We start from the raw sequence: 56,097 nt of genomic DNA on the forward strand, positions 1-56,097 counted from the left end.
TACGTGACCCTGTTCAGCCCCGAGAACGACTACAAGTTCGAAGCGTCCCTGGGCGCCTACTCCGGTGCGGAGAGCCCTGGCAGCAACGCCGTAATCAGCCTCGCCTTCTACATCCACTTCTGCGACTACATGGACGAGGTGGGACGCATGATCGGCCGCGAGCGTCGGGCGGCCCACTACGCGCGGCTGGCACGAACCCTGCGCAAGGCGTTCATCGCCAACTACTGGGATGCGTCCAAGGGCCACTTCACCCAGGGCAGCATCTCCAGCGAGAACGCGATGGCCATCGCCTTCGACCTGGTCCCCGGCTCGGACCTGAAGCCGGATGACCCCCGCTACCTGGCCGGCACCAAGACGCTCGCCGAGAACAACAAGGCCCTCGCGAAGCTCCTCGCCGACCGCATCGTGGCAGCGGACCATCACATCCAGAACGACATGTACGGGTCGCGCTACGAGTTCAACATCCTCAGTGAATACGGCTACACGGACGTCGCGCTGAAGGCCGTCACCCAGACCGGCCTGCCCGGCTACGTGTACCAGATCGCCAAGGGCGCGACCTCGCTGTGGGAGCAGTGGACCGACCGGCTCTCGGTCAATCACCACTACCGTTCCAACGTGGCGACCTGGTTCTACCAGAGCCTGGCCGGCATCAAGCCGACCTCGACCGCCTACGAATCGCTGCGCATCCGCCCGTACATTCCGTCGGTCGAGGTGAACAGCAGGGTCCCGAAGAACACCGAGGACACGGACCTGTCGCCCGCGCCCCTCGACCATGTCAGCGCCTCGATCGACACCGTGCGCGGCAAGGTGTCCTCGGAGTGGCGGCGCCGCCCGGACGGCAGGATCGACCTCGCGGTCACCGTGCCGTACAACACCGAGGCCGAGATCTGGGTCCCCACGCAGGGCAAGCCCGTCACCGCGCCCCGGGGCGCCGCCTTCGTCCGAGACGACACCTCGGGCGGCGCGCCCTACAAGGTGTTCCGGGCCTGGGAGGGGTCTTACCGCTTCAACGCCGAGTGACCTGGCCCGCAGGCCGCCGCGCCGTGCCGAGTTGTCGCCATCGGCACGGCGCGGCTTCGGTTGGCCGGACGGTGTCCGGTGCCTGTCCGGCGAGTGCTCAGGCGCCGCCGGCGGGTGCCGAACACCCGGCGGTGTTCTCGCAGGCGAGTGGTGAGGAAGCGCAGGGCCGAGCGGGCCAGATCCGGCCCGGACGGCGGATTTTTCTGTGCGAGTCGCGCTGAGGTGTGGGTCGGACGTGAGGGTTTTCAGCGCGCCGCGCCGATCGGTTGCGGCTGGGCGTCCCGGTCGTCGTGCCGACGGCGGCGGCCGACCAGGTACGCGGTGAGGGCGAGTAGTGCGGCAAGGGCGATGAGGGTGCAGACGGCGCCCCAGCCGAGCTGGACGTAGGCGCGGGTGCCGAGCCATGACCCGGCGCTGCCGCCGAGGAACGCGCAGGTCATGTAGCCGGTGTTGAGACGGCTGCGGGCTTCGGGCCGCAGGGCGAAGATGCGGGCCTGGTTGGCGACCTGGCCGCACTGCACCGCCACGTCCAGAAGGAGCAGTCCGGCGGCCAGGGCCACGAGCCCGGCGACCCCGCCCATGGAGCCCGCGGTGAGCACCGCCGCCGCGGCGAGGGCGGCCAGGATGCACCACAGGTTCACCCGGTCGGCGCCGAACCGGTCCACCCAGCGCCCGGCCGCGGGCGCGCAGAACATGCTGCCCGCGCCGATCAGTGCCAGCAGTCCCACGGCCTGCGTATCCATGCCGTACGGGGGGCCGGTCACCAGCAGGGCCAGCGCGGTCCAGGCCGCGCTGAACCCACCGAAGAGCGTGACCTGGAAATACACGGAGCGCCGCAACTGCCGCTCGCCGCGCAGCATGCGCAGGGTGTCGGCGAGCAGGGTCGGATAGCGGTCGTGCACGGCCGGGGCGTTGCCGGGCAGGGCGAGGCCGAGGACGACGGCGAGCAGCCCGGTCAGCACGGCGGCGACGAGGTACGGAGCACGCCAGCCGAGGTGTTCGCCCAGCACGCCGCCGAAGGTGCGGGCCAGGAGGATGCCGCCGATGAGGCCGGCCTGCAGGGTGCCGATCACGCTACCGCGTCGATCGGACTCGACCAGACCGGCGGCCATGGGCAGCAGGAGTTGCGGGACCACGGTCGCCACGCCCACCACGGCACCGGCCGCGAGCAGCGGGCCGGTGGCCGGGGCGAGACCGGCGACGAGGAGGGCGAGGCCGGTCGTCGCGAGCAGCCCGGTGATCAGCGGACGGCGGGGGAGGCGGTCGCCGAGCGGCACCAGCAGGAAGATGCCGACGGCGTAACCGAGCTGGGTCACCGTCGCGACGATCGCGGCAGTGGCCGGGGCGACACCCAGGCCGTCGGCGATGAGCGGGGTGAGGGCCTGTGGGAAGTAGACGTTCGCGACGCCGACACCACAGGCCAGCGCCATCAGTAGAGGCAGCTTGCGGGACATCTGTCGTCTCCAACCGAACGAACTGGATGGTTCGGTTTCGAGGCTGGCATGTGAGCCTTGGATTCGTCAAACGAACCAGTTCGTTACCATCGGACGCATGGCATACGACTCCACGGCGACCAAGGAACGCATCCTCGCGGCGGCGACCGCGGAGTTCGCCGCGCACGGCGTCGCGGGTGCCCGGGTGGACCGTATCGCCGCCGAGGCCAAGGCCAACAAGCGTGCGATCTACGACTACTTCGGCGACAAGAGCAAGCTCTTCGCCGTCGTTCTGGAGCGCGCCCTGGCCGGTCTGGCCGAGGCTGTCCCGCCCAGCGACGATCTGCCCGGTTATGCCGAGCGCCTCTTCGACTATCACCGCGCCCGCCCGGAGGCCCTGCGCCTGGTGATGTGGGAGGCCCTGGAGATCGGCGACCGGCCCGTCCCCGCGGAAGAGGCCCGCACCCGTCATTACCAGGACAAGATCGATGCCGCCGAGTCCGCCGGTCCGGGCGGTGACGCTCGCACGCGTGTGTTCTTCACCCTGGCCCTGGCGAGCTGGAGCATCGGCATGCCCCAGTTGCGGCGTATGGTCCTCGGCCCCGACCACAGCCTCGACGACCTCCGTGCGGACATCGCTCGGGCCGTCCAGGCCCTGCCGGCAGATGCCGGGCCTCCCGGCCCGGCGTAGCAGTCAGGCGGTACGACCGGTTCGTCTCGTCGGATGCCGGGCTGCGCCCGTCCGTGTCGGCGTCCGCCCGCGCCCGGGGCCGTCCGGCTGACAGGCGGCCCCAGGCGGACGACGGGGTGATCAGCTGAGGCGCTCCAGCACCATGGCCATGCCCTGCCCGCCTCCGACGCACATGGTCTCCACGCCCCACTGCGCGTCGCGCGTGCGCAACCCGTTGACCAAGGTGGTCATGATGCGCGCGCCGGTCGCACCGAACGGGTGGCCCAGCGCGATGGCCCCACCGTGCACGTTGAGCTTGTCCATCGGGATGCCCAGTTCGCGCTGGGAGGCGATGACCTGCACGGCGAACGCCTCGTTCATCTCGAACAGGTCGATGTCCCCGACCGACAGGCCGGCGTGCGCGAGGGCGCGTCGGGTGGCCTCGACCGGCCCCAGGCCCATGATCTCGGGGGACAGGGCGGAGACGCCGGTGGCCACGATCCTGGCCAGGGGAGTGATGCCGAGCTCTCGCGCCCTGACATCGCTCATGATGACCACGGCGGCGGCTCCGTCGTTCAGCGGGCAGGAGTTTCCGGCGGTGACCGTGCCGCCCGCCCGGAAGGCCGGCGCGAGACCGGCGAGGGCCTCGGGCGTCGTGCCGGGGCGCGGACTGTCGTCGGTCGCGATCACCGTGCCGTCGGGCAGCCGGACGGGGGTGATCTCGCGGGCGTGGAACCCGGACCCTGCGGCCTGGGCGTACAGCTGCTGGCTGCGCAGGGCGTAGTGATCCTGCTCCTGACGGCTGATCCCGCAGAGGCCCGCCACGTTCTCAGCGGTCTGCCCCATGCCTATGTAGACGTCGGGGAGCAGGCCGTCGGAGCGGGGATCGGTCCATTGGCGGTTGGTTCGCGCGTCCTCCGCGGTGCGTTCCCCGGCCTGCGCGAATGCCGGGTTCGCAACGTCGTCGGCGTCCCCTCCGGTGGGTCCGAAGTGCTGGTAGCGGGAGACACATTCCACACCCGCGCTGACGAAGGCGTGACCTTCTCCCGCCTTGATGGCGTGGAAGGCCATCCGGGCGGTCTGCAACGAGGAGGAGCAGAAACGGTTGACCGTGGTGCCGGGCACCTCGTCCAGCCCCAGCTGCACGGCCACCCGTCGCGCGATGTTGGCGCCGTGCTCGCCGCTCGGCTCCGCGCAGCCGAGATGAAGGTCGTCGATCCGTGTCGGGTCCAGTCCCGGCAGCTGGTCGAGGGCCGCGCGGACCGCCGTCACCGCGAGATCGTCCGGGCGGACATCCCTCAGGGAACCCTTGACGGCGCGCCCGACGGGCGTGCGGGCGGCAGCGACTACGACGGCTTCAGGCATGTCTTGCACCTCTCGGGACGGCGGGTGGGTGCGTGGAGGGCCGATTCGAAGGCGGCCCTCCACTGAAGAGAATGCTAAACGGACCGTTTCGCATGTGGTGCAGGGTTGCCCAGGCTGTGCGGGGGGTTCCGACGTGCGCACCGAGGGGTGGAGCGCACGCGTCGAAAACATCATGTGACCAGGTCAGAGATGGTTTTGTCGGCAGCCGTGTGATCGTGTCGCGGCGTACTGCGGCCATCAAAAAATAACTGGCATCGATCCTAGACGTTCCGTTTCGATTGACCTACTGTGAGGGCACCTCGTGCAGAGAGGAGCACTCCAATGACGGCGTGCTTTCGACAGGCGGTGTTCGTTCCGCCCCCCGTTTGTGTCGTTGCCGACGAGTTGGGTTTCTTCGCTCACACCGGCCTTGAGGTCGAGACCGTGCTGATCGAGTCGTCGACGGACCAGCGTGACCGGCTGCTGACCGACGACGTCGACGTGGGCGTCACGGCCATCGACAACCTGGTCGTCTGGAACTCCGGCGGAGGCGACCTCAGGGCCGTCGCCGAGATCGAGTCGACGACACCGCTCCGGCTGATCGCACAGCCCTCGGTGAGCGGGCTGGAAGACCTGCGGGGCGCCGTGCTCGGCGTGGACGCGCCCGACAACGGCTTCGCCGTCGTGCTCCGTCATCTCCTCGGCCGGCACGGCCTCCCGCCCGGCGCGTACGAGTTCGAGCCGGTGGGCGGAGTGCGCGAGCGCTTCGAGGCCCTGCGCTCACGGTCGATCGCCGCGGCGTGGCTGGGTCCGCCGCTCGACGAGCTGGCCCGACAGGAGGGGTTCGTCTCGCTGCTCGCGGTCGAGGACGAGGTACCGGACTTCCCCGGACAGGCCGTCGTGGCCGGGCCCACGGCGCGGCAGGCGGGACGGGAGAACCTCTCGCTCTACCTCACGGCCCTCGACAGGGCGCGGCAGTGGCTGCACGCCACCGACGACGAACAGATCCTGGACGTGCTCACGAGCGGCGGGTACCCACCGGCCTCGGCGCGGGCCGCGCTGCGCACGCGCCCCGCCTCGCTGGCTCCTGCTCGCGCCGGTCTGGAGTGCGTCCTGACGATGCGCGACAAGCTCGGCATGATGCCCGACCGGGCGCCTGGTGTCGACGACCTGTACGACGGCCGCCCGCTCGGCTTGGAGCTGCGTTCATGACGCCCGGCCTGGTCACGTCCGACGGCCATCGCGACGACGCGGGGCGCGTCACGGACGGTCAGGTGGCGAAAAGCGTGCGCCGGATGCTCAGCGAGGACCGTACCCGCGAACTCCTTGGAATACGGGTCGATTCGGCGGCCGACGGGCGGGCGCGCGCACGGATGCGGGTCCGGCCGGACATGGTCAACGGTCACTCCGTCGTACACGGAGGGCTCGTGTTCGCGCTGGCCGACACCACCTTCGCCTGTGCCGTCAACAGCTTCGGCCCGCCGGTCGTCACGGCGAGCGCGGACATCGCCTTCCGGCGCCCCGGCCACCTCGATGACGAACTGACCGCCGAAGCGGTGACCCGCTCCTGGCAGGGCCGTTCAGTGACCTGTGAGGTCACGGTGCGGCGAGGTGACGACGTCATCGCCGAGTTCAGCGGGCGGGGGGTGCGACTCGTGGCGACGGACGGGAATCCGTCGGCCGGGAGCGATCCGGACCCGGGCAGTCCGTCCGGACGAGCCGGCCACGAGGAGCACCGCGCCCGTCCGGCGGGCGCGGACACCGACGCGGTGGACTGACCGGCCCTGCCAGGGCACGCGTCGGGCCGCCAGGCCCTGTCGTCGGACGCCGAACGCCCAGGCCGTCCGGCGGACACGCGGGGATGCAGAGATCAAACGGTACGTCCAAGTACCAGAGCCGCTAATGGAGTTCAGGTGTCACAGGACTGTGAAGTCATCGTTGTGGGTGGTGGACCCGTCGGGGTGATGGCCCTCGCGTTGCTGGGCCATGCCGGTGTACGGGCCGTGGGGATCGAGCGCGAGCCCGAGATGTGGCGACAGGCGCGGGCCGTGCACTTCGACGGTGAGACCGTGCGCTCCTTCCAGGCCATGGGCCTCGGAGAGGAACTCTCCGCCCGGGTCAAACCGATGTGCGACTACCGCATGGAGAACGAGGACGGCGAGACCCTGGTGTCCCACGCCACGGGGCAGATGGGGCCGCAGGCATGGCACTCGGAGGTCCTGTTCCATCAGCCCGAGGTCGACGGGCTGCTGCGCGCCGAAGTGGCGCGGCTCGCCGACGTGGAACTCCGGCTCGGCACCACGCTGCTGGACATCCAGCAGGGCGACGACTCGGTCCGCTGCACCGTCCGCACCCCGGAGGGCACGACACGGACACTCACCGCGCGATGGGTCATCGCCTGTGACGGCGGCACCTCGACCGTCAGGCGCACGCTCGGGGTACCCGGCGAGAACCTCGGCACCGACGATCCGTGGCTCGTCGTCGACGGACACCTGCGGGGGACGGCGGGAATCGAGGGCGACATGGTCTTCCTCGGCCGGCACACCCGTCCCGCGCTCTGGATCAGGCTCCCCGGTGACCGGGTCCGCATGGAGTTCAAGGTCCTCCCCGGAGACGACCCGGAGGAGATCGTCACACCGGCGGGCATCGCCCGGCTGAGCCGAGGTGTTCTCACACCGCAGAACTTCGAACCCGACCGCAGCGTCATCTACACCTTCCGCGCACGGCTGGCCACGTCCTGGCGGGTCGGCAACGTGTTCCTCGCGGGCGACGCCGCTCACCTGGCACCTCCGCTGTTCGGCCAGGGACTGTGCGCCGGACTGCGGGACGTGGCCAACCTGGTGTGGAAACTCCGGCTCGTCTCACGAGGCAGAGCCCCCGAGTCCCTGCTCGACACCTACGAGTCCGAACGCAGGGACCACGCCCGGTACTGGGTCCAGCAGGCGGCGACGATGGCCGGACTCGTCCAGACCACCGACCCCGTGATGGCCGCCCGGCGGGACGCGCACATCCGCGCCAACCCGGCCGACAGCTACCCGCCGGCACCGGCACTGGGCCCGGGTGTGCACACCGGCCCCGCCGACCCGCACGGCGGACGGCTCTCGATGCAGCCGATGCTGCCCGACGGGACCCGCCTCGACGACCTCGTCGGACGCCGGTTCCTGCTCGCGGCCACGCCCGAACTGCGGGCCGGGCTGCCCGATCCCGTACGCGAGGCGCTGGAGGAGGAGCCCGAGGTCGTCGTACTGACCTCCCCTCAGCACGTGGGCCAACTGCTCGCCTCGGTCGAGGCCCCTGCCGTCCTGGTCCGTCCCGACCGCTATGTGCTCGGAACGGCACACACCCCCGAACAGCTCGAAGCGCTGCTCCGGCTCCTGCCCCTCACGGGCGCCCTGGAACCCCCTCGCGAGATGAGCCCACCGCAGCAAGAGACCACCGCGCAGCACTGACCGGACCGCGCGCAGACACTGTTTCCCCCACAGGAGTTCACATGCCCGACCAGCCCATCACCCACCTTCGGCACGTCGACATCGCGGTTCAGGACTACGACAAGCAGGTCGCCTTCTACGAGCAGCAGTGGGGGCTGACCAAGGCCGGTTCCGACGGCGACGTCACCTACTTCGCCGCCGAGGGTTCACCCGAGCAGTACGTCGTCCGGGTCCGTCGCTCTGAGGACAAGCGCCTCGACCTGGTCTCCTTCGGCGCCGCCGACCGCGCCGCGGTGGACGGCCTCGCCACCCGCCTCGCCACCGACGGCGTGCAGCTGGTCAGCGAGCCGGACACGCTCCAGACGCCCGGCGGCGGCTACGGCTTCCGGTTCTTCGACGTGGAGGGGCGGACCATCGAGATCTCCACCGAGGTCGCCACCCGCACCCACCGCAGGATCGAGGAGCGCGAGGACATCCCGGTGCGGCTGTCCCATGTCGTGCTCAACTCCCCGGAGCCCGAGCGGATGATGGCCTTCTACGAGAAGTACCTGGACTTCCGGCTCTCGGACACCAACGTGCACCCGCAGCTCGGCGGGATCATGTGGTTCCTGCGCTGCAACCCGCAGCACCACAGCATGGCGATCGCGCGCTGTCCCCATGTCTCGCTGCACCACGCGTCCTTCGAGATGCGCGGTCTGGAGGAGTACATGCGCGGCAGCGGCCGTTTGATGCGCGACGGGATCCACAAGGTCTGGGGGCCCGGCCGGCACCGCGCCGGGGACAACACCTTCACGTACTTCCACGACCCCAACGGCAACACCATGGAGTACACCACGGAGCTGGAGACCCTGGACGAGGACACCTGGCACCCCCACCTGTACAGCACCGACGACCCGGAGACCTCGGACGTGTGGGGGACCTCCAACCCGATGAACGACTTCGTGTCCCGGGAGATGTTCAACGACCCGGACCGGGGGTTGTTCGTCGCACCGCCGGTGTGACGGCCGGGCGGACGGGGGTCAGGACTCCTCGTCCGGCGACGGACGCGCTGCCAGGCCGCGGATCCCCAGGTCCACGAGCTGTTCCGCGAGCGCGTCGTCGAGCGGGACGCCGCCGAAGAGGAGGTGGAAGTAGACCGGGGCGTAGAACATCTGGGCTGCCGACGCCGGATCGAGGTCGGACCGGAAGACGCCCTCGTCGATTCCCCTGCGCATCAGCTTCTCGACGGCCGCGGCGCGCTCCTGCCAGAACCGCGCGCGGAAGTTGGCCATCGTCTCGGGGTCGTACTGCCCCTCGGCGATGATCTGGGCGACCAGCTTGCCCTGCGGGCCGGCGTAGCGGGAGATCAGCGACTTGAGGTGCGTCAGGAGGGCCTCGCGCACCGGCACCCCTTCGGGGATGCGGGTGTGCGCCAGGTGGTTCTCCATGAAGGCGTCGATGACGACCGCGGCCTTGTTCGGCCACCACCGGTAGATCGTCGCCTTGCTGACCTTGGCCCGCTTGGCGATCGCCTCCATGGTCAGTTTCTGCACCGTGATGGCGCGCCTGCCGTCGCGGACAAGGAGGTCCATGGTCGCGTCGAGGATCGCTCGACGACTCGATTCGCTTCGTACAGCCACGAAGTGAAAATACCCCACTCACGGCCTCATCTCCCAATGCCAGTAGGGGATCGACAAGGCAATTCATTCCCCATACGATACGAAACGTTTCGAATAGAAAGAGGAGCCGCAGACATGAAGCTGGGTCGGATCTCCACACCTTCCCCCGACGGCGAGCAGATCAGGCTCGTCGCCGTACGGCCCGACGAGGGCAGGGTCATCGACCTGGCCAGGGCCTATGCCCTGGGCAGGCAGGCGCAGCGCGCGACGCCGGACGCGGCCCGCCGGCTGGCCGCCGCCCACTTCCCGTCGAGCATGGCCGCCGCCATCGCCGCCGGGCCGGCGTTCCTCGACGCCGCCCACTGGGCCGTGGACCGGGCCGCCGACGACGCCTCGCTGCCGATCGAGGGGCTGTCCTGGGTGGCGGCCGTCGACCCGCCGGTCATCCGTGACGGACTGACCTTCCCGGCGCACATGAAGGGGTTCTCCGAGAAGGTGGGCGGCGGACTGCCCAACCCCCAACTGTTCAAGACGCCCGGCTACTTCAAGGGGTCCACCGGAGTGGTCTACGGCCACGACGAGGAGATCCCCTACCCGGCCTACTCCGAATTCGTCGACTACGAACTGGAGATGGGCCTCATCGTCGGTGCCGCGGGCCGCAACCTGACCCCCGACGGCGCCCGTGCCTACCTCTTCGGCGTCACGATCTTCAACGACTTCAGCGCCCGTGACATCCAGGGGCCCGAGATGGGCATGGGCATGGGTCCGCAGAAGTGCAAGGACTACGCGTACGGCATCGGTCCGTGGATCACGACCGTCGACGAGCTGCCCTCCGTCGACGGCCTCAAGGGTGTGGTCCGCGTCAACGGCGAGGTCTGGAGCGAGACCAGTGCCGAGGGAATGATCTACACGCCGGAGGAACTGCTCGCCTACGTCTCCATCAACGACCGCCTTCAGCCCGGCGACCTCATCGGCTCCGGCACCCTGCCCAACGGCTCCGGCCTGGAGCTGGACCGGCGGCTGTCGCCCGGAGACGTCGTCGAACTCGAACTGGAGGGCGTCGGTGTCCTGCGTAACCGCATGAGCGCCGAGCCGGACAAGGCCCCCTGGTGGCCCGAGCCCCGTCCGTACCCCTTCGGTACGCCGGCGAACTGACGACGGGACCAAGAGAGATGAGCAACCCGCACGCCATCAAGCCGGTACGGCGCATCGTCACGGGTCACACCGCCGACGGCCGTTCCACCGTCGTCAGCGACGGCCCGGCCCCGAACGTCTTCGCGTCCGACACCGTCGAAGGGTTCGGCGCGATCGTCCCCTGGCAGACCGAACCGGGCGATGTCAGCAACGACGGCAGCCAGGACGCGGCCTCCGCCGACGTCCAGGTGCCGATGTACCCCAAGCTCGGAGGAACGGTCTTCCGGATCGCGAGCTTCCCGCCCGACACCGCCTACACCGACGTCGCCGCCGACTCCCTCTTCGACGACATCGACGGCGAACACGCCCGCGCCGCCGCGCCCCCCGCCGCCGGCGACCGCCACTTCTGGTTCCACCGCACCGACAGCCTGGACTACGCCCTCGTCCTCGAGGGCGAGATATGGCTGCTGACGGACGAGGGAGAGACCCTCGCCAGGGCCGGTGACGTGATCATCCAGCGAGGCACGAGCCATTCCTGGTCCAACCGCGGTGACACGACCTGTCGCGTGGCCTTCGTCCTCATCGGCGCCCTGCCCGTCGACACCGCTGTCTCATGACCACCCCGCACGACACCCTGTGGACGCCGAGCCCCGCCCGGCGGGAGGGCAGCGAACTGGTTCGCTACCGCCGTGGGCTGAAGGACTACGACGGCGGCGACGACTACCTGGATCTCTGGCGCTGGTCGACACAGGACCCGGGCCGGTTCTGGGAGTCCGTCGCCGAGTTCGAGGACGTACGACTCGGTGGTACCCCGACCGGCCCGGTGGCTCCCCGGGAGATGCCCGGCGGCACGTGGTTTCCCGGCCGTACCGTGAACTACGCCGAGCATGTGCTGCGCCGCTGCCCGGGCGAGGCGCTCGTCGTCGTGGACGACGACGGCACGTCCCACAAGCTTTCGCGAGCCGAACTGCGCGGCCAGGTCGCCGCCCTCTCCGCCGCGCTGCGCCGGATGGGCGTGGCCCACGGCGACCGGGTGGCCGCCGTCCTGCCCAACCGCGCGGAGGCCGTCGTAGGGCTCCTCGCCTGTGCCGCGGTGGGGGCCGTGTGGTCGGTGTGCTCCCCGGAGTTCGGCGCGGACGGGGTGCTCTCGCGGTTCGCCCAGCTGGAGCCCAAGGTCCTGATGCTCACGGACGGCTACCACTACGGCGGACGGACGCACGAGCGCACGGACGAGATGCGTACCGTGATCGACCGGCTGCCGTCGGTGGAGCACGTGCTCTGGGTCGACCACCTCCACCCCGGATCCCCGCCCACGGCGGACCGCCCCGTGTCGCTCTGGGGCGCGGTCACGGCCGGGGGAGACGAGCCGGAGTTCGACGAGCTGCCCTTCGACCACCCGCTGTGGGTGCTGTTCTCCTCCGGCACCACCGGGGCCCCCAAGGGCATCGTGCACGGCCATGGAGGTGTCCTCCTGGAACACCTCAAGGTCCTGCGGCTGCACTCGGACCTGAGGGCCGGCGACCGCTTCCTCAACGTCGCCAGCACCAGCTGGGTGGTGTGGAACATGCTCGTCTCCGGGCTCGCGGTCGGCGCCACGATCGTTCTCCTGGACGGGAACCCGGTCCGCCCCGACCTGGGGCGCGTCTTCCGTGTCGCCGACGAACACGACGTCGGCACGCTCGGTGTCAGTGCCGGATACCTGCACGCCTGCCTCAAGGCCGGTCTCGCCCCTGAGACCGGGGCACTGCGGACGGTGCAGGTGACCGGATCACCGCTGTCCACCGACGGTTTCCGCTGGGTCCACGACCGGCTCGGAGACGTGTGGCTGACCTCCATGAGCGGCGGCACCGACGTGTGCTCGATCTTCGTCGGCGGCGCCCCCACGCTGCCCGTCCGCGTGGGGCGCATCCAGGCACCGGCGCTGGGCGTCTGTGTCGAAGCCTGGGACGAGGACGGCAAGCCCGTGATCGGCGAGCGGGGCGAGCTGGTGATCACGCGGCCGATGCCCTCGATGCCGCTCCGCTTCTGGAACGACCCCGACGGCCGGCGCTATCGGGAGAGCTACTTCTCCGTGTATGCCGGAGCCTGGCGGCACGGGGACTTCATCGAGTTCGAACCCGACGGCAGCAGTGTGATCCACGGTCGCTCGGACTCCACCCTGAACCGGCAGGGCGTGCGCATGGGGCCGGCGGACATCTACCGGGTCGTCGAGGCGCTGCCCGAGGTGCGCGAAGCCCTCGTCGTGGGCGCCGAACTGGGCGAAGACGCCTACTACATGCCGCTGTTCGTCGCCCTCCAGGACGACGCTGAGCCCGAAGCGGTGGCGCGGCGCATCAACCAGGTGCTCCGGGAGGAGCTGTCACCGCGGCACGTGCCCGACGAGGTCGTGCCCATGCGCGGGATCCCGCACACCCGCACGGGAAAGAAGATAGAGGTGCCGGTCAAGCGCTTGCTGCAGGGAGCTTCCCTGAGCGACGTCGTGGACCTGGGCGCGGTGGACGACTGCGCGCTGCTCCAGGAATACGCGGAGTTCGCCCACACCCGCCGGAAAGCATGAGGAAACCATGAGCCAAACCCCTTTCTCACTGGGAACGTTCGCCGACGGACAGTCCGGTCCCTTCCCCGGCATCGTCGTGAACGACAGGGTGTACGACACCCGGACCGTCCTGCCCGAAGCCACGACCACGTCGGACCTGCTGGCCGACTGGGACACCTCCCTGGAGGTGCTCCAGTCCCTCGCCGACGCACCCGAGGGCGACGGGCGGCCGGTCGGCGAGCTCACCGTGCTCGCCCCGGTCCATCCGCCGGGCCAGATCTTCGGCGCCGGGGCCAACTACCGCGAGCACGTCATCCAGATCACCGTGGCGCACCGCCTGGGGACGGCGGACGCCACCGAGGAGGAACTGCGCGAGCAGGCCGCCCGGGAGATGGACGAACGCGCCGCGCACGGCGAGCCGTACGTGTGGGTGGGCGTCCCGTCCGCGATCAGCGGCCCGTACGACGACGTCGTCCTGCCCTCCCTCGGGGAGAACCACGACTGGGAACTCGAACTGGGCGTGATCATCGGGCGCGAGACACGCGAGGTGAGCCGTGACGAGGCACTGGACCACGTCGCCGGGTACACCGTCTGCAACGACCTGACGACGCGCAGCCTGGTGCCGCGACCGGACATCCCGATGATGGGGACCGACTGGATGAGGGCGAAGAACCAGCCCACGTTCTACCCCACGGGCCCCTACCTCGTGCCGGCGCGGTTCGTGCCCGACCCGCAGGACCTGGACATCACGCTCCGGCTCAACGGCAAGGTCATGCAGAAGGGCAACACCAACGACATGATCTTCGGGGTGGCCGCCCTCATCTCGTACATCTCGCACCGGGTGACGCTGCTGCCGGGCGACATGATCATCACCGGCTCCCCGCAGGGCAACGGCTCGCACTACGGCCGGTTCCTGCGCGCGGGCGATTTGATGGAGAGCGAGATCACCGGGCTCGGCACGCAGCGCAACCTCGTGAGGTAGCCGCCGTCACGTCCGTTGCCTGACCTCGAATCGCAGTGAGTGGGCGGTGAGCTTCTCCAGCAGTGCGATGAGCGTTGTCTGCTCGTCGGCGCTGAGCGAGCCCGCCCACTCCTGTTCGCGTTCGTTGTGCGCCCGGAACGCCGTGGTGATCGCGTCCAGACCGCTCTCGGTGAGGCTGAGGCTGACCGCGCGTCCGTCGTGCGGGGCGCGCACCTTGGTGACGAGACCGTCCCGCTCCAGCGTGTTCACCAGCGCCGACACGGCCGCGCGGCTCATGCCGGACAGCTCCGCGACCTTCTTCGCCTCGACGGGGCTCGACAGCCAGATCGCGAACAGCACGCGGAAGCCGGGCCACGACCATCCCCGGGGCCGGTGGACGGTCGATTCCAGGTCGTAGACCAGCATGTTCGCGGCCCGGTGGAGGGTGAGCACCAGCCGCATCGCCAGCGGGTCGACGCCCGGGAGCTCACGGCTCGCGCGGTTGACCGCGTGATCGATGAACGACCAGAAATGCAGGTGCTCGTTGTCCGAGGGCTCGTGGTTCACACCAGGAGTGTAGGCCGGACCTCGTGCCGCTCCGGGGGTTCCCAAGAGCGGCCGGGCCCGGTACCGTCCAAATAATCAAAGCTTTGATTACATGCTTTGGTCAGGATCTTTTGCGCTTCGTCCCCGGCCTTGCCGGACCAGCGCCGACTCTCCCCGGCTTCCGGGAGTGCACAGCCGGCGATCGACTCAAGGAGTCCTCCTCATGTCCCAGACTCTCGCCCCGCCCAGCCCCGGCGCCCTGCGCGCCTGCATGTCCCGGTTCGCCACCGGCGTCACCGTCGTGACGTACGCGGGCGAGGACGGTCCCCGGGGCGCGACCATGAACTCCTTCACGTCCGTCTCCGCCGATCCCGCGCTGGTGCTCGTCAGCGTCGCCCGACGCGCCCGCTGTCACGACCAGCTGATCGACAGCCCCTTCTGCGTCAACATCCTCGGCGCCGAACAGGAGCCGATGGCCCGGCTGTTCGCCGGGGCGCCGGGCGCCGCCGAGCCCCGCTGGGCGACCGGGGCTCGGGTGCCCCGCCTCGCGAACCCCCTGGCATGGGTGGAGTGCGAGCCCTGGCGGGCCTACGACGGCGGCGACCACACCCTCGTCGTCGGCCGCGTCACCGACCTCGGCCACCGCGACGGCGACGCCCTCACCTACGCCTGGAGCCGCTTCGGCACCGCGGCCGAGTCCACCGACGGCATCGAACACCTCATCTGAAACCCCACCCGCTGATCACCTCCCCAGGAGAACCACCATGGCCGCACGCACCGGCAAGGAATACCTGGAGCGCCTCGCCGCCTCCCGCCCCACCGTCCACATCCAGGGCGAGACGGTCACCGGCGGCGTCCAGGACCACCCCGCCTTCCGCAACGTCGTCCAGACCTACGCCGAACTGTTCGACCTCCAGCACTCGGACGAGCACAAGGACGTCCTCACCTACACCTCGCCCACGTCCGGCGAGCCGGTCGGCACGTCCTTCCTCAACCCGAAGACCCCGGAGGACCTTCTCAAGCGCCGCAAGGCGTTCAAGGTGTGGGCCGACCACAGCAACGGCATGCTCGGCCGCACCGGCGACTACATGAACAGCTCCCTGATGGCGCTCGCCTCGGCCGCCGACTGGTTCGCCCAGGCCAACCCCGCCTTCGGAGAGAACATCCGCCGCTACTACGAGAAGGTCCGCGAAGAGGACCTGCTGTGCACGCACACGCTGATCCCGCCGCAGGTCAACCGGTCCGTGGCCGGTACCCAGCAGGCCGGCGGCAAGCTCGCGGCCCGCATCGTGAAGGAGGACGACAACGGCGTCGTCATCCGCGGTGCGCGCATGCTCGCGACGATCGCCCCGTTCGCCGACGAGATGTTGGTGTTCCCGTCGACCGTGCTGCGCGGCACCCCCGAGGACAAGCCGTACTCGTACGCCTTCGCCATCCCCAACGACACCCCGGGCCTGCGCTACATCGCCCGCGAACCGCTGGACTACGACCGCCCGCGTCACGACCACCCGCTCGCTACCCGCTTCGAGGAGTCGGACTGCGTGGTCGTCTTCGACGACGTGCACGTGCCGTACGAGCGCTGCTTCGCCCTCGGCGACGCCGAGCTGTGCAACGGCTTCTACTCGCAGACGGCGTCCGTGGTGCACATGACCCACCAGGTCGTCACCCGCACCACTGCCAAGACCGAGTACGTCCTCGGACTGGTGACGCTGCTGACCGAGGCCATCGGTATCGAGCAGTTCCAGCACGTCCAGGAGGACGTCGCCGAGATCATCACCACGCTGGAGATGCTGCGGGCCTTCCTGCGCGCGGCCGAGGCGGACGCCGAGGTCAACGAGTACGGGGTCCTCACTCCCGCCTGGGCCCCGCTCAACGCCGCCCGCAACCTCTACCCCAAGCTCTACCAGCGCTTCCCGCAGATCCTGCGCAAGCTCGGCGCCTCCGGCCTGATGGCCACCCCGACCGAACTCGACATCACCGGCCCCGCCGCCGCCGACATCGAGGCGTACCTGCAGTCGGCCACCCTGACCGGCCCCGAGCGCGTCAAGCTCTTCCGCCTGGTGTGGGACACCTGCATCTCCGCCTTCTCCAGCCGCCAGGCGCTGTACGAGTACTACTTCTTCGGCGACCCGGTCCGGATGGCCGGTGCGTACGTGAAGAGCTACGACCGTGAGCCGTACAAGGCCAGGGTCCAGGCCTTCCTCGACCGCGCCTGATCCCGGACGGACGACATGACGCACCCGCTCGGGAACCCCCCGTCGAAGATCATCGCTCTGCATCTCAACTACCCCAGCCGCGCCAAGGAGCGCGGCCGAATCCCCGCTCACCCCTCCTACTTCCTCAAGCCACCCTCGTCGTTGGCGGGCACCAAGGAGGCGCTCGTCCGCCCCGAAGGATGCGAACTCCTCGGCTTCGAAGGCGAGATCGCCCTCGTCATCGGCTCGCGCGCGCAGCGAGTCAGGCCCGAGGACGGCTGGCAGTACGTGCGCTGGGTGACCGCCGCCAACGACGCGGGCGTGTACGACCTGCGCTACGCCGACCGCGGTTCCAACCTCCGTTCCAAGGGCGGAGACGGCTTCACTCCCATCGGGCCGCGCCTGCTGGACGCCCGCCAACTCGACCCGGCCGCCCTCCGGTTGCGGACCTGGGTCAACGGCGAGCTGGTCCAGGACGACACCACGGACACTCTGCTGTTCCCGTTCGGCGAGCTGATCGCGGACCTGTCGAGGCAGGTCACCCTGGAGCCGGGGGACGTCATCCTCACCGGCACGCCGGCCGGCGCCTCCGTGGTCGCCCCCGGTGATGTGGTCGAGGTCGAGGTGTCGGGCAACGGGCTGTCCACCGGACGCCTGCGCAATCCCGTCGCCGCCGGCCCCGCCCTGGAGCCGTACGGGGCGATGCCCAAGGCCGATCCGGCGGAGCATGAGGCCGCGTACGGGACGGCGTACACGCCTACGCCGCTGCTGGACAAGCAGATCGAGGAGGGACTGCGCTCGGTCGCCGTCGCCACCCTCAGCGCACAGCTCCGTGCCCGCGGCCTGCCGCACATGTCCATCGACGGCGTCCGCCCCACGCTGCCGGACCGGACCATGGTCGGCGTCGCGCACACCCTGCGCTACCTGCCGCTGCGCGAGGACCTCTTCAACAAGTACGGCAACGGCATGAACGCCCAGAAGCGGGCGATCGAGGAGCTGCGGCCGGGCCATGTGCTCGTGATGGACGCCCGCCGCGACACCTCCGCCGGGACCCTCGGTGACATCCTCGCACTGCGTGCCCAGATGCGTGGTGCGGCCGGGGTCGTCACCGACGGCGGCCTGCGCGACAGCGCCGCGGTCACCGAACTCGGCCTGCCCGTCTACCACGGCGGGGAGCACCCCTCCGTCCTGGGCCGCCGCCACGTCCCCTGGGACACAGGCGTGCCCATCGCCTGCGGCGGCGCCCTGGTGCAGCCCGGCGACCTGATCGTCGGTGACGCGGACGGCGTCGTGGTCGTACCGCCCGAGCTGGCCGAGGAGCTGATCGCCGACTGCGGGGAGCAGGAGCTGCGGGAGCGCTTCATCACCGAGCAGGTGCGTGCCGGGCACAGCGTCGACGGGCTGTATCCCCTCGGTCCCGACTGGCGCGAACCGTTCGACCAGTGGCGCCGCAGCCAGGACCCCTCGCAAGCCTCGCAAGGAGAATCCGCATGAAGTTCCGCAGTGACCCGTCCGCCATCCGCGGATCCATCGCCCCGGTCGTCACCCCGTTCACCGACGAGGGCGCCGTCGACCACGACAGCCTGCGCTCCCTGATCCGCTTCCAGCTGGACTCCGGTTCGCACGGCATCTCGCTCGGCGGCTCCACCGGCGAGCCCAGCGCGCAGACCGTCGCCGAGCGGATCGCCGCGATGCGTACGGCCGTCGAGGAGATCGGCGACCGGGTGCCCTTCCTGCCCGGAACCGGCTCCCACAAGCTGAACGAGACCCTGGAACTCACCGCCGCGGCCCAGGAGTTGGGCGCCGACGCGGCCCTGGTCATCACGCCGTACTACGCGCGGCCCACGCAGGAGGCCCTCTACGAGTGGTACGCGAGGGTGGCCCGGGAGTTCCCGGACCTGCCGATCGTCGCCTACAACGTGCCCTCGCGCACGGCCGTCGACATCGCGCCGGAGACGGTGAAGCGGCTGTTCACCGACTTCGACAACTTCGTCGGGGTCAAGGAGACCACCAAGGACTTCGAGCACTTCTCGCGCGTGCTGCACGCCTGCGGCCGCTCGCTGCTGGTGTGGTCCGGCATCGAGCTCCTGTGCCTGCCGCTGCTCGCCCTCGGCGGCGCCGGCTTCGTCAGCGCCGTCGCCAACCTGGCGCCGGGCGCCGTGGCCAGGATGTACGAGCTGTGGGAGGCCGGGGACTTCGACGGCGCACGTGACCTCCACTACCGCCTGCACCCGCTGGTGGACCTGCTGTTCGTGGAGACCAACCCGGCCCCGGCGAAGTGGGTCCTTGCCCAGCAGGGACGGATCGCCTCGCCTCATGTACGGCCACCGCTCATCACGCCTACCGCCCCGGGCCTGACCTGTATTCGCGCCCTCCTCGCCGAGGGCGGGGACCTGACGCAGCGGCTCGCACCGCAGCAGAACGGAGCCGACAAGTGAGCGCCGCCCCCGAGGGCCTGCCCTCGACCATCCGGCACTGGATCGGCGGCGAACTCGTCGACGCGGCCGACGGCCGCGCCTTCGATGTCACCGACCCGGTGTCCAACACCGTCTACACACAGGCCGCACGCGGTGCGCGGGACGACGTCCAGCGGGCCGTCGAGGCGGCGCAGGCCGCCTTCCCCGGCTGGTCGTCCATATCCAACCGTGAGCGTGCCCGCGTCCTGTACCGCGTCGCCGACGCAGTCGAGGCCCGCCACGACCGGCTCGCCCGCTTCGAGTCGTACGACTCGGGTCTGCCGATCACCCAGGCCAAGGGCCAGGCCCGGCGCGCGGCGGAGAACTTCCGCTACTTCGCCGACGTCATCGTGGCGCTCGGGGAGGAGGCCTTCCGGCAGGGCGAGGAGCAGTTCAGCTACGTGGTCCGCACCCCGGTCGGGGTCGCCGGCCTGATCACTCCGTGGAACACCCCGTTCATGCTGGAGAGCTGGAAGCTCGCGCCGGCCCTCGCCTCCGGCTGCACGCTCGTGCTCAAGCCCGCCGAGTGGACGCCCCTGTCGGCTTCGCTGTGGCCGGAGATCTTCGCCGATGCGGGTGTGCCGGCCGGAGTCGTGAACATAGTCCACGGCATCGGTGAGGAGGCCGGGCAGGCCCTCGTCGACCACCCGGACGTGCCCCTGATCTCCTTCACGGGCTCGACCGACACGGGCCGCCACATCATCCGTTCCTCGGCCGAGCACCTCAAGACCACGTCGATGGAGCTGGGCGGCAAGTCCCCGGTCGTCGTTTTCGCCGACGCCGACCTCGAAGCGGCCCTGGACTCCGTGGTCTTCGGCGTGTTCTCGCTCAACGGCGAGCGCTGCACGGCGGGTTCCCGGGTGCTCGTCGAGCGCCCGCTGTACGAGGAGTTCACCCGCCGCCTCGCCGAGCGCGCCGAGCGGGTCAGGGTCGGCCTGCCCTCCGACCCTGCCACCGAGGTGGGGGCGCTGGTCCACACGGAGCACTACGAGCGCGTCCTGAACTACGTCGAGATCGGCAGGAAGGAGGCCCGGCTGGTGGCGGGCGGGATCCGCCCGGACCACCTGTCCGAGGGCAACTACCTCCAGCCGACCGTGTTCGCCGACGTGTCCCGTGACGCCCGTATCTTCCAGGAGGAGATCTTCGGCCCCGTCGTCGCCGTCGCGCCCTTCGATGACGAGGCCGAGGCGGTCGAGCTGGCCAACGCCACCCAGTTCGGCCTGGCCGCGTACATCTGGACCTCGGACCTCAAGCGCGGCCACCGCATCGCGCACGCCGTCGAGTCCGGAATGATCTGGATCAACTCCCACAACGTCCGCGATCTGCGCACCCCCTTCGGGGGAGTCAAGGCATCCGGCGTCGGCCGCGAGGGCGGCGCCCACAGCATCGACTTCTACACCGAGTCGAAGATCGTCCACGTCGCTCTCGGCGACGTCCACACCCCCCGCTTCGGAGCCGCCTCATGAGCACAACGGCACCCGACGTGGTCCGCTCCGCCTACGCCCAACTGGCCGTCACGGACCTGGCCAAGGCCCGTTGGTTCTGGGTGGACATGCTCGGATTCCATGTCCAGTACGAGAACGCCGACTCGCTCTACCTGCGCGGGACCGACGAGCTCACTCATCACTCGCTCGTGCTGCGCAAGGGGGAGATCGCCGCTCTCGACCACATCTCCTACCGCGTCCGCACCCCTGAGGACGTCGACAAGGCGGAGAAGTTCTTCACCGAACTCGGGCGCCCCGTCAAGCGGTTGAAGAAGGGCGAGGGCACGGTCGGAGTGGGAGACGCCGTACGCGTCGTCGACCCGCTCGGCTTCCCGGTCGAGTTCTTCCACGAGATCGAGCGTGGTGAGCGCCTCATCCAGCGTTACGACCTCCATCGCGGCGCCCAGATCGCCCGCCTGGACCACTTCAACATCTGCACCCCCGACATCCCGGCCGCCTACGCCCACTACAAGTCCCTCGGCTTCGGCTGCTCGGAGACCATCGAGGGCGACGAGCACGAGCTGTACGCCGCCTGGATGTACCGCAAGCAGACCGTCCACGACGTGGCCTTCACCGGTGGCGCGGGCCCCCGCCTGCACCACCTCGGGGTGGCCACCCACGAGTCCCACCAGGTATTGCGGACCGCCGACATCTTCGGCGCGCTGCACGAGGAGAAGCACATCGAGCGCGGGCCCGGCCGGCACGGTGTCTCCAACGCCTTCTACGTCTACCTGCGCGATCCCGACGGCCACCGGGTGGAGATCTACACCTCCGACTACTACACCGGCGACCCGGACCACGAGACGTACCGGTGGAGCGTCCACGACGACCGCCGCCGCGACTTCTGGGGCAACGCCGTCATCGAGTCCTGGTACAAGGAGGCGACCCCGGTCCTCGACCTCGACGGGCGGCAGCAGCCGGTGAGCAGCTCCCTGCTGGACGAGTCCGCCGTCCGGGTCGGGGCCGACGGACTCGGCTGACCGCGTGGAACAAGGAGGGCCGCGGGCCAGGTGATCGTGACCTCGTCGAGCGCATGAGTGCGCTGCCGCTCGATCTGGACGCCGGTCCCTCCCGCGGGCCTGCTCGCTGGCCCACCGGGACGACCTGCCGCGTCGTGCGGGGTCGCTGAAGTACGGCTACGCCATCGGCGCGGCTGGCGGCCGCCCGTGGCGCTGACGGCAGGTCCGCCGGGCGCGATGCGGAGGCCCTGCCCCTGCGGCGTGGCCGGCGCCCGGCTCACCGGAACGCGTCGGGCAAGGTCGCCGCATGGTGGGAGTTGACCTGGCGACACTCCGCCTGGGGCCTCGGGTCTGCTCAGCAGTCACTCTCGGGGGCGAGCGCCTCGCGCTGAGCCGTCTGGGCCACCCGCATGAGGAGATGGCGGAGTTGGCGGGCGTCGTCCTCGTCGAGGTCGGCGAGCAGGCGTGCCTCGGCGAGGGAGAGGCTGTGCTGGGCGCGTGCGAGGTGGGTGCGTCCCTCTTCAGTGATCAGGACTTGACGTGCCCGCCGGTCGCGGGGGTCGGGCCTGCGCGTGATCAGCTGACGGGCTTCGAGATCGTCGAGCAGATAGGTCATGACGGTGCGGTCGAGGTTCACCTGCTGCGCGAGTGCGAGTTGGGAGGGGGGCTCACCAGAGGCCAGGGCGACCAGGACGAGGTAGCCCCGGTGCCCACCGGGCAGCTCCTCCATGCCACTGGTGGCCATGCGAACGAAGCTTGAGGAGATCATGCGGAGAGCCCACCCCAGCTCCGACTCGAGCCCGGCTCCGTTGGCAGAGGAAGGGGATGCGCTCATCCGGTCAATCTACCGCACTCACACAGCCCACCAGATCGTCTTGTCAGCAGAACATCTGTGGTGCATAGTTTCTGGCCATAGGCACAACCTGCGCGGACAGAAAGTGAGAACGCGATGAGTGCCAGCACCCCGCTGCAGGGCAGCACCACCAACGGCGCGGTCATCTTCGCCGACGGCGGCGAAACCAGCACGCTGCCGGTGTGAGGAAACCACCGTGGAGGTCTTCGCGATCGATGCCACAGGGCGGCCTCTGACAGGGGAAGAGCCCCGGCATCTCGCCGACTTGTCGACGAGCGCCACCCGCTGACCTCACTGTCTCCCCCGCGATGACCGGGCCCGGCTCTTGGCGGGAGCGTCACGACCCCCGCACGGAGTAGGGGTGTCACCGCCGGGCGAGAGTCGGCCCGTTCCGTGTGTCGGCACCTGCCGAACTACCCACCTGTGGAGCCCCATTGTCTACTCTCGCACGCTGGTGCTACCGACACCGGCTCGTCGTCGTGCTGCTCTGGCTCGGCCTGCTCGGCGGACTCGTCGCCGCATCGCAGGGCGCCGGAAGCGCCTACAACAACACCTTCTCACTGCCGGACACCGAGTCCACCAAGGCCCTGAACCTGCTGAGGTCGTCCTTCCCCGCTCAGGCCGGCGACACGGACACCGTGGTCTGGCACGTCGACTCCGGCTCCGTGCGCGAGAGCGCGACGAAGGAGCGGATGACTGACACCCTGGACAAGATCGCCAAACTGCCCGAGATCAGCAGTGTCACCAGCCCCTACAGTCGGCAGGGCGCGGCCCAGATCAGCAAGGACGGCCGTACCGCCTACGCCCAGGTGAACTTCGCCAAACTTCAGCAGGAACTCGACGATGCGGACATCCAACGGGTGATCGACACCGCTGAGGCGGCCAGAACCGACGGCCTGCAGGTCGAACTGGGCGGCCAGGCGATCGAGAGCACCGAGCAGACACCGCCGGCCAGCAGTGAGATCGTCGGCGTGCTGGCAGCCGCCGTAGTGCTCTTCTTCGCCTTCGGCTCGCTGTTCGCCATGCTGTTGCCGATCCTGACCGCGGTGGCCGGGGTAGGCACCGCCATCCTCGCCACCGGCCTGCTCAGCCATGCGATGACCATCGGTGAGATCGCCCCGACCCTGTCCGCACTCATCGGCCTCGGTGTGGGCATCGACTACGCCCTGTTCATCGTCACCCGGCACCGCAAGGGCCTGCAGGCCGGGCTCGACGTCCAGGATGCCCTGGTCAGAGCGGTGAACACCTCGGGGCGTGCCGTCCTGTTCGCCGGCGGCACCGTCTGCATCGCCCTGCTCGGCATGTTCGTCCTCCAGACCGAATTCCTCAACGGAGTCGCCGTCGCCTCGGCGCTGACGGTGGCGCTGACCGTGCTCGCCGCGGTCACCCTGCTTCCGGCCCTGCTGGGACTGCTCGGCACCCGCGTTCTCGGGCGGCGGGCACGGCGCCGGCTGGCCGCGGGCGAGCCACTGCCCGAGAACGCGACGTCCGGCCCCTGGGTCCGCTGGGCCGCTCTGGTCGAGCGGCGCCCGCGAGTGCTGTCCCTGGTCGCACTGGTGGTGATGGTCACCCTCACCCTTCCCGTGTTCTCCCTGCGCCTGGGGTCGTCCGACGCGGGCAACAACCCGGCGTCCACCACCACCCGCAAGGCCTACGACCTGCTGGCCGACGGATTCGGCCCCGGCTTCAACGGGCCGCTGCAGCTGGTCGCCGAGGCCCCCTCGGCCGCGGACAAGGCCGCCCTGACGGAACTGTCCGCCCGGCTGGAGAACGTCGAAGGGGTCGCGAGCGTCAACCCGATGCCCATCGGGCCCGGCTCCACGGTGGGCATCGTCCAGGTCGTCCCCACCACCTCCCCGCAAGACAAGGAGACCTCCGACCTGATCGACCGCCTGCGGGACGAGGTGATCCCCGCAGCCGAGAAGGGCACCGCCCTGAAGGTCCACGTCGGCGGACAGACCGCGATCTTCGATGACTTCGCGACCGTGCTCACCGGCAAGCTGCCGCTGTTCATCGCGGTGATCGTCATCCTCGGCGGGCTGCTGCTCATGCTCGCCTTCCGCAGCCTGCTGATCCCGGCCGTCGCGGCGGTGATGAACCTGCTGGCCGCCGGAGCATCCTTCGGCATCCTGATCGCGGTGTTCCAGTGGGGCTGGGGCTCGGAAGCCATGGGGCTCGGCCGGGCAGGTCCGGTGGAGGCCTTCCTCCCCGTGATGATGATCTCCATCCTGTTCGGCCTGTCCATGGACTACCAGGTGTTCCTGGTCAGCCGGATGCACGAGGAGTGGGTGCACACCAAGGACAGCGCCCGAGCGGTGCGCGTCGGCCAGGTGGAGACCGCGCGGGTCATCACCGCCGCCTCCGCCATCATGGTCTGCGTCTTCATCGCCTTCGTCTTCGGCGGCCAGCGCACGATCGCCGAGTTCGGTATCGGCCTGTCCGCTGCGGTCGCCCTGGACGCCTTCGTCCTGCGCACCATCCTGGTCCCGGCATCCATGCACCTGTTCGGCAAGGCCAACTGGTGGCTCCCGGCCTGGCTGGACCGCAGGATGCCCCACCTCTCCGTCGACCCGCCGGACGACCCCCTCCCGGCCCCGTCGCCGGACAGTCCGGCCCCGGAACCCGAGCCGTCCACCCGCCTCTGAAACCCGTCCCTGCGCGGCAAGGCGGACGAGGCACTTGTGTTCATCGACCTCCTCCGCCAGGCCGCAGCGCGACCGCTTCCGTCCCGCGACCGCCCAAGCCACGTCCATCGTCTGACCCCTACTCAGGTGAGTGTCATGACCAACCTGCTCATCCTCGGCGGCAGTGGCCGCACCGGAATACATGTGCTCACTCAGGCCGCCGCACGCGGCCACCGGGTCCGCGCGCTGGTGCGCAACCCCGACGCCCTCCAGGCTCCGGTCGGCGCCGAGTTGATCCAGGGCACGCCCTCGAACATCGACGACATCCGCAAGGCCGCCCAGGGCAGCGAGGCGGTGATCAGCGTGCTCAACAACTCCCGTGCATCCGACAACCCCTGGGCCAAGTCCGTCAGCCCGCCCACGTTCATGACCGAGGCCACCCGCAACACCCTGACCGTGATGGGCGAGCAGAACATCCGCCGGATCGTCCTCACCTCCACGCAGAACACCGGAGACGGCCGGGCCTCGGTCAACCCGGCCTTCAAGGCCCTCGTCAAGTTCTCCAACCTCAAGGCCACCTTCGACGACCACGACGGCGTGGACGAGGTCGTGCGCGCCTCCGACACCGACTGGACCCTCGTCCGGGCTGTCTTGCTCGCCGACAAGCCCGTCGTCACCCCGGTGCGGGCCGCCGAGGCCGGGACCGACAAGCCGGGTACGCGGATCAACCGCGGCGACCTCGCCGGCTTCCTGCTGGACACCGTCGAGCAGGCCACGTGGATCCACAAGGCGCCGCTCGTCTGGAACGCGGGGCGCTGAACGTCCCAGCTCGTCATGTCTGCGGTGATCGGGGGACGGCCGTGTCCTCCGATCACCGCCTTGGACGCCGGCGCCGGCTGTGGTTGGCAGACGGCACCTGGGAGCAGTTACGGGGTCACGGGCAGTCTGCAAGCTCCGGTCGGCCACCAGGATCACGATCGGGAACCGAGCACGGGAGGCATCATGCGGAACAGTGGGGGACTGAGGCGGCGAGCGGTCGGCGGTTTTAACGCCTGGGTCGTGAGACTCCGTTCGTCGCGTCGGTGGGGGAGGTGGGTCCGTCGCCATCTCACCGTCGTCACGTACACGGGGCGGCGGTCGGGACGAACGTTCAGCACTCCGGTGGCCTACCGGCGCAAAGGTGACATCGTCACGATCGCCGTGGCCTTCCCTGACGCCAAGAACTGGTGGCGCAACTTCACGGGGGACGGAGGTCCGATATCGCTCCAGCTGGAAGGAGCGGATCGAGATGGCCATGCCGTCGCCCAGCGAGGCGACAAGGGCCGCGTCCTCGTCACCGTACGGCTGAACGACCAACCGCGACCATGAACGGCCGCGTGTCCGGTGTGCGGGACGCTGTCGGCTCGGGTGCACAGCCGGTAGGCACGTCCGCTCGCCGACAGCGCGGTGGTGATCGAGTGACAGGTCCGGTGGTCCGAGGCGGCGAACGTTCCTGTCAGCAGGCGACGTTCGCGGAGCGGCAACGGCGAACAGCACGACGACATCGCCGGCGCTCAGTCCATGCGGATGATCCCCCGGCCGAGTGCGGCGGTGACAGCGGCGGTGCGGTCACCGACGTCGAGCTTGGTGTAGATGTGCAGCAGGTGGGTCTTGACCGTGGCCTCGGACAGGCGCAGGGCGCGGGCGATCTGCTTGTTGCTCTGTCCCCGGGCCACGGCGGACAGGACTTCGAGTTCCCTGCCGGACAGGCCGGCGCCCCGGTCGCCGCGCATATGGGCGAGGACCTTGGCGGCGACCGTCGGGGACAGTGCCGCGCCTCCCCGGGCGGCGGTACGGACGGCCTCGCAGAGCTCGTGTCGTGCGGTGTCCTTGAGCAGGTAGCCGACCGCGCCGGCGTCGATCGCGGCGGTGATGTCGGCGTCCGTGTCGTAGGTCGTCAGGACGAGTACCTGCACCTCGGGGTGGGCGGCGCGGATGGCGGCGGTCGCGGCGGTGCCGTCCATGCCGGGCATCTGCAGGTCCATCAGCACGACGTCGGGTGCGAGTGCGGCGGTCTGGCGCAGTGCCTCGGCACCGGTGGAGGCTTCGCCTACGACCGTGAGGTCGGGCTGGGTGGAGAGCATGGCGGCAAGCCCGTCGCGGACCACGGGGTGGTCGTCGGCGAGGAGGACCCGGATCGTGGGGCCGGTCGAAGTCCTCATGGCGCGGGGGCCATATGTTCGGTGCCCGACACGGCGGCTGAGGGTTCGGAGGACGGAGGCTCGACGGGGAGCGGCACCGTGACGGCGACGGTCGTACCCTCGCCCGGGGCGCTTTCCACCGCGAACGTGCCGTCCAGCGCGGCGATGCGCTCCCGCATGGTGTTCAGCCCGATGCCCGTATGCCGGGAAGCGGGTGCGAAACCGGTGCCGTCGTCCTGGATGTCGATCGCCAGGACATCGCCGAGGTAGGAGAGCGTGACCGACACACTCACGGGGCGGGCGTGGCGCCGGGCGTTGGTCAGTGCCTCCTGCACGACGCGCAGCAATTCGCCCTCGGTAGTGGGGGGCAGGGCGACCGGTCGGCCAGTCATGACGGTGTAGGCCTCGGTGCCGGTCTCCTCCGCGAGCCGGGTGGTGAGTTCGCGCACCGCGTCCGCCAGGTGCGTGCGGTCCAGCGGGGCGGGGCGCAGCGCGTGCACGAGGCGGCGGCTCTCGACGAGGTTGTCCCGGGCCGTGCGCATGGCCTGCTCGACGCGGCGGGCCGCAGGGGAGTCGGGTGACAGATCGTCGCGTGCGGCGTCCAGCAGCATGGCGATGGACGCGAACCCCTGAGTGAGCGTGTCGTGGACCTCCCGGGCCAGGCGCTGACGCTCGGCCAGGGTGCCCGCCTGCCGTTCCGCTGCCGCGCGTTCTGCCTGGGTGGCGGTGAGTTCGTCCAGGAGCCGCTGCCGCTTGTGGCTCTCGTGGTCGAGGGTGGCGACGTAGCAGGTGATGGTGACCGCCACCGCGGTGCCGAGGACGCAGCCGGTGAGCTCCCGCACGTCGACGGAGCCGTTGGTGGTGAGGCTCTGCCATGACCAGGCGGCGCCCAGCACCAGCACCCCGCCCGCCGACCACCAGGCCCGCCGCAGCCAGTACGGGCTCAGCACCGCCACGGCGACCGGGAGGAACGCGGGATCCACCACGGCCATGAACGCCCACCCGGCCAAGGCCCCGACGAGGTAGGGCAGCGGCGGGCGATCGGCGCCGCCGCGCAGCGCGATCCAGTACGCGTACCAAAGGGCGAGCCCCACCGCCGGGCCGATCCGCGACAGCGCCGCGCCGGTCGTCATGTCCGCCCCGGCCAGCGCACCCGGCATGGACAGGGCGAGCACGGTGGCGAAGAAGGCGTGCTGCCCCATGACCTTCCACCGCTCCCACTCCCACGCCTGTTGCAATGCCATGACCATCAGAGTAGGCGCACCCTCGTAGCGGGCGAATCAGCCGGCCAGCGGGGGCGGGTCCACCGATCGGTGGACGAAGAGCGCGTCGATCGGTCGATGTGTGTAAGGGGCGCGGGCGGCGACGATCGGCCCCGCGGCCGACGGCCTGCTGCTCCACCGCCCCTCGTGAGGAACCACCCGTGCCCCTGGCCTTCATTCCCAGCCCGTCCATCGGCGAGATCCACCTGGGTCCGCTGCCGCTGCGCGGCTACTCACTGATGCTGATCCTCGGCATCGCCGCCGCGGTGTGGCTGGGCGGCCGTCGTTGGGCCGCACGCGGCGGAGAGAAGACCGTCGTGACGGACATCGCAATGTGGGCGGTCCCGTTCGGTGTGGTCGGCGCCCGCGTCTACCACGTGATCACGTCCAGCGAGCCGTACTTCGGCAAAGGCGGCGATTCCGTCAAGGCCCTCTTCATCTGGGACGGAGGCATCGGCATCTGGGGCGCCATCGCCGGCGGCGCCGTCGGAGCCTGGATCGGCTGCCGCCGCAAGGGCGTTGCCCTGTCCGCGTTCGCCGACGCCGTCGCTCCCGGCATCGCGCTGGGCCAGGCCATCGGCCGCTGGGGCAACTGGTTCAACCAGGAGCTCTACGGGCGGGCCACCGATCTCCCCTTGGCCCTGGAGATCGACCCCGCGCACCGGCCGGAGGCCACCCCGGACCTGGCCACTTACCATCCCGCGTTCCTGTACGAGTCGTTGTGGTGTCTCGGCGTGGTCGCCCTGGTCCTGTGGGCCGACCACCGCTTTCACCTCGACCGGGGCCGGGCGTTCGCGCTGTACGCCGCCGCGTACACCGTCGGCCGCTTCTGGATCGAGTACCTGCGGGTGGACGAGGCCCACCACATTCTCGGCCTGCGCCTGAACGACTGGACCGCACTGCTGGTCTTCGCCGTCGCCGTCACCTACCTCGTGGCGGCGACGCGGCGCGCGGCCGACAGGCGTACCGGCGTCGACGCCGGCCGTCTCCTTCACCAGGTGGCTGCCACCAGCAGCCCCAAGAGCTGACCAATGTCCTTCTCACAACCTGGAGTTGCCATGTCCCGTGTTTCTGAGACGCTTCCCTCACGTCAGGGTCCGCTCGTGGTGGCGGGAGGTGTGGTCATCGCCATCCTGCTGTCCTCGTTGGTGAACGCGCTGATCGCGGTGCTGGCGCACGCCCTGGGTGCACCGGATGACTTCGACCCGTTGGAGCCCTCGTCGTACATCTTCCTGACCACGCTGGGAGTGCTGGGAGGAGCCGTCGGATGGGCCGTCATCCGCAGGTTTTCCCGCGATCCCGAACGGCTGCTCCGCCGGCTCGTCCCGTCGGTCGTCGTGGTCTCCTTCGTTCCGGACTTCTTCCAGTTCGGCGACGGCGAGGTGACCGGTGTGGTGGCACTGCTCCTGATGCACGTCGCGGTCGCGGCGATCGCGGTGCCGACGTACCGCAGGGTCATGCCACTGAGCTCGGTGCGGTGACCGCAGCGACCGCTGCACCCGATCGTGTCAGAACTCCCCTCCCTCGTCGTCCGGTTGTCCCTCTCCCACCCGGAGCCCACCATGCCCGCCCTGCTGGATCCCGTCCTCGACCTGCTGATGCTGCGCGGAACCGTCACGGCCACCGAGCCGATAGCCGCCCGCATGCGCCGTCTCCGCATCGAGGGCGACGCGCTCGCCGGACTGATGGTGCGCCCCGGACAGCAGGTGCGCGTACTGGTGGGCAACGGGCTGACCCGGCGTACGTACTCGGTGTGGCACTACGAACCCGCCGGTGCCGTCGAGCTGTGCGTGCTGGATCATCCGGGCGCCGGGCCCGGCGCCCGGTGGGGGCGGACCGCCGCGGTGGGAGACCAGGTGCGGCTGAGCAGGCCGGAGGGCTCCTTCGTGCTGCGCCCGGACGCCACGCACCATTTCTTCGCCGGGGACGAGACCGCGGCCGTCGCCTTCGGGGCGATGCTGGCCGCGCTCCCCGAGGGCGCACGGGTCTCGGGCTGCGTGGAGACGGCGACGCCGGCGGACCGGCTGCCGCTTGCCCACGGCGACCGCCTCGACTGGCTGGTCAGGGGCGATACATCGCTGCCGGCCTCGGTACGGCGACTCGCTCCTGCGCCCGGCGGCGTCGCGTACGTCGCCGGGGAGGCGCGGACCGTGCAAGCGGTGCGGCAGGTGCTCGTACGGGAGGCAGGCTGGGACCGGCGGTCGGTCCTCACCAAGCCGTTCTGGGCCCCGGGCAGACGCGGGCTGGAATGACGACAGGGCCCTACGCAAGCCTTGAGGTCTACCAAGACAAGGCGCCCTCCGGGCAGAAGGGCTGCACCCCGGTCGTGAGCGACTCGCGGACCAAGTCGGAGGACAGGTCCTCCGGGCCGCTGGAGCGGATCGCGAACAGCCTCCCGCCGCCCGCCCGGACGCGGTGGTCGATGGCCTGGCGGCGCTCTCTTCCCGTCGTAGCGGTACGGCTGCTCGGCCCAGAGGCCCCGCGTCCCTCCGGGACTCGAAGCCGGGCTGCGGAAGCAGCCGTGGCCGGGGTCGTTCTCGGCGCGGGAATGCTCCCACTGCCTGGCGGTGGCACCGCAGTACCAAGGCCGGGCCGTCATTGGCTCCCCGGGTACCACCGTTTCCGGTCGACCGGCTCCTAGCGTGACAGGAAAGCAAGCCAGGAGGGGATCGGTCCCCGGGCACAGGGGGAAACAATGACAGGGCCGCAGAGCACTGAGTGGGTCCAGACCGAGCATGCATTCGGCCCGGCCTCCAGCGCGGCATGGGCCGACCGCGCCGTGGCGCCCGTGTCCACCAGCGCGGGAGAAGGCGCACGGCCGGAATGGCACAGTGCGCAGGACAGCGCGATCGCGCAGCTCAACGAAGGGCCGCACACGAGGGGTTGCTCCATGGCGAGCGTGTCCACGAGCATCTCAAGGCCGTCGACCAGGTCTGGCATGGTGAGGTGCGCCCCCGCTCAGGAACGCGAACTGCTTTCACGGCCGCAGGTGTCGCAGTCGGTACGCCACCGTCCGACATGCCCGCAGAGCATGGCCGTCCGCGCCGGGCTCTTGTCCGGTCCCCGCGTGGTGGGGGAGTTCGCCCCGCCGCCGTTCCACGCGCGGGTTGGACTCACCGTGTCGCTTCCGGGCCGCGGCAGGCGGCGACCAGACAAGTGCCGGGGCCGGTACGGAGGTTCCGCTGCGGGTGGTACCGCGGTACCACCGCGTCCGCGTCATTGCTCCCCTGGGTACCAAGATGCGCGGCTCCCGGACTCCTAGCGTTTGTGGTGAACGAAGCCCGCCAGGGGCCGGTAGCCAGATGCGAGGTAGTGACCATGATCGAGGCGCAGCAACTGACGAAGCGGTACGGCGAGAAGATGGCGGTCGACCGCCTGGACTTCGTCGTCAGGCCCGGCACCGTCACCGGGTTCCTCGGCCCGAACGGGGCCGGCAAGTCCACCACCATGCGCATGATCGTCGGGCTGGACGCACCGTCGGGCGGCAGTGTGACGGTCAATGGCAAGCGCTATGACCGGCACTCGGCGCCGTTGCAGGAGATCGGCGCGCTTTTGGAGGCCAAGTCGATCCATCCGGGCCGGTCCGCGTTCGACCACCTGATGGTGCAGGCCCACACTCACGGTATTCCGCGGCGCCGGGTGGAGGAGGTCATCGAGATGACCGGGCTGCAGGCGGTGGCCAAGAAGCGGGCCGGCGCCTTCTCCCTCGGCATGGGCCAGCGGCTGGGCATCGCCGCGGCGCTGCTGGGCGATCCGGCCACGGTCATGCTCGACGAACCGGTCAACGGGCTGGACCCCGACGGCGTGCTGTGGATCCGCAACCTGCTGACCGGGCTTGCCGAAGAGGGCCGTACCGTCTTCGTCTCCTCCCACCTCATGAGCGAGATGGCGCTGGTCGCCGATCACCTGATCATCGTGGGACGCGGGCGTCTGCTGGCCGACACCACCGTGCAGGAGCTGGTGCGGCAGTACGGCGGGGACGCCGTGACCGTGGCCTGCGACCAGCCCGCCCGTCTGCGGGAGGTCCTCTCCGGGCCCGGTGTCGAGATCACCGGCGAGGTCGGCTCCGAGCACCTGCACGTCACCGGCCTGTCCGCGCGTGCCATCGGCCTCAAGGCCGCCGAGCACGGCATCCCCCTGTTCGAGCTCAGCTCCAGGGCCGTCTCCCTGGAGCAGGCGTTCATGGAACTGACCCACGACGCCGTCGAGTACCACGGCGCCGGCACCGTCGACACCCCTGGGAGGGCGGCATGACCACGATGACCGAGACCCACGACGCCACCACGACGTCCCCGTCCTCGCCCGAGGCCACACAGCAGGCACGTCCGCGGTACAAGGTCACCGGACTGCGGGTGCTGCGCTCGGAGTGGGCCAAACTGTGGACCCTTCGTTCCACCTGGATCACCCTGGCTCTCGGTCTGGTGTTCCTGATCTCGTTCGGTGTCATCGCCGCTGCGCAGTACGGGTCCGGCAGTGGCCTCGACGACGGCGGACCGGGCGGGGACCTGAGCAACGCCGACGCGCTGGGCCTGTCCCTGTTCGGTATCTCCCTCGCGCAGATGGCGTTCGGCATTCTGGGCGTGATGGTCACCGCCGGCGAGTACTCCACCGGCATGATCCGCTCCACGCTCGCCGCCGTCCCGCGCCGGCTGCCGGTGCTGTGGTCGAAGTCGGCGGTGTTCGGCCTGGTCACTTTCGCCGTCGGCACCATTGGTGCCTTGGTCGCCTTCCTGATCGGGAACGAACTGGTCTCCGGCACCGCGGCGGAACTCTCGCTGTCCGACTCCGGTGTCGTCCGCAGCCTGCTGGGCGCGGGTGTGTACCTCGGCCTGATCGCCGTGATCGGCACCGCGCTGGGCGCGTTGTTCCGCTCCGTCGCGGGCGGCATCTCCGTCCTGGTCGGCACGCTGATGCTGGTGCCCAATCTGACCTCGCTGCTGCCCAACTCGTGGGAGGACGACGTCAACAAGTACCTGCCCACCAACGCGGGTGAGTCGCTGTACTCACTGACCCACGACGCGGCGAGCCTCTCGCCCAGCGCCGGGCTCCTGGTCCTCCTCGGCTGGGCCGCGCTCGCACTGGCCGGCGCCGCGTACCGTCTGGTGCGGAAAGATGCGTGACCCGGCCCTTCCCCTCGGGGGGGGGGGGGGGGGGGCCGGGCGGGGGCCCCCCCCCCCCCCCCCCCGGGCCCCCCGGGCGCCGGGCCCCCCCCCCCCGCCGCCCCCCCCCCCCCCCCCCCCGGCCCCCGCCCCCCCCCCCCCCCCGCCCGCCCCGCCCCCCCCCCCCCGCCCCCCCCCCCGCCCCCCCCCCCCCCCCCCCCCCCCCCCCCCCCCCCCCCCCCGGCGGGCCGCCCCCCCCCCCCCCCCCCCCCCCCCCCCCCCCCCCCCCCCGGCCGTTCTGAGCCACGATGGACAGGGGACAGCCCATGAGCACCGACGACGCCACCCTGCCGGGGACGGCCTCCCACCCGTCACCGGGAGGAATCGAGGCCAGGTGGGACCACCCTCTGGTCAGGCGGGCGTCCTGTATCGGGCAGCGCTTCAGGGAGATCGACCAGAAGCGTCCGTGGCTGCTGGACGCCGGTCTGGTTGTCGTCCTGACTCTCGTGCTGTGCGTGCCAGACCTGATCTCCCCGCAGCAGCCGGAGGAGTTCGACGTCGACTTCACCCGCCTGCCCTGGCCGGGGACGGTCGCGCTGCAGGCGGGCCTGCTGCTGCCCCTGCTGTGGCGGCGCAGAAGGCCTGCCCTGACCTTCGTCATGATCGCCGCGGTGTTCCTCGTGGTGTGCGCTCTGGGGGTCTGGCTGCGCGCCGGGATGGCCGTGCTCATCGCCCTCTACCACCTGGCGCTGCACGGGCGGCCGCGCCATCTGCCCGTGGCCTGCGCCGCGCCGGTCCTCGCCATGGGGCTGGTCGCCGTGCGGCTGAGGGGTGAGGTGTCGATCGTGGACGGGATGTTCTTCCTGGGCACCACCGTCGTCGCCGCGGTCGCGCTGGGTCTCGTCGTACGCGTGCGGCGGGCCCAGCTGGCGGCCCTGCACGACCGCGCGGCCCGCCTGGAGATCGAACGTGACCAGCGCAGCCAACTGGCCGCCGCCGCCGAACGCACCCGAGTCGCCCGCGAGATGCACGACATCGTCGGCCACAACCTCTCCGTCATCATCACGCTCGCGGACGGCGGTGCGCGGGCGGCCGACCTCACCCCCGAACGCGGCAAACAGGCCCTGCTCATGATCGGAGACACCGGACGCCAGGCACTGGGTGAACTGCGTCGCACCTTGGGCGTCCTACGCGACCAGCACACCGCCGACACCGCCCAGCTCAGCCCGCAGCCGCGCCTCGCGGACATCGACGCCCTGTGCGCCCGTATCCGCGCCGCCGGCCCGCAGGTCGTCTACCGCACCAGCGGCGAGTTGGACAACCTCGACCGTGGTGTCCAGCTGACCGTCTACCGTATCGTCCAGGAAGCGCTCACCAACGCCCTCAAACACGCGGGCCGCGACACGCGCATCGACCTGACGGTGACCGCCCGGGACATGGAACTGCGCATCGACGTCCAGGACACCGGCCCGCGTCCGCAAGCCGCACGGCCGGAACAATCCCGAGACCACGGACAAGGCCTGACCGGTATGAGAGAACGCGCAGCCCTGTACAACGGGACCGTCACCGCGGGAGCTGCTCCCGGCGGAGGCTGGGCGGTGCGAGCCGTCCTCGACCTCACCCCGATCACCGGCCTGCCCCGTCCTGCCCACACGGGTGGTGCGGAGTGACCACGGTGCTCATCGTGGACGACCAGCCGCTGCAGCGCTTCGGCTTCCGCATGCTTCTGGAGAGTTCTCCCGGCACAGAGGTCGTCGGTGAGGCGGAACACGGCGGCGAGGCCGTCCGCATGGCCGCCGAACTCCGTCCCGACGTGATCCTCATGGACGTCCGGATGCCCGGCATGGACGGTATCGAGGCCACCCGCCGCATCATCGCGTCCGGCGGCCGCTCCCGGGTCCTCGTCCTGACCACCTTCGACCTGGACGAGTACGCCCACGCGGCCCTGCGCGCGGGAGCCAGCGGCTTCCTCCTCAAGGACGCCCAACCCGATGAACTCCTGGCCGGGATCCGCGCGGTCGCGGGCGGCGACGCCGTCATCGCCCCGGCACTCACCCGCCGGCTGCTGGACACCTACGCCCAGCACCTGCCCCAGGCCTCGCCCAGCCGCACACCGGACGACGACCCCAGGGTCCGCTCGCTGACCGAACGCGAACGCGAGATCTTCGTCGCCATCGGTCAGGGCTGGACCAACGGTGAGATCGCCGAGCGTCTGGTGCTGTCGGAGTCAACCGTGAAGACCTATGTAGGCCGTGTCCTGGCGAAGCTGGGAGCCCGCGACCGCATCCAGGCCGTCATCCTCGCCTACGACCTGGGCCTCGCCCGGCCGAGCGCACCCGAGTGAACGGACGCGCTCGGCTGACGCCAGAGGTCACGACAGGCTGCGCCTTCAGGCGGGGTGAATCGCCAAGGGCGGCAGCGGCGAGGCCTATGGGACGCTCCGCGATGCCATCGTGCGCTGCGAACTGGTGAGTGGCGCCGGGCAAGTGATCGGCAACGAGTGGGCGCCGGTCGAGCGCGACTTCACGAAACGGAAGTTCCGGCGCGTCTTGACGAACGTCGCGACGAGCCCCGTCACGCCACGCTCATGCCATGGGCCTTGCCGGTGCGCCACGTGCGGTCGCTCGACGTCACCCGCGGACGGCCCGTCGTGCGATGTGAGATCCGGAGCAGTGCGTCGGTTCCCGCGATGGGCCACCAGTACCTGGTGTCGGTACCTGTGAGGAGGCAGGCGGGGGTCGTCACCGAGTATGCGCTCCAGCCCGCCTCCAGCGCGACATGGGTCGACCGCACCGAGGCGCTCGTGTCCACGAAGGGCCGCACACCGAGTTGGCTCCATGGTGAGCGTGTCCACGAGCACCTCAAGGCCGTCGACCAGATCTGCAGGAGGACTCCAGGTGGTACCGCGGTTCCACCGCGTCCGCATCAGTGTTGTGCGAACAGTCCGGCAACTCGATACTCGTGAAGACCTGGCGGCAACTCGAGGGACCCATGCGCGTCGTCATCATGAGTGCCGCAGGTGAACGCCGTGATGTAACCATGTCCGCTGCCTCCCACGCGCCCATCGCCGACGCGATCGCGCGCGGAGACGCGACAGCGGCCCAGGAGATCCTGCACGCGCACATGACCTCGGCGATCGAGCACCTGGGCATCGAACGCGAAGGTACCCGGGAGACGGCCTGACCCTGGACCGACTCCGGACGACGTGACGGGACGTTGCACAGTGACGGTGCGTCCGGGGGAGCCGCTGGCCCGGCACGATCCGCCCGTCGGCCGACGGCGAGCGAGACGCGCGCCTCGGCGTCCGCATACGACGGAACGGTCCGCGCGCCGAAACGGCCTTGCGGCACAAAGTGGCGGGCTGCGAGCGACAGGGCTGGATCCCGCGGCCAGGACGGGCTCCGGCGCGTGACCTGACCTGTGGCCGGGCGTCCCGATGTCGTCGATGCCCCGGCCGTGCCCACGGCGGGTTCGGCGCACTCTTCCCTCGATGAGATGGCGCGGCTGCTCCTCGGACAGCACGGCGACCGGCGCCGGCCATCGCGCGGGGGAGACTCGACAGGCCGCGTCTGAAGCCCGCGTCGAGGGCACGCCGCATCCTGACCGGCCACGCGCTCGGGGGGCCTTGCGGGGTGTGTGAGACAACCGCAGGGCTGTGCCTGCCGCGCGAGCAAACGGTTGGAGCAAGGGCCGAATCCGCTCGACGGGCGGGGCGCCCCGGTGCGAACACTCCCGCGGTGCCCGGCGAGGAGAGCATCCTGCTGCGCGGGCTGGAGGCCTTCGCGGAGCCGGTCTACGACCAAGCCTCCGCGCGGGAGTTGGCCCGGCGCCCGGGTGTCAGCCACAACTTCATCAACGACCGGTACGGGTCCAAGGCGGCCTTCTGGCGTGCTGTGATGGACCACGCGCTGAGTGCGCAGCCGGCGCGCCTGCCGCAGGGGGATGGCTCGGTCGACGACGCCGAGTGTCTGCGGCAGATCGTCTCCGGTTTCTGCCGGACCGCGGCGGACGCGCCGCTGGTCGGACGGATGTTGGTCAACGAGTTCACCCTGGACAGCGAGCGGTTGGACTACGTGTACGAGCACTACATCGCTCCGACTCTGCCGTATCGGGAATGGTGGAGGTGCCTCTGGCGCGGCGTCTGGGCAGGCCCGAGCCTGCCTCGCCGGGACACCTCGCGGCCGCGGCGGAATCATTGGCGGCGATCGTGGGCAACGGACTGCTTGCGACAGGTGCGGCAAGTCGGCGCTGAGCTCACTTCGCGGCCCGGACGGTTCCTCGGGCCGGGGCGACCACCCCTGCCAGGGCCCTGCCGGGGCGACGGTCTGCCGCACCCACGACGACGCCACCTGCCCCGCGACTGGCCGCAGCCCTGTCGGCCACGGAGTCGCTGTCCACGCGCCCGGCCTTTCCCGGCCTGGGCCACTCTGTCGGAGTTGTATTCTAGTATCGTATTCTAGAAGTCGGAGGTGTTGTTCACGAGCCGCCTGAACGGTGGCGCACGCATGGGATGGAAGGGGTGGACGTGAAGGCGATCCAGTACGAGGAGCACGGCGGCCCGGAGGTTCTGCGGCTCGTGGAGGTCGAGGAGCCGCACGCCGGCCCCGGGCGGATACGGCTGAAGGTCATGGCCGGCGGCGTCAACCCCGTCGATTTCAAGCTCCGTCGCGGCTACATGCGGGATTTCCTGCCCGCGTCCTTCCCCGTCACCCCCGGCTCGGAGGCTGCCGGCATCGTCGACGAGGTCGGCGAGGGGGTCACCGGTGTCTCGGTGGGGGACGAGGTGCTGGGCTATACCGTCACCGGCTCCTACGCCCAGTACGCGCTGGCCGAGGACTTCGCGCCCAAGCCGGCCGGCCTCGACTGGGAGACGGCTGCCGCGCTGCCCGTGGCCACCAGGACCTCGGAACGAGCGCTGGACACCATCGGGGTGACCAAGGGTGAGACGGTGCTGGTGCACGGTGCCTCCAGCGTGGTCGGCTCCGTCGGCGTCCAGCAGGCCGTGGCCCGCGGGGCCACCGTCATCGGCACGGCCTCCGAGGCCAACCACGACTACCTGCGCTCCCTCGGCGCCCTCCCCGTCACCTATGGCGACGGTCTCGCCGACCGGGTCCGTACCGTGGCTCCGCAGGGCATCGACGCCGTCTACGACGTGACCGGGTACGGGGTCGTGGACGTCTCCATCGAACTGCGCGGCGGCACCACCGACCGCATTGTCACCGTCGCCGACCACGCCGCCCTTGGGCGGGGCGTCGCGTTCATTTCCGCTGACGGCGCGTTCGGCCCCCAGCTCGCCGACTACGCCCGCCTCGCCGCCGACGGCCGACTGGGCGTCCGCATCGCCCAGAGCTTCCCGCTTGCGGACGCGGCCAAGGCGCAGGAGCTGAGCGAAGCCGGCCACCCCGGCGGCAAGCTCGTCCTGCGCCCGTAAGAGATTCATCCCGCGCCCGTAGCAGGCACTCCGGGCATGACGACGGTGCTGCGGGCTTCGAGAGCAGGGGCGTCCTTTGTCAGAAGTGAGACCGGTACGTGCCGCCAGGTCGGCCTGGGTGGCGCTGTGGGTCGTCCTGGTCGGTGGCTACTGCTCGGTCCTCAACATCACGGTCATCAGTGTGGCGTTGCCGGACATCGCGGCAGACCTGGACGCCACGGGTGGGAGTGTCGACGTCGACTGGGTCGCGACGGTGTATCTCGTCGGCGTCGTTTTCGCACTGCCGGCCACGGGGTGGGTGGCCGACCGTTTCGGCCGGCGGAAGACGTACCTGGCCTGCGTCGCGGCCTTCGGCGCCGGCTCGGTTCTGTGCGTGCTGGCACCCGACATGCCGCTCCTGGTCGCGGGCCGTTTCGTTCAGGGTGTGGGCGGTGGAGCGTTGATCCCCGTCGGTATGACGATCGTCCTGGAGGCGTTTCCGCCGAACAAGCGGGGCACCGCGATGGGCATCTGGGGTGTCGGCATCGCGGGGGCGCCGGCCGCGGGGCCGGCGGTGGGCGGCTGGCTGGTCACCGCTCTCGGGTGGCGGTCGATCTTCGTGGTCTTCGTGGTGCTGGCGGTCCTGGCGTTCGTCCTCGCCCTGGTGCTGCTGCCGAAGTCCGGCTATCGCCAGCAGCGCCGATTCGACGCGCTCGGCTGGTGTCTGGCCTCCGCGGTCACGGTCCTTGCCGTGCTCGCGATCCGGCAGGCCCCCGCGCTGGGCGGCACGTCCCCGGTTCTCTGGGCCCTTGTCGCGACTGTGGTCGTGTTTTCCCTGTGGCTCGTGGTGCGGTCGTTCAAGATCAGTGATCCGCTCATCGACTTCCGGATGTTCGGGAACTGGACCTTCAACCTCACGGTGCTGGTGACCGCGTTCATCAACGTGGCCCAGTACGCGCGTCTGAACTTTCTGGCCGTGGAGCTGCAGACGGTACGCGGCTTCGACGCCCAGTACGTCGGACTGCTCCTCGCCCCGGCGGCCATAGGCGTCGCGGTGACCGGTCCGCTCGGAGGGTGGCTGACCGACCGGGTGGGCGCGCGAACCCCGGTGGTCGGCGGACTCGTTGCCGTCGTCAGCAGTATGTGGATGCTCGCGACCCTTCGCGTCGACACCCCGTCGCTTCAGATCGCCGTCATCCTGGTGCTCCAGGGCTGCGGCATCGGGCTGGCCAACATGCCGGTCATGGTGGCTTCGATGAACAGCCTTCCCCAGCGGTACGTCGCCCAGGGCAGCGCCATCTCCAACCTCACCGGCCAGTTCGCGGCCACGGCGGGCGTGGCCGTCTTCGGTGCGCTGCTGGTGGCCCAGGTGGGCAGCGTCACGGCGGAAGACGTCCCGGCCGGCGCCGCCCAGGAAGCTTTCAACAACCTCTTCCTGGTGGCCTTCTGGGTCGCTGTCGTCGGACTCGCCGCGGCGACCCTTCTTCCGGGAGCGCGCCGGTCCGCCGAGATCCATCGGGTCCGTGCCGACGAGTCGGCGGCCGAGCGTCCTGCACAGTAGTTCCCGAGGGCCGACCGGCGTTCCCCGGGCACGGACGCGAGGAAGGCGACTCCGGGCCCGACAGCCGAACGCGGTGCCGGTCGATGAAGACCGGCACCGCGTCAGCAGCGGCAGGCGTCAGGGTCGGCGGGGCGCCAGGACCAGCGACGCCGCGGTCGAGAACATGCCGCCGACGCCATGGGCGAAGCTCAGTTCGACGTCGGGGACGGGCACGGCCGCGGTGCCACGCACCTGCCGTACCGCTTCCTGGATGGCGAACATCCCGTACATGCCGGTGTGCGTGTACGAGAGGCCGCCGCCGTTGGTGTTCATGGGCAGGCGGCCGCCCGGTTCGGTGTTGCCCTCGGCGACGAACGCGGCTGCCTCGCCGGGCTTGACGAAGCCCAGGTCCTGCAGTCCGTACAGGGGGACGTGGGCGAACGCGTCGTAGATCATCAGGTGGTCGATGTCGGCCGGTCCGACGCCGGCCTCGCGGAAGGCGTCGGCGCTCGCGTCGCGGAAGGCCCGCGACGAGGTGAAGTCCTCCATCTGCGACACGGCCGAGTGCGCCGAGCTCTCGCCGGTGCCGAGGATGTACACCGGCCGCGACGGCAGATCGGCGGCTCGCTCGGCGGAGGTCACGATGAGGGCGCCACCGCCGTCCGTCACCACGCAGCACTCGGCCTGATGGAAGGGGTACGCGATCATCTTCGAGGCGAGGACGTCCTCGACGGTGATGAGGTCCCGGCGGAAAGCCCGCTCGTTGGGGTGGGCCCACTTGCGCTGCGCGACCGCGACAGAGGCCAACTGCTCGTCGGTGACACCGAACTCCTTCATGAACCGCAGCGCGGGCACGGTGAACATCGTGACGAAGCCGGCGGTCCCGTACGGCATTTCGAACTGCCCCAGCGAACTGCTGGCGGCGAACTGCAGACGCCCCTCTCCCACCCGGGAGCGGCCGGACTCGCCGTGTGTGATGAGCACGGCCGAGGCCATGCCCGCGGTGATGGCGGCGGCGGCATGGCGGACGTGAAGGAAGTAGGAGCATCCGCCGACGCTGGTGGTGTCGACCCAGCGGGTGCGGATCCCGAGTGCGTCGGCGACCTCGCCGGCGTGGAAGCCGGTGCTGGCCACCCCGTCGATGTCCGCCGGGGTCAGTCCGGCGTCGTGCAGGGCGTTGCGCGCCGACTCGAGGTTGAGGTGGAGGGCGGAGTGCTCCGGCAGGACGCCGAGGCGGTCGGTTTCCGCGGCTCCCACGATCGCGATCGAACCGGGCTTCATGCGGCCACCTCCGCCGGCGCGAACACGGGTACGGCGATTCCGTCGCGTTCCTGGAACCCGACCTTGAGCGGCATGTCCAGGACCAGGTTCTCGGGCGTGTTCTCGATGCCGACGATGTTCGTCATCATCCGGGGGCCCTCGGCGAGTTCGACGACGGCGATCGCGTACGGCGCGTCGTCCTGGAAACCCGGCGCCGGACGGTGGTTGATGTTGTACGAGTACAGCGTGGCGTCGCCGGACACGGTGACCCACTCCACCTCTCCGTCGAAGACGTAGGGCGAGCAGGGCCGAGGGTAGAAGAAGAACTTGCCGGTGGTGACGCAGCGCTGGATGCGCAGTTCGCCCCGTGCGGCGGCGTCCCAGAACGGCTGGGTCTCGGGCGTGGGTTCGGGCAGGGCCTTGGACATGGGTTTGGGCATGGTGTCCTCTGGGTCGGTCAGCGGTAGAGAGGGCTGAACTCGAGGTCGAGCGGTTCACCGGTGACGACGACGCCCTCGCCGGCCAGCGCACGGATCCTGTCGGGGGCGTAGCCGATCTCGGTGAGCAGCTCATGTGTGTGCTCGCCCAGCCCCGGGGCGTCGGGGTGCGGGCGCTGGGGGGTGCGGGAGAATCCCGCGAACCGGCCGGGCTGGGTGTAGACCGTCCCCGACACGCTGACGGCACGCCGCATCAGACCGTGCTCGTGCAGGTAGGGGTCGGCGCACACTTCACTGGCCGTGCGTACCTTCACCGCCGCGATGTGGTGCGACGCGCACCAGGCGAGCGCCTCGTCGGTCGTCCGGCCGGCCAGCGAGGAGGCGAGGGTCGCGGTGTCGATGTCGACGGTGCCGGGATCGGCCTGGACGCGGACGAAGCCGTCGCTGGTCGGATGGATGCGGTTCATCTCGTCCGGCCCGGTGAAGTCGTCGCCGCCCGTGGCGGGCGCGGGCCGGCCCGCGTAGTCGGTCAGCGCGGTCAGCTGCAGGAAGGCGGACGTCGCGGCCAGTGAGGTCGACAACTGGCGCACCACGCCGAACCGGGCCCGGTCGAGCAGGCCCAGCACCGCGGTGAACGCCCCCACCACGGCGGTCGTGTGGTCATTGACCGGCAGTGACAGGACCACCGGCTCGCCGGTGCCGCCTTGCGCGGTCATGATTCCGCCCGCCGCCTGCAGGACGGTGTCGTAACCCGGTCGTGGGGCCAGTGGCCCGCTCTCGCCGTAGGCGGTCACGCCGACGCTGATCGCCCTCGGGTTCAGCGAGGCCAACCGGTCGAAGCCGTATCCGAGGCGTTCCATGACGCCGAGCCGGAAGTTGTTCATGACGACGTCGCTGTGGCGCACGACGTCGTCGAGCGTGGCGCGGCCCGCGGCCGTGGACAGGTCCACAGCGAGGCTGCGGGTGGCGCGGTTGAAGACGAACCCGGTCATCCGCCATGGGTCGCCGACCGGCGGCTCCACTTTGACGACGTTGGCGCCCAACTCGGCCAGCAGCGCTGCGGCGTAGGGGCCGGCGACGAACGTGCCGAGCGAGGTGACCCGGACGCCGTCGAGCGGACCGCGTCCGTGCGTGGGCGTCGGCTTCGGTGGTTCGGTGCGGCGCTCCCGCAGTGAGGTGACCGGCACGCCCGGCATCCGCACGCGCCCCAGCTGTGGATGATCGATCTCCCGGACCATGCCGGTGGCCGCCACTTGCGGCCCGGAGAACCACTCCTCCCGGCTTTGCACGATCGTGCAGGGGATGTCGGCCGCTTCCAGGATGGCGATCCAGTCGTCGGCTGGCTTCGACGCGAAGTACTCGGCGAAGTGCGCGCGCACCCACGCGTGGTTGGAGATGTCCCACAGGGCGTCGAGCCGTCCGCGGATGCGGTCGTCGTCCAGGAGGTGGAGCGAACCGGTCGTCTCCAGTGTCGCCCGGGCGAACTTCGGTCCCAGGGCGCCGACGAACACCCACCGGCCGTCCGCGGTCCGGTAGCGCGTGTACAGCGGGTTGAGTCCGCCGGGTCCGATCGCGCGGGACTGATCCGCGGAGCCCTCGTCGCGCCCGTAGAGGTAGCCGAGGAAGATGTTCGCCGCGTGGACTCCGTTCACCTCCACGGTCTGGCCGCGTCCGGAGGTCTCGCGTTCCAGGAGCGCGGCCGCCGCGCACGTCGCCGACCACACGCCCTGGGCGATGGTGATGTACGGGTACACGTGGTCGACCGGCCGACCGGAGTACGAGGCCTGGACGGCGGCGAATCCGAAGTAGGCGTGGAGCAGTTCCGCGGACTCCCTACCGCCCGCCCACGGTGTCCCGTCGGTTGTGCAGGGCGGGGTGACGACCACGATCAGGCGGTCATGGGCTTCGGCCGGTACCTGGTCGGGACGGTCCACGAAACAGACGTCGGCACGGGCGAGCTCATCGGCGGGCGGGGTGCCGTCCGGCGTCAGGTGCCCGACGGTCTTGGCATGGTCGGTGAAGATGAACTGGGGCAGTGGCGGGGCGTCGTCGCCGGGTGCCTGGTACCGGACGACGTCGGCGCCGAAATCCGCCAGTAGTCCGCCGGCGAGGCGGCCGGCCAGCCCGTCGGTGAGGTCGAGTATGCGGAGTCCTTCGAGCGGCAACATTGGCGCCCTCCATGGTGACCTTGGGTCAACTGGCGGCCGGGCCGATCGGCGAAAACGGCAGCTGTCGCGCGGCTGCGCCAGTTTCTAGAATCGCGCTCTGATACTGGCATGCTCAAGTGGGGCAGTCAACAGGGGTGCATGAGGCCTCTGACCTGCTACGGTCGGATCAGTACTAGAACATCGCTCTAGTGCTGCCAACTGAGAACACTCGTGAAGGAAGGGGGTGTCCTGCATGCGGCAGAGGTATGCGGGAGTCCGATGAGCGGCTACCGCGTCGAGGGTGACGCCGATCGGTGCATCGCAGCTCAACAGTGCTCGGCGGTGGCGCCGGCGCTGTTCGGTCACGACGAGTACGGCGTCGTCGTGGTCACGGACCAGGAACCGGCCGAAGAGCATCGGGAGTCGGCTGAGTACGCCGCGCGGATCTGCCCGGCCCAGGCGGTCCGGGTGCTTCCGGGATAACGGGCGAACGGGCCTGTCGTGGGCCGGTCGACCCCTGTCGGCCGGCCCGCGACGCGCTGGCGGCAGTGCTTGGCGCAACCGGGAGTCCGCCACGGTTGACCAGAGCGAGATTCTAGGATTCAATTCTAAAACTGACAGGTCCCAGCGTGGGGACCAGCGACGAGCCACGCGGCCTGAACCTCGGAAGGGGCGGCATGATGGAGACGGTCGTCATCGTGGGTGCCGGTCTGGCCGGTGTCCAAGCCGCGGCCTCGACCCGGGAGCGTGGATACGACGGTCGGCTGGTCGTCGTCGGAGCCGAGCCCCACCCGCCCTACCAACGACCGCCGCTGTCCAAGGAGCACCTCCGCGACGGCCAACAGCTGGCGCTGCGCCCCCCGCGCTTCTACGAAGAGGCGGCCGTCGACATCCGTACGGGGGTGCCGGCGACCGCCATCGACCGGACGGCCGGCGAAGTGCTGCTGGCCGATGGCGAACGGCTGCGCTACGACCGTCTGCTCCTGGCGACGGGTGTCACGCCACGCGAACTTCCGGTCCCCGACCCGCCGCCGGGCGTCATGACACTGCGCCACCTCCAGGACGCGAACAGACTGCGGGCCACGGCGGTTGACGCGACCCATGTGGTGGTCGTGGGCGCCGGATTCCTCGGCCTCGAAGTCGCCTCGACGATGCGGGCGCTGGGCAAGCACGTCACCGTGATCGAGGCCGGAGGCCGCGTCCTCGGCCGCGGCGTGTCGAGTGTGGTCGCGGCCGTCCTCGAAGGAGCGCACGAGCGGGACGGCGTGGACATCAGGCTCAACGACTCCGTGCGCTCCTGGGCGACCCGGCGCGGTGGCCACATCGGCGGAGTGGTCACCAGAGGCGGCCGGTTGGTACGCGCGGACCTGGTGGTCGTGGCCGTCGGAGTGAGACCGAACGTCTCGCTGGCGGCGGACGCGGGCCTGCCGACGGCCGACGGGGTCGTCGTCGGGCCGGACTTGGTGACCGTCGATCCGCGTATCGCCGCGGCAGGCGACTGCGCGCGCGTCGTCGACCCCGCCATGAGTTCGTCGGTGCGGTTGGAATCCGTACAGAACGCGACCGATCAAGGCCGCACGATCGGCGCCTGGCTCGCGGACGGACAGGCCCGCGACTACGCCGCCGTGCCGTGGTTCTGGAGCGAGCAGGCCGGTCGGCGTCTGACCATCGCCGGGCTGGTCGGCGAGGGCGACGAGGTCGTGACCCGCGGCGATCCGGCCGCCGGCCCGTTCACCGCGTTCCACCTGCGTGAGGGGGTTCTTGTCGCTGCCGAATCGATCGACGCGGCCGCCGACCACCTGGCTGCGCGCCGCCTGCTGAGTCCGTCCGGCCTTCGCGGCGAACCGATCGACCGCGAACTGCTGGCCGACCCCACCGTCAATCTTCGTAGTTACGCGACGCACCGAGCCGAGGAGACCGTGCGATGACCGCTACCACCCAGTTCACCGATGTCGACGAGATCGACGTCACCGACATCCGCCTCTGGACCAGCGACCCGCATCCGGCACTGCACTACCTGCGCGAACACGACCCGGTCCACTGGCACAAGGCCGACCCGAAGAATCCCTTCGCCCCTCACCCGTTCTGGGTCCTGACACGGCACGAGGACATCGTCCACGTCTCGCGCCACCCGGAGTTGTTCTCTTCGGCCAACGGAATATCGGAGAATGCTATTGAGCTCCCCATGGGTGAGTTCGACACGTTCGCGATGCTCGGCGCCGACGATCCGTACCACGCGTGGATGCGAGGGCTGGTGAGCGCCGCGTTCACCGCGAAACTGGTCCGCGAATCCGAGCCCTACATCCGGGCGACCACCGTCGCTGTGCTGGACGAGGTGGCCGGACGTCGCGACCCGTTCAACTTCGTGCACGAGGTCTCGGCGAAAACGCCGATCCGCGTCATCGGCGACATACTCGGCGTCCCCCGGAGCGACCAGCACCTCCTGACGGAGTGGACCGACGCAGTCTCCGATCTCGACGACCTGACCATCGACTTCGAGAAGGGCACCGGACACTCGGCGAAGGCCACCGCGGCCGTGGCGGAGATGTTCGCCTACCTGGAACGCATGCAGCAGCAGCGGGCCGAGTCGCCCACCGAGGATCTGGTGTCCAAGCTGATGGGCGCCGAGATCGAAGGGGAACGGCTCAACTGGCAGCAGCAGCGGGAGTCGTTCTTCATTCTCGCGACCGCGGGCAACGAAACGACCCGCAACACCACCACCGCCGGCGTCCGGGCTCTGGCCGAACACCCCGACCAGCGACGCGAACTGATCGAGAACCCGAAGCTCATCAGGACAGCCGTCGAGGAGATGCTCCGCTGGGGAACCGTCGTGACTCACTTCCGCAGGACCGCGACCCAGGACACGGTGATCGGTGGCAAGCGCATCGCCAAGGGCGACTGGGTCCTCATGTTCTACAGCGCCGCCAACCGCGACCCCAGCGTCTTCCCCGACCCGGACCGGTTCGACATCCACCGCCAGCCGAACGAGCACCTGGCCTTCGGCGGCGGCGGCCCGCACTTCTGCCTCGGCGCCCCGCTGGCGCGCCTGCAGCTGCGGATCATGTTCGAGGAACTGCTGCAGCGGTTCCCCGACTACCGCGTCACCGGCGAGGCGGTGTTCAACGAGAGCAACTTCTTCCACGGCATCAAGTACCTGCCCGTCCAGCTCTACGGCGAGTGAGCCGCCGCGACTCCGACGACCCCTACGAGAGGAAATCCATGTCAAGCAGTTTGGCAGGCCGTGTCATTGTCGTGACCGGATCCGGGCGGGGGCTCGGCCGGGAACACGCGCTCCTGCTCGCCCGCGAGGGAGCGTCCGTGGTCGTGAACGACCTCGACGAGGACGGCAAGGGACCCGCACACGACGTCGTCGACGAGATCAAGGCACTCGGCGGCCAGGCAGTCGCCGACGGCAACTCGGTGACCACCTGGGACTCGGCGGCCCAGATCGTGCAGACCGCGATATCGACCTTCGGCCGGCTCGACGGCGTCGTGTGCAACGCGGGATTCCTGCGTGACCGCATGCTGGTCAACATGTCCGAGGCCGAGTGGGACGACATCATCAAGGTCCACCAGTACGGCACCTTCTACCTCCTGCGGCACGCGGCCGAGTACTGGCGCGGCAGGCACAAGGCAGGCGAGAAGGCCGACGCCTCCGTGGTCACCACGACCGCGATCTCCGGACTCCACGGCAACGTCGGACAGGTCAACTACGGAGCCGCCAAGGCGGCCATCGCGCTGATGACCATTTCCGCCTCCCGCGAGCTCGAACGGTACGGAGTCCGGGTCAACGCGATCTCGCCGCTGGCCAAAACACGTCTGACCACGGGCAGCCTCAACGGCGGCAACCCGATGGACTCGGCGCCGGACGACGCGCTCGCACCGTCCCATGTCTCGCCCCTGGTTGCGTGGCTGCTCAGCCCGGAGTGCACGTCCAACGCCCAGGTGTACGGCGTGTTCGGGCGCCAGATCCACCGCTACACGGGCTGGACGCCGGCCGAGTCCGCCTCCGCCGACGAGAACTGGACCGTCGAATCGGTGGCGGCCGCACTGCGCGGCTGGCCCGACCAGCACGATCCCGGGTTCATCCCCGGCATCCCGCAGCCGGCACCGGCGAGCTGACCATGCCGATCAACGACCGGATCGTCGGCCGCGAGCTGCGTGCGGTACAGGGAAGCTGGACCGGCCGGGACACCCGCCTCTACGCCCTGGCCGTGGGCGCGGGAGGGGACGATCCCGCGCGAGAACTGCAGTTCACGACGGAGAACACCGCCGGAGTCACCCAGCGGGTACTGCCGACCTTCGGCGTCATCGAAGGCTGCCGGGTCGGCGTCGGCGGCCCCATCGAGACGCTCGACGGCGTGGACCTCGCCCGGATGCTGCACGGCACCCAGCAGGTCGAGCAGCACCGGGAGCTGCCGGCGTCGGCGGAGGTGACCACATCGGGCCGAGTCACCGCGGTCTGGGACAAGGGCAAGGCCGCCGTGGTCGAAACGGAGGCGGTCACCGCCGACGCGGTGACCGGCGAGGCCTACGTCACCTGCCGCCAGTCCCTGTTCTTCCGTGGCTACGGCGGCTGGGGCGGCGAGCGGGGACCGAGCGGTGGCAGCGCCCCACCCGAGGCCAAGCCGGACCGCACTCTGGAGGCCACCACGCGCCTGGACCAGGCACTGCTGTACCGGCTGACCGGTGATACCAATCCGCTGCATTCCGATCCGGTCTACGCCAGTGCGGCGGGATTCTCCCGGCCGATCCTGCACGGCTTGTGTTCGTACGGGATCGTCGGGAGGCTGCTGCTGAACGAGCTGGCCGACGGTGACCCGGCTGCCTTCCGCAGTCTCCGTGGCCGGTTCTCCGCGCCGACCTACCCCGGCGACGAACTCGTCGTCTCCGTGTGGGGTGAGGGCACCGAGCATCCGTTTGTCGTCGACAACCAACGAGGGGAGCGGATTCTGTCGGACGGCCTGTTCGTCACCGGCTGACCCCCCGGGGCGGGAACCGTGCGGGAGTAGAATGCCGTGGATCGGTTCGGCCAGGTGGTGGCAGTCGATCACCACACTGTGAAGGAGGACAGGCGTCGCCGTGAGCCCAGCATCGACTTCTCGCGCGTCCGACGGGCTCGCCGACCAGATCGGGGAGCGGAAGGGCGAATGGCGCCGGTCGGCCGGGACGAGGAAGGCCGTGCTCGACGCCGCTCGTCGGCTCTTCAACGAGAAGGGCTACGACGACACGAACATCAACGACATCGTCACCGCGTCCGGGGTCAGCGTCGGCAGCATCTACCACCAGTTCGGCGGCAAGAAAGAGGTCTTTCGCGCGCTCGCCGACGCGTCGCTCGCCCGGCACCGGGAGGTGTCCGAGCGGGCGACCAAGAAGGCGGTCGGCGCGGGTGAGACGGATCCGCTGCGCATCTACGTCGAAGGCGCCAAGGCCTACCTCCTGGACACCTGGAAGCAGCGCGACATCGACCGCGTTTCCATTCTCCTCGAGGGACCTGCCCCTGAGGTCACCGTCTCGCGCGAGCAGCGGGCACGCTACCTGCGTGGCTCGCTCGGCATCACCATCGGCGAGCCACCCATGCCCGACGCGACTGGATACGCCCTGTACGGGCTGCTGACCGGGGCCGCGACGCAGCTGATGACCATCGAGGACCGTCGCACCGCCAACGCGGTCATCAACTACTTCGCCGACCTCATCCTCAAGATGGGCGACGCCGACTAGCCGCCGTTTTGTGGCCGTCGGGGGCCGACGGCGTCAGAGCACGAATCCACTTCTTCGCAGCATCGGCACTGGCCACGCGCCGTGCTGCCCCAGATCCAACCCTTCCCCAATAGAGCAACATTCTAGTATTGTGTTCTATGGCTCGTTAGACTCGTTGGGAGACAAAGGTGTCTGCTCACATTGACGTGCCTTCGCACGTCGAAGCCGCGGTAGTCCGCGACCCGGACGACAGGTTCACGCTGGAGAAGCTCGAACTGTCCTCACTCGGTCCACTCGACGTGCTGGTGAAGATCGCCGGCGCCGGTATGTGCCACACCGATCTGGCGGTCCGCGGGCCCGCCGGCCGGCCGCTGCGTCCGATCGTGCTGGGACACGAGGGTTCCGGTGTGGTGGCCGCGGTCGGCTCACAGGTCACCAAGGCAGCTGTCGGAGACCCGGTCGTCCTCAGCTACGACAGCTGCGGTGGCTGCGGCAACTGCCGAAGCGGCAGGCCCTACTTCTGCGCTACCTGGATGGACCGGAACACCGGCCCCGGCCTGTCCCGTGAGCACGCCACACTGGCTGACGCCGAGGGCCGGCCGGTCAACAACACCTTCTTCGGGCAGTCGTCCTTCGCGGAGTACTCCGTGGCGAGCCAGAACAACGTCGTCAAGGTCAGCCCGGAACTGCCGCTGGAGATTCTGGGACCGCTGGGCTGCGGGCTCCAGACCGGCGCCGGGGCAATCGTCAACGTCCTCCAGGTACGCCCGGGGCAGTCGGTCGTGGTCTTCGGCGCAGGCGCGGTCGGGCTCGCCGCGGTGATGGCCGCCCGGATCTGCGGGGCCTCCGCGGTGGTCGCGGTGGACGTGGTCGAGGGGCGCCGGCAGCTGGCTCTGGACGTCGGCGCGACGCACGCCCTCGACGGTGCCGCTCCCGAGCTGCTCGATCAGCTCCAGCGGATCACGTCCGGTGCGGACTGCGCCTTCGACACCACCGGCAGAGCAGCGGTGATCGCCACCGCTGTCGACGCGCTGGCGCAAGGCGGCACATGCGCCCTGGCCGCCCCGGGAGAGGAACTGCGACTCCCCGCCCAGCAGATCGTCTTCGGGCGCCGACTGGTCGGGGTGCTGGAGGGCGACGCCGTCCCTGACGTCTTCATCCCTCAGATGATCGACTGGTGGCAGTCCGGCGTGTTCCCCTTCGACAAGCTGATCGAACGCTTCCCCTTGCGGGAGATCAACGAAGCCGCCGAAGCCTCCACCAGCGGGCGAGTCGTCAAGCCCCTACTCATTCCCTAGCCCAGGTGCACCGTGACAGTGATCGAGCGTGACCTACTCATCGTCGGCGCGGGGCCGGTCGGCCTGTTCGCCGCGTACTACGCCGGTTTCCGCGGGCTCAGCGTCGCGATCGTCGACTCCCTGCCCGAGCCGGGCGGACAGGTCACCGCCCTCTACCCGGAGAAGCCGATCTACGACATCGCCGGCTTCCCGTCCGTCCGAGGACGGACACTCATCAAGAACCTCGTCGAACAAGCCGCCCGCTTCGACCCGACGTACGTGCTGGCCGAACGCGCGACGGAACTGGCCCACCGGGCCGACGGCACCCTCCGCGTGAGCACGGACGCCGGCACCACGTTCCACACCCGCGCGGCCATCATCACCGCCGGCATAGGGACGTTCACGCCTCGCCCGCTCCCGGCCGGACAGCACCTCGTCGGCCGCGGCGTCTCCTACTTCGTACCCGACCTCGAACAACACCGGGACCAGCGCGTCGTCGTGGTCGGGGGAGGGGACAGCGCCTGCGACTGGGCCCTCGCCCTCGAACCGATCGCGCGCACCGTGACCCTCGTCCATCGGCGCGCGACCTTTCGAGCCCACGCGCACACCGTCAGCCAACTGGCCCGCTCGACGGTCGACGTCATCCCCGAGGCCCAGGTCACGCAGGTGCACGGGGACAGCCGCGTCGAGAGGGTCACGATCACCGGCCCCGGCTCCACACCGACCGAGAGGGACACGGACGCCGTGGTCGCCGCCCTGGGCTTCACGGCCAACCTCGGGCCACTGCGCACCTGGGGACTCGAGCTGAGCGACAACCGCTACATACGCGTCCAGGACACCATGCGGACCAACCTGCCGGGCCTGTTCGCGGCCGGTGACATCACCGACTACGGCGGCAAGGTACGCCTGCTCGCCGTCGGCTTCGGCGAGGCGGCGACCGCGGTCAACCACGCGGCGGTCCACGTCAACCCGGAGGAAACCGTCTTCCCGGGACACTCCACCGACATACCGGACGGTTCGGCCAAGGAGACCACATGACCTATGTGATCGGTCCCGCATGCATCGACGTCATGGACAAGGCCTGCACCGAGGAGTGTCCCGTCGACTGCATCTACGAAGGCGAGCGAAAGCTCTACATCAACCCGGCGGAGTGCATCGACTGCGGCGCCTGCAAGCCGGTCTGCCCCGAGGAAGCCATCGACCTGGACCGGCTCCTCACCGGCGACCAACGCGCCTTCACCGCCGACAACGCCCGGTTCTTCAACGAGCCGCTACCGGGTCGCGAGACGGCCGTCGGAACGCCGGGAGGCGCCATCGCCATCGGCCCGATCGGCGTCGACACGGAGCTGGTGGCCGACTACGGACCTCGCTGACCGACCTACGAACAGGGGCAGACCGTGACCGACTCAGTTATGACCATCAACGGCGAGGCCGTCACCGGTGACGGCACCTTCGATGTCATCGATCCCGCCACCGGCGCTCCCATGGGAGCAGCGCCTCAGTGCTCGCCGGCTCAGCTCGACCTCGCCATGCAGGCCGCCCAACGCGCCCAGGTGCCCTGGTCGGCGGACCACGAGTCGCGACGCAAGGCCCTGCACGAGGCCGCCGAACTCATGCGGCGCTCCGCACAGGACCTCGGCCCGCTGCTGACCAGGGAGCAGGGCGCGCCGGTCGCGGGGTCCGTCGGATCGATCATGATCTCCGCCAACTGGCTCGACTACTACGCGGACCTGGAACTGCCCGAGAAGACGGTGCGGACACTCCCGGACCGGACGATCGAGGTGTCGCGCCGCCCGGTCGGTGTGGCCGCGGCGCTCACCCCGTGGAACGCCCCGATCCTGCTCGCGGCGTGGAAGATCGCACCGGCGCTGGCCGCAGGCGCCACCATGGTCCTCAAGCCGTCCCCGTACACGCCCCTCACCACGCTGGCGCTGGGCCAGGTACTCGCCGCCGCGCTGCCTCCGGGTGTACTCAACGTCGTCAGCGGCCTTGAGCCTCTGGGCCAACAGCTCGTGTCACACCCGATTCCCCGCAAGATCTCCTTCACCGGTTCGATCCCGACCGGCAAGGCCGTCGCCGTCGCCGCTGCCCAGGACCTCAAGCGCGTCACGCTCGAACTCGGCGGCAATGACGCGGCCATCGTTCTCGACGACGCCGACATCGACCGCGTCGCCGAGCCGCTGTTCATGTCCGCCTTCGCCAACTCGGGCCAGATCTGTGAAGCGACCAAACGCGTCTACGTTCCCGAGCGCCTGTACGGTCGGCTCCTCGACGCACTGGCCGATCTGGCTCGCTCCACGCCTGTCGGCTCCGGTCTCGACCCCGATGTCAGGTTGGGGCCGTTGACGACCGACTTCCAACGCGACTACGTCGAGGAACTGGTTGAGGACGCGAAAGCCGCGGGTGCGGCCATCGCGGCCGGCGGGCGCCGCCTTCCTGGTGACGGGTACTTCTTCGAGCCGACCGTCATCGGCGACGTCCAGGACGGTACCCGGATCGTCGACGAGGAGCAGTTCGGACCCGCTTTGCCCGTCATCGCCTACAAGGACCTCGACGAGGCGATCGAGCGTGCCAATGCCACGATGTACGGCTTGGCCGGCTCGGTCTGGTCACCTGACGTCGACAGGGCCCGCACCGTCGCGGCTCGTCTCGTGACCGGCCGCGTAAAGATCAACTCGGGTGGCCTGCCGTCCCCGGAAGCGCCGTTCGGCGGTGTCAAATGGAGCGGCGTCGGCGTGGAGAACGGTCCGTGGGGCCTGGAGGAGTACACCGATCTGCACGTCACGGAAGTCGGTGCCGGCCCGCAGTGAGCCAAGCGAAGAAGCAGGTGCTTGCCGCGGTGGGCAAGCAGACGGGCCTCCACCGGCTGCCGCAGCCGCGCCCGGCCACTCCACCTCCGCACGGCCTGGATCTCGCGCAGGGCCTCCGAGGAGAGATTTTGTCGAGCAGGCTGGCGGCGGACGTGCCGACGATCTCGTCCAGCGGGTAGCCCAGCACATGGACTTCCGTCTGCCCCGCGCCGCACCGCGCGCGTGCGGGATTCCCCGTACCGCCATCGCCATGCCCCGCCCGAACGGCACCTCGGTACGACGTCTGCCTGCGGCAACCGGGCGGTCCCCATCCTGCCCACTGTGCGGTGTCTCGTCGAAAGCCGGACTGCCGCAGGTTCGAGCTGGTGGCCAGTTGTCCGTGCCCCGGAGCCACCCGCGAGAAGGCCGCTGACCGACCACGAGCACCTGCTGCCTACCGTCGCGCCGCCGGCCCACCACACCGCAGGTCACCCTGTGACCTCAGTCGGAAGCAGCGCGGGCCGATCGGAGGTCTGCGGCCAGGACGCCGCTGCGTTTGAGCGCGGTGATCACGAGCGTGGTGTCGACGGCTCTCGCTCGGGCCAGGGCCGGGGAGCGCGTGACGAACTCGTGCAGGGCTTGCCTGCTGGGCAGGATGATGTCGGCGATCACCTGGTATTCACCCATGATGGCCGCGGCGTACCGCACGCTGGAGTGGGACAGGAGCGCGTCACCGATCGCGTCGACGTCGCCCGGCGACGCCTTGATCCACATCACGGCTTCGACCGGCAGGCCGAGCTGCTGCGGCTCGACGACGGCCCGGATGGTCAGAGTGCCTGCCCGCCGCAGCGCCTCCACCCGGCGCCGGGCTGTGGCTTCCGACACTCCCACGGTCCGGCCCAGCCGGTCGTAGGACATGCGCCCGTCCGTTGCCAGGGCCCGCACGATGGCGCGGTCGTCGCTGCTCAACGGTGTGGCGGGGTCGTCGGGTGACTGCGGGGGCGGCTGGAATTCCCGTAGGGCGGCGACCTCCTCGGCGGAGATCAGGTCGGGCTGCCACTGGAACCCGGTGCGGAAGTACTTCATGACGGGCAGCGTCGACATGGCCACCAGGCCCGGTGTCCCGGGCAGGTCGTCGTAGAGCAGGGCGGGCAGCGCGCCGGGTGCGGTGCGGATCTCGGTCACGCAGTCCACGGGGCCGGTGAGGGTGTAGGCGAAGGTGGTGTCCGGCCTGCGGGCCAGGGCCGAGGCGGTGATCTTCAGGGTCTGCGGCGTGCTGTGCACGCTGATGATCGAGGCCGCGCCGGGTGTGTGCCATCCGGCGACCACGACAACTCCCGATTCCAGCAGGAGCGTTCCGCGGCGGCTGACCGTGCGCTCCGCCTCGCCGAGCACCTCGGCGATGCGGCGCCATGACGCACGCCCCTCGACCTGTAGGGCACCGACGATACGGCGGTCCAGATCCTCTAGCATCGGCCAATCATATGGCCAGATCCGTCACCTTCAAGGCATCCATTGCCTGATTCCTGCTGAGCGCTGGACTCTGTGTGCCACCCACCCGTCCCCTCAATGGGTGCGACTCAAGAGAGACGCCATGTGCAGCAGAACCACCATGTCGGCGCCTTGCCGCTTCGATCTTCGGAGGACCTCATGACGACGACCGAGGCGAGTACGGCGACATCCTCCAAGCCCACGCGGATCACCCGCATGCAACGGCGGGTCCTGGCCGGCGGCAGCGTCGGCCAGTTCGTCGAG

At 70.0% G+C, this 56,097-nt stretch carries 52 protein-coding genes and 1 pseudogene (2 of these 53 running past the window's edge); 40 read left to right on the forward strand and 13 right to left on the reverse strand.

The genetic code is table 11. The annotated features are described in order from the left end of the window. Window positions 1-1,020 carry the 3' portion of a family 78 glycoside hydrolase catalytic domain gene (locus ACFY0U_RS42280; protein WP_388645381.1) on the forward strand. 2,643 nt of this gene lie to the left of the window's left edge, so only the last 1,020 of its 3,663 coding nucleotides appear in the window; the start codon falls outside the window, past its left edge; the stop codon is at window positions 1,018-1,020. Window positions 1,021-1,106: 86 nt separating this feature from the next. On the opposite strand, the pseudogene ACFY0U_RS42285 reads toward ACFY0U_RS42280, so the two are convergent. Both ACFY0U_RS42285 and ACFY0U_RS42290 read right to left on the reverse strand, forming a co-directional pair. Further along, window positions 1,107-1,199, reverse strand: a pseudogene (locus tag ACFY0U_RS42285) (IS5/IS1182 family transposase); the annotation flags it as partial. Window positions 1,200-1,265: 66 nt separating this feature from the next. Further along, entirely contained in the window at window positions 1,266-2,474 is a 1,209-nt protein-coding gene (locus ACFY0U_RS42290; RefSeq protein ID WP_388645383.1) for an MFS transporter, read from the reverse strand. A gap of 97 nt (window positions 2,475-2,571) precedes the next feature. On the opposite strand from ACFY0U_RS42290, the gene ACFY0U_RS42295 reads away from it, so the two are divergent. Further along, complete coding sequence (locus ACFY0U_RS42295; RefSeq protein WP_388645385.1) at window positions 2,572-3,144, forward strand: TetR family transcriptional regulator; 573 nt, start codon at window positions 2,572-2,574, stop codon at window positions 3,142-3,144. A gap of 120 nt (window positions 3,145-3,264) precedes the next feature. Here the strand turns inward: ACFY0U_RS42295 and ACFY0U_RS42300 are convergent, their stop codons facing one another. Then, window positions 3,265-4,488, reverse strand: coding sequence for an acetyl-CoA C-acetyltransferase (locus ACFY0U_RS42300; protein WP_388645386.1), 1,224 nt, complete (start codon window positions 4,486-4,488; stop codon window positions 3,265-3,267). A gap of 321 nt (window positions 4,489-4,809) precedes the next feature. On the opposite strand from ACFY0U_RS42300, the gene ACFY0U_RS42305 reads away from it, so the two are divergent. From ACFY0U_RS42305 to ACFY0U_RS42320, 4 genes are all read left to right on the forward strand, one after another. After that, window positions 4,810-5,679, forward strand: coding sequence for an ABC transporter substrate-binding protein (locus ACFY0U_RS42305; RefSeq protein ID WP_388645388.1), 870 nt, complete (start codon window positions 4,810-4,812; stop codon window positions 5,677-5,679). Further along, window positions 5,676-6,245, forward strand: a complete 570-nt coding sequence (locus ACFY0U_RS42310; protein ID WP_388645390.1) for a PaaI family thioesterase — start codon at window positions 5,676-5,678, stop codon at window positions 6,243-6,245. The genes ACFY0U_RS42305 and ACFY0U_RS42310 overlap by 4 nt, the downstream gene beginning before the upstream one ends. A gap of 135 nt (window positions 6,246-6,380) precedes the next feature. After that, on the forward strand, window positions 6,381-7,916 hold the full coding sequence (locus ACFY0U_RS42315) for a bifunctional 3-(3-hydroxy-phenyl)propionate/3-hydroxycinnamic acid hydroxylase (RefSeq protein ID WP_388645392.1): 1,536 nt from the start codon (window positions 6,381-6,383) through the stop codon (window positions 7,914-7,916). Window positions 7,917-7,957: 41 nt separating this feature from the next. Next, on the forward strand, window positions 7,958-8,896 hold the full coding sequence (locus ACFY0U_RS42320) for a VOC family protein (protein WP_388645394.1): 939 nt from the start codon (window positions 7,958-7,960) through the stop codon (window positions 8,894-8,896). A gap of 18 nt (window positions 8,897-8,914) precedes the next feature. Here ACFY0U_RS42320 and ACFY0U_RS42325 read toward each other — a convergent pair whose 3' ends face one another. Next, window positions 8,915-9,514 (reverse strand): TetR/AcrR family transcriptional regulator, encoded by a 600-nt coding sequence (locus tag ACFY0U_RS42325; RefSeq protein ID WP_388645396.1) that lies wholly within the window; start codon window positions 9,512-9,514, stop codon window positions 8,915-8,917. Between the two features lie 114 nt (window positions 9,515-9,628). Between ACFY0U_RS42325 and ACFY0U_RS42330 the strand changes: the two genes are divergently transcribed. From ACFY0U_RS42330 to ACFY0U_RS42345, 4 genes are read left to right on the forward strand one after another with little or no spacing between them, the layout of a single operon-like run. Continuing rightward, the gene (locus tag ACFY0U_RS42330; RefSeq protein WP_388645398.1) at window positions 9,629-10,648 is read left to right on the forward strand and encodes a fumarylacetoacetate hydrolase family protein; all 1,020 of its coding nucleotides are present in this window, start codon (window positions 9,629-9,631) and stop codon (window positions 10,646-10,648) included. 17 nt (window positions 10,649-10,665) lie between these two features. Continuing rightward, complete coding sequence (locus tag ACFY0U_RS42335) at window positions 10,666-11,244, forward strand: cupin domain-containing protein (protein ID WP_388645399.1); 579 nt, start codon at window positions 10,666-10,668, stop codon at window positions 11,242-11,244. Continuing rightward, the gene (locus ACFY0U_RS42340) at window positions 11,241-13,184 is read left to right on the forward strand and encodes an acetoacetate--CoA ligase (RefSeq protein ID WP_388645401.1); all 1,944 of its coding nucleotides are present in this window, start codon (window positions 11,241-11,243) and stop codon (window positions 13,182-13,184) included. The genes ACFY0U_RS42335 and ACFY0U_RS42340 overlap by 4 nt, the downstream gene beginning before the upstream one ends. Before the next feature lie 7 nt (window positions 13,185-13,191). Then, complete coding sequence (locus ACFY0U_RS42345) at window positions 13,192-14,145, forward strand: fumarylacetoacetate hydrolase family protein (protein ID WP_388645403.1); 954 nt, start codon at window positions 13,192-13,194, stop codon at window positions 14,143-14,145. 6 nt (window positions 14,146-14,151) lie between these two features. Here the strand turns inward: ACFY0U_RS42345 and ACFY0U_RS42350 are convergent, their stop codons facing one another. Next, window positions 14,152-14,691: a MarR family winged helix-turn-helix transcriptional regulator gene (locus tag ACFY0U_RS42350; protein ID WP_388645405.1), complete on the reverse strand. Its 540-nt coding sequence runs from the start codon at window positions 14,689-14,691 to the stop codon at window positions 14,152-14,154. 202 nt (window positions 14,692-14,893) lie between these two features. Here ACFY0U_RS42350 and ACFY0U_RS42355 point away from each other — a divergent pair, with 202 nt between their 5' ends. Genes ACFY0U_RS42355 through hpaD form a run of 6 tightly spaced genes read left to right on the forward strand, consistent with a single transcriptional unit; the run spans window position 14,894 to window position 21,785 of the window. Beyond that, a complete protein-coding gene (locus tag ACFY0U_RS42355) occupies window positions 14,894-15,397 on the forward strand; it encodes a flavin reductase family protein (protein ID WP_388645407.1) in 504 nt (167 codons plus the stop codon). A 37-nt stretch (window positions 15,398-15,434) separates the two neighbouring features. Beyond that, a complete protein-coding gene (hpaB, locus tag ACFY0U_RS42360) occupies window positions 15,435-16,886 on the forward strand; it encodes a 4-hydroxyphenylacetate 3-monooxygenase, oxygenase component (protein WP_388645409.1) in 1,452 nt (483 codons plus the stop codon). A gap of 15 nt (window positions 16,887-16,901) precedes the next feature. Further along, window positions 16,902-18,359 carry a fumarylacetoacetate hydrolase family protein gene (locus ACFY0U_RS42365; RefSeq protein ID WP_388645411.1) on the forward strand — a complete coding sequence of 486 codons (1,458 nt, stop codon included), beginning with the start codon at window positions 16,902-16,904 and terminating at the stop codon, window positions 18,357-18,359. Continuing rightward, on the forward strand, window positions 18,356-19,303 hold the full coding sequence (gene dapA, locus ACFY0U_RS42370; protein WP_388645413.1) for a 4-hydroxy-tetrahydrodipicolinate synthase: 948 nt from the start codon (window positions 18,356-18,358) through the stop codon (window positions 19,301-19,303). Before ACFY0U_RS42365 ends, dapA begins: the two co-directional genes overlap by 4 nt. Beyond that, entirely contained in the window at window positions 19,300-20,787 is a 1,488-nt protein-coding gene (gene hpaE / locus ACFY0U_RS42375) for a 5-carboxymethyl-2-hydroxymuconate semialdehyde dehydrogenase (RefSeq protein WP_388645415.1), read from the forward strand. Before dapA ends, hpaE begins: the two co-directional genes overlap by 4 nt. Continuing rightward, window positions 20,784-21,785 carry a 3,4-dihydroxyphenylacetate 2,3-dioxygenase gene (gene hpaD / locus ACFY0U_RS42380; RefSeq protein ID WP_388645416.1) on the forward strand — a complete coding sequence of 334 codons (1,002 nt, stop codon included), beginning with the start codon at window positions 20,784-20,786 and terminating at the stop codon, window positions 21,783-21,785. The genes hpaE and hpaD overlap by 4 nt, the downstream gene beginning before the upstream one ends. 334 nt (window positions 21,786-22,119) lie before the next feature. On the opposite strand, the gene ACFY0U_RS42385 is transcribed toward hpaD, so the two are convergent. After that, window positions 22,120-22,509: a MarR family winged helix-turn-helix transcriptional regulator gene (locus tag ACFY0U_RS42385; protein ID WP_388645418.1), complete on the reverse strand. Its 390-nt coding sequence runs from the start codon at window positions 22,507-22,509 to the stop codon at window positions 22,120-22,122. A gap of 542 nt (window positions 22,510-23,051) precedes the next feature. Here ACFY0U_RS42385 and ACFY0U_RS42390 point away from each other — a divergent pair. The 3 genes from ACFY0U_RS42390 (at window position 23,052) to ACFY0U_RS42400 (ending at window position 26,609) form a co-directional block, all read left to right on the forward strand. Continuing rightward, window positions 23,052-25,262: an MMPL family transporter gene (locus ACFY0U_RS42390; RefSeq protein ID WP_388645420.1), complete on the forward strand. Its 2,211-nt coding sequence runs from the start codon at window positions 23,052-23,054 to the stop codon at window positions 25,260-25,262. 135 nt (window positions 25,263-25,397) lie between these two features. Beyond that, window positions 25,398-26,060, forward strand: coding sequence for an NAD(P)-dependent oxidoreductase (locus ACFY0U_RS42395; RefSeq protein ID WP_388645422.1), 663 nt, complete (start codon window positions 25,398-25,400; stop codon window positions 26,058-26,060). A 183-nt stretch (window positions 26,061-26,243) separates the two neighbouring features. Continuing rightward, window positions 26,244-26,609 carry a nitroreductase/quinone reductase family protein gene (locus ACFY0U_RS42400; RefSeq protein WP_388645423.1) on the forward strand — a complete coding sequence of 122 codons (366 nt, stop codon included), beginning with the start codon at window positions 26,244-26,246 and terminating at the stop codon, window positions 26,607-26,609. 185 nt (window positions 26,610-26,794) lie between these two features. Here ACFY0U_RS42400 and ACFY0U_RS42405 read toward each other — a convergent pair whose 3' ends face one another. Both ACFY0U_RS42405 and ACFY0U_RS42410 read right to left on the reverse strand, forming a co-directional pair. Beyond that, window positions 26,795-27,442 carry a response regulator gene (locus ACFY0U_RS42405; RefSeq protein ID WP_388645425.1) on the reverse strand — a complete coding sequence of 216 codons (648 nt, stop codon included), beginning with the start codon at window positions 27,440-27,442 and terminating at the stop codon, window positions 26,795-26,797. Continuing rightward, complete coding sequence (locus ACFY0U_RS42410) at window positions 27,439-28,665, reverse strand: sensor histidine kinase (RefSeq protein WP_388645427.1); 1,227 nt, start codon at window positions 28,663-28,665, stop codon at window positions 27,439-27,441. Before ACFY0U_RS42410 ends, ACFY0U_RS42405 begins: the two co-directional genes overlap by 4 nt. A gap of 179 nt (window positions 28,666-28,844) precedes the next feature. On the opposite strand from ACFY0U_RS42410, the gene lgt reads away from it, so the two are divergent. The 7 genes from lgt to ACFY0U_RS42445 all read left to right on the forward strand — a co-directional run bounded on the left by lgt (window position 28,845) and on the right by ACFY0U_RS42445 (window position 36,126). Further along, complete coding sequence (gene lgt, locus ACFY0U_RS42415; protein ID WP_388645429.1) at window positions 28,845-29,711, forward strand: prolipoprotein diacylglyceryl transferase; 867 nt, start codon at window positions 28,845-28,847, stop codon at window positions 29,709-29,711. A 30-nt stretch (window positions 29,712-29,741) separates the two neighbouring features. After that, complete coding sequence (locus ACFY0U_RS42420; RefSeq protein ID WP_388645431.1) at window positions 29,742-30,164, forward strand: DUF6069 family protein; 423 nt, start codon at window positions 29,742-29,744, stop codon at window positions 30,162-30,164. 81 nt (window positions 30,165-30,245) lie between these two features. Further along, a complete protein-coding gene (locus ACFY0U_RS42425) occupies window positions 30,246-30,935 on the forward strand; it encodes a siderophore-interacting protein (RefSeq protein ID WP_388645433.1) in 690 nt (229 codons plus the stop codon). A gap of 1,066 nt (window positions 30,936-32,001) precedes the next feature. Further along, window positions 32,002-32,937: an ATP-binding cassette domain-containing protein gene (locus tag ACFY0U_RS42430; RefSeq protein WP_388645435.1), complete on the forward strand. Its 936-nt coding sequence runs from the start codon at window positions 32,002-32,004 to the stop codon at window positions 32,935-32,937. Then, a complete protein-coding gene (locus ACFY0U_RS42435) occupies window positions 32,934-33,803 on the forward strand; it encodes an ABC transporter permease (RefSeq protein ID WP_388645437.1) in 870 nt (289 codons plus the stop codon). The genes ACFY0U_RS42430 and ACFY0U_RS42435 overlap by 4 nt, the downstream gene beginning before the upstream one ends. A gap of 305 nt (window positions 33,804-34,108) precedes the next feature. Beyond that, window positions 34,109-35,452 (forward strand): sensor histidine kinase, encoded by a 1,344-nt coding sequence (locus ACFY0U_RS42440; protein WP_388645439.1) that lies wholly within the window; start codon window positions 34,109-34,111, stop codon window positions 35,450-35,452. Continuing rightward, the gene (locus ACFY0U_RS42445; RefSeq protein ID WP_189935505.1) at window positions 35,449-36,126 is read left to right on the forward strand and encodes a response regulator transcription factor; all 678 of its coding nucleotides are present in this window, start codon (window positions 35,449-35,451) and stop codon (window positions 36,124-36,126) included. Before ACFY0U_RS42440 ends, ACFY0U_RS42445 begins: the two co-directional genes overlap by 4 nt. Before the next feature lie 230 nt (window positions 36,127-36,356). On the opposite strand, the gene ACFY0U_RS42450 is transcribed toward ACFY0U_RS42445, so the two are convergent. Continuing rightward, a complete protein-coding gene (locus ACFY0U_RS42450) occupies window positions 36,357-36,605 on the reverse strand; it encodes a hypothetical protein (protein ID WP_388645440.1) in 249 nt (82 codons plus the stop codon). Between the two features lie 57 nt (window positions 36,606-36,662). Here ACFY0U_RS42450 and ACFY0U_RS42455 point away from each other — a divergent pair, with 57 nt between their 5' ends. From ACFY0U_RS42455 to ACFY0U_RS42465, 3 genes are all read left to right on the forward strand, one after another. Next, window positions 36,663-36,965 (forward strand): FCD domain-containing protein, encoded by a 303-nt coding sequence (locus ACFY0U_RS42455; protein WP_388645469.1) that lies wholly within the window; start codon window positions 36,663-36,665, stop codon window positions 36,963-36,965. 1,342 nt (window positions 36,966-38,307) lie between these two features. Further along, window positions 38,308-39,213, forward strand: a complete 906-nt coding sequence (locus tag ACFY0U_RS42460) for an NADP-dependent oxidoreductase (RefSeq protein ID WP_388645442.1) — start codon at window positions 38,308-38,310, stop codon at window positions 39,211-39,213. 85 nt (window positions 39,214-39,298) lie between these two features. After that, the gene (locus ACFY0U_RS42465) at window positions 39,299-40,753 is read left to right on the forward strand and encodes a DHA2 family efflux MFS transporter permease subunit (protein WP_388645444.1); all 1,455 of its coding nucleotides are present in this window, start codon (window positions 39,299-39,301) and stop codon (window positions 40,751-40,753) included. Window positions 40,754-40,870: 117 nt separating this feature from the next. On the opposite strand, the gene ACFY0U_RS42470 is transcribed toward ACFY0U_RS42465, so the two are convergent. From ACFY0U_RS42470 to ACFY0U_RS42480, 3 genes are read right to left on the reverse strand one after another with little or no spacing between them, the layout of a single operon-like run. Further along, window positions 40,871-42,013: a thiolase gene (locus ACFY0U_RS42470; protein ID WP_388645446.1), complete on the reverse strand. Its 1,143-nt coding sequence runs from the start codon at window positions 42,011-42,013 to the stop codon at window positions 40,871-40,873. Then, window positions 42,010-42,420, reverse strand: a complete 411-nt coding sequence (locus ACFY0U_RS42475) for a Zn-ribbon domain-containing OB-fold protein (RefSeq protein ID WP_388645448.1) — start codon at window positions 42,418-42,420, stop codon at window positions 42,010-42,012. The genes ACFY0U_RS42470 and ACFY0U_RS42475 overlap by 4 nt, the downstream gene beginning before the upstream one ends. A gap of 29 nt (window positions 42,421-42,449) precedes the next feature. After that, window positions 42,450-44,597, reverse strand: coding sequence for a CoA transferase (locus ACFY0U_RS42480; protein ID WP_388645450.1), 2,148 nt, complete (start codon window positions 44,595-44,597; stop codon window positions 42,450-42,452). 258 nt (window positions 44,598-44,855) lie between these two features. Between ACFY0U_RS42480 and ACFY0U_RS42485 the strand changes: the two genes are divergently transcribed. The 10 genes from ACFY0U_RS42485 to ACFY0U_RS42530 all read left to right on the forward strand — a co-directional run bounded on the left by ACFY0U_RS42485 (window position 44,856) and on the right by ACFY0U_RS42530 (window position 54,363). Further along, window positions 44,856-45,059, forward strand: a complete 204-nt coding sequence (locus tag ACFY0U_RS42485; RefSeq protein WP_388645452.1) for a ferredoxin — start codon at window positions 44,856-44,858, stop codon at window positions 45,057-45,059. Between the two features lie 146 nt (window positions 45,060-45,205). Then, on the forward strand, window positions 45,206-46,504 hold the full coding sequence (locus ACFY0U_RS42490) for an NAD(P)/FAD-dependent oxidoreductase (protein WP_388645454.1): 1,299 nt from the start codon (window positions 45,206-45,208) through the stop codon (window positions 46,502-46,504). Continuing rightward, entirely contained in the window at window positions 46,501-47,757 is a 1,257-nt protein-coding gene (locus ACFY0U_RS42495; protein ID WP_388645456.1) for a cytochrome P450, read from the forward strand. Before ACFY0U_RS42490 ends, ACFY0U_RS42495 begins: the two co-directional genes overlap by 4 nt. Before the next feature lie 38 nt (window positions 47,758-47,795). Then, window positions 47,796-48,698 carry an SDR family NAD(P)-dependent oxidoreductase gene (locus ACFY0U_RS42500; protein WP_388645457.1) on the forward strand — a complete coding sequence of 301 codons (903 nt, stop codon included), beginning with the start codon at window positions 47,796-47,798 and terminating at the stop codon, window positions 48,696-48,698. 2 nt (window positions 48,699-48,700) lie between these two features. Next, on the forward strand, window positions 48,701-49,558 hold the full coding sequence (locus ACFY0U_RS42505; RefSeq protein WP_388645459.1) for a MaoC/PaaZ C-terminal domain-containing protein: 858 nt from the start codon (window positions 48,701-48,703) through the stop codon (window positions 49,556-49,558). A 100-nt stretch (window positions 49,559-49,658) separates the two neighbouring features. Next, entirely contained in the window at window positions 49,659-50,297 is a 639-nt protein-coding gene (locus ACFY0U_RS42510; protein ID WP_388645460.1) for a TetR/AcrR family transcriptional regulator, read from the forward strand. 167 nt (window positions 50,298-50,464) lie between these two features. Further along, window positions 50,465-51,574 (forward strand): NAD(P)-dependent alcohol dehydrogenase, encoded by a 1,110-nt coding sequence (locus tag ACFY0U_RS42515; RefSeq protein WP_388645462.1) that lies wholly within the window; start codon window positions 50,465-50,467, stop codon window positions 51,572-51,574. Window positions 51,575-51,586: 12 nt separating this feature from the next. Continuing rightward, window positions 51,587-52,591, forward strand: coding sequence for an NAD(P)/FAD-dependent oxidoreductase (locus ACFY0U_RS42520; RefSeq protein ID WP_388645463.1), 1,005 nt, complete (start codon window positions 51,587-51,589; stop codon window positions 52,589-52,591). Continuing rightward, entirely contained in the window at window positions 52,588-52,926 is a 339-nt protein-coding gene (fdxA, locus tag ACFY0U_RS42525; RefSeq protein ID WP_351413409.1) for a ferredoxin, read from the forward strand. The genes ACFY0U_RS42520 and fdxA overlap by 4 nt, the downstream gene beginning before the upstream one ends. A 24-nt stretch (window positions 52,927-52,950) precedes the next feature. Continuing rightward, window positions 52,951-54,363 carry an aldehyde dehydrogenase family protein gene (locus ACFY0U_RS42530; protein ID WP_388645464.1) on the forward strand — a complete coding sequence of 471 codons (1,413 nt, stop codon included), beginning with the start codon at window positions 52,951-52,953 and terminating at the stop codon, window positions 54,361-54,363. A gap of 480 nt (window positions 54,364-54,843) precedes the next feature. Here the strand turns inward: ACFY0U_RS42530 and ACFY0U_RS42535 are convergent, their stop codons facing one another. Then, entirely contained in the window at window positions 54,844-55,815 is a 972-nt protein-coding gene (locus ACFY0U_RS42535) for an Lrp/AsnC family transcriptional regulator (protein ID WP_388645466.1), read from the reverse strand. A 177-nt stretch (window positions 55,816-55,992) separates the two neighbouring features. Here ACFY0U_RS42535 and ACFY0U_RS42540 point away from each other — a divergent pair, with 177 nt between their 5' ends. After that, a protein-coding gene (locus tag ACFY0U_RS42540) for an MFS transporter (RefSeq protein ID WP_351413415.1) crosses the window boundary here: on the forward strand, window positions 55,993-56,097 show its start. The gene runs 1,215 nt beyond the window's last position; the window shows 105 of its 1,320 coding nt (coding positions 1-105); the start codon lies at window positions 55,993-55,995; its stop codon lies off the right edge, out of view.

It is taken from the genome of Streptomyces sp. NPDC001536, assembly GCF_042894505.1.
Lineage (GTDB): Bacteria > Actinomycetota > Actinomycetes > Streptomycetales > Streptomycetaceae > Streptomyces.

What these genes read in the sequence shown, in the direction of transcription:
- ACFY0U_RS42290 (WP_388645383.1), bottom strand. Translation starts at nt 2,474, where the DNA reads ATGTCCCGCAAGCTGCCTCTACTGATGGCGCTGGCCTGTGGTGTCGGC.
- ACFY0U_RS42295 (WP_388645385.1), top strand. Translation starts at nt 2,572, where the DNA reads ATGGCATACGACTCCACGGCGACCAAGGAACGCATCCTCGCGGCGGCG.
- ACFY0U_RS42300 (WP_388645386.1), bottom strand. Translation starts at nt 4,488, where the DNA reads ATGCCTGAAGCCGTCGTAGTCGCTGCCGCCCGCACGCCCGTCGGGCGC.
- ACFY0U_RS42305 (WP_388645388.1), top strand. Translation starts at nt 4,810, where the DNA reads ATGACGGCGTGCTTTCGACAGGCGGTGTTCGTTCCGCCCCCCGTTTGT.
- ACFY0U_RS42310 (WP_388645390.1), top strand. Translation starts at nt 5,676, where the DNA reads ATGACGCCCGGCCTGGTCACGTCCGACGGCCATCGCGACGACGCGGGG.
- ACFY0U_RS42320 (WP_388645394.1), top strand. Translation starts at nt 7,958, where the DNA reads ATGCCCGACCAGCCCATCACCCACCTTCGGCACGTCGACATCGCGGTT.
- ACFY0U_RS42330 (WP_388645398.1), top strand. Translation starts at nt 9,629, where the DNA reads ATGAAGCTGGGTCGGATCTCCACACCTTCCCCCGACGGCGAGCAGATC.
- ACFY0U_RS42335 (WP_388645399.1), top strand. Translation starts at nt 10,666, where the DNA reads ATGAGCAACCCGCACGCCATCAAGCCGGTACGGCGCATCGTCACGGGT.
- ACFY0U_RS42340 (WP_388645401.1), top strand. Translation starts at nt 11,241, where the DNA reads ATGACCACCCCGCACGACACCCTGTGGACGCCGAGCCCCGCCCGGCGG.
- ACFY0U_RS42345 (WP_388645403.1), top strand. Translation starts at nt 13,192, where the DNA reads ATGAGCCAAACCCCTTTCTCACTGGGAACGTTCGCCGACGGACAGTCC.
- ACFY0U_RS42355 (WP_388645407.1), top strand. Translation starts at nt 14,894, where the DNA reads ATGTCCCAGACTCTCGCCCCGCCCAGCCCCGGCGCCCTGCGCGCCTGC.
- hpaB (WP_388645409.1), top strand. Translation starts at nt 15,435, where the DNA reads ATGGCCGCACGCACCGGCAAGGAATACCTGGAGCGCCTCGCCGCCTCC.
- ACFY0U_RS42365 (WP_388645411.1), top strand. Translation starts at nt 16,902, where the DNA reads ATGACGCACCCGCTCGGGAACCCCCCGTCGAAGATCATCGCTCTGCAT.
- dapA (WP_388645413.1), top strand. Translation starts at nt 18,356, where the DNA reads ATGAAGTTCCGCAGTGACCCGTCCGCCATCCGCGGATCCATCGCCCCG.
- hpaD (WP_388645416.1), top strand. Translation starts at nt 20,784, where the DNA reads ATGAGCACAACGGCACCCGACGTGGTCCGCTCCGCCTACGCCCAACTG.
- ACFY0U_RS42385 (WP_388645418.1), bottom strand. Translation starts at nt 22,509, where the DNA reads ATGGCCACCAGTGGCATGGAGGAGCTGCCCGGTGGGCACCGGGGCTAC.
- ACFY0U_RS42395 (WP_388645422.1), top strand. Translation starts at nt 25,398, where the DNA reads ATGACCAACCTGCTCATCCTCGGCGGCAGTGGCCGCACCGGAATACAT.
- ACFY0U_RS42400 (WP_388645423.1), top strand. Translation starts at nt 26,244, where the DNA reads ATGCGGAACAGTGGGGGACTGAGGCGGCGAGCGGTCGGCGGTTTTAAC.
- ACFY0U_RS42405 (WP_388645425.1), bottom strand. Translation starts at nt 27,442, where the DNA reads ATGAGGACTTCGACCGGCCCCACGATCCGGGTCCTCCTCGCCGACGAC.
- ACFY0U_RS42410 (WP_388645427.1), bottom strand. Translation starts at nt 28,665, where the DNA reads ATGGCATTGCAACAGGCGTGGGAGTGGGAGCGGTGGAAGGTCATGGGG.
- ACFY0U_RS42420 (WP_388645431.1), top strand. Translation starts at nt 29,742, where the DNA reads ATGTCCCGTGTTTCTGAGACGCTTCCCTCACGTCAGGGTCCGCTCGTG.
- ACFY0U_RS42425 (WP_388645433.1), top strand. Translation starts at nt 30,246, where the DNA reads ATGCCCGCCCTGCTGGATCCCGTCCTCGACCTGCTGATGCTGCGCGGA.
- ACFY0U_RS42430 (WP_388645435.1), top strand. Translation starts at nt 32,002, where the DNA reads ATGATCGAGGCGCAGCAACTGACGAAGCGGTACGGCGAGAAGATGGCG.
- ACFY0U_RS42435 (WP_388645437.1), top strand. Translation starts at nt 32,934, where the DNA reads ATGACCACGATGACCGAGACCCACGACGCCACCACGACGTCCCCGTCC.
- ACFY0U_RS42440 (WP_388645439.1), top strand. Translation starts at nt 34,109, where the DNA reads ATGAGCACCGACGACGCCACCCTGCCGGGGACGGCCTCCCACCCGTCA.
- ACFY0U_RS42470 (WP_388645446.1), bottom strand. Translation starts at nt 42,013, where the DNA reads ATGAAGCCCGGTTCGATCGCGATCGTGGGAGCCGCGGAAACCGACCGC.
- ACFY0U_RS42475 (WP_388645448.1), bottom strand. Translation starts at nt 42,420, where the DNA reads ATGTCCAAGGCCCTGCCCGAACCCACGCCCGAGACCCAGCCGTTCTGG.
- ACFY0U_RS42480 (WP_388645450.1), bottom strand. Translation starts at nt 44,597, where the DNA reads ATGTTGCCGCTCGAAGGACTCCGCATACTCGACCTCACCGACGGGCTG.
- ACFY0U_RS42485 (WP_388645452.1), top strand. Translation starts at nt 44,856, where the DNA reads ATGAGCGGCTACCGCGTCGAGGGTGACGCCGATCGGTGCATCGCAGCT.
- ACFY0U_RS42495 (WP_388645456.1), top strand. Translation starts at nt 46,501, where the DNA reads ATGACCGCTACCACCCAGTTCACCGATGTCGACGAGATCGACGTCACC.
- ACFY0U_RS42500 (WP_388645457.1), top strand. Translation starts at nt 47,796, where the DNA reads ATGTCAAGCAGTTTGGCAGGCCGTGTCATTGTCGTGACCGGATCCGGG.
- ACFY0U_RS42505 (WP_388645459.1), top strand. Translation starts at nt 48,701, where the DNA reads ATGCCGATCAACGACCGGATCGTCGGCCGCGAGCTGCGTGCGGTACAG.
- fdxA (WP_351413409.1), top strand. Translation starts at nt 52,588, where the DNA reads ATGACCTATGTGATCGGTCCCGCATGCATCGACGTCATGGACAAGGCC.
- ACFY0U_RS42535 (WP_388645466.1), bottom strand. Translation starts at nt 55,815, where the DNA reads ATGCTAGAGGATCTGGACCGCCGTATCGTCGGTGCCCTACAGGTCGAG.